Here is a 57,671-nt window from a genome sequence, read left to right as displayed (position 1 = left end):
ACGGTTAATGGTACCGCGGCCTTGCATGCGGCATTACATCAAGCGGGGGTGCAAGCGGGCGATTTGGTGATAACCCAGGCACTGACGTTTGTGGCCACCTGTAATACCTTGCATCACATGGGCGCTGAACCACTGTTTGTCGATGTTAATCGTCAAAGCCTCTCTTTGTGTCCGCAAGCTTTATCTGAGTACTTAACGGATAACGCTGTCTTTGATGCTAGCGGCCTGTGTATTCATCAAGCAACGGGTAAGATAATTAGAGCCATATTGCCTATGCATACCTTTGGTCATCCTGCGCAATTAGATGAGCTGATGGCGGTGTGCCTTCAATGGAACTTAGTCTTGGTTGAAGACGCGGCTGAAAGTTTAGGCTCATTCTATAAAGGCAAGCATACCGGGACGATTGGTGACTTTGGGGCGCTGAGTTTCAATGGCAATAAGATCATAACGACGGGTGGCGGTGGTATGGTGTTATGTCATGACGCCCAAGCAGGACAAGGCCTTAAACACCTAACAACAACCGCCAAGGTCGCGCATCCTTATGAGTTCTATCATGATGAAGCTGGCTTTAACTATCGAATGCCGAATTTAAATGCCGCCTTGGGGTGCGCGCAGTTAGAGCAACTGCCAGCCTACCTTGCCGCTAAGCGTCAGTTAGCCATGGATTACCAAGCGCTATTTTCGAGTGATGCTGGCTTTTCGGATTACCAGTTTGTGGTTGAGCCTGAGTATGCTCAGTCTAACTACTGGCTCAATGCAGTCATTTGTCCAAATAGCGAGGCTCGCCAACAACTGCTAGAAGCGACCAATCAACAAGGTGTGATGACTCGGCCTGTGTGGCAACTTATGCATACTTTGCCTATGTATCAGCATTGTTTTCGAGGGGATTTATTGACCTCTGAGTGGCTTGCTGATCGCATTGTGAATTTACCGTCTTCACCGATTCTTAGTTCGAGTACTGATAATCAGCTCTGATAACTAGTGGCTTTTCATAACGATGGGCCATAGCGGCTAGTCCTAATCACGAACTATAACGACGTGCGAATATCGTCTTACCTTTCTATGGCCTTTGCTTTGCCTTTGTTACAATGGCGATATTAGAACAGTCTAAGCCGCTAAAGACGTTGAGAGTCTAAGGCTTAGGCGACAAAGGTAGGACGCTAGATGACATCACGTAAAATCGCTGTATTTACAGGTACTCGTGCAGAATACGGATTGCTGTATTGGTTGATGAAAGATATTCAGGCAGCAGAGGGTCTTGATTTACAGCTTTTGGCCTCTGGCGCTCATTTTTCACCTGAGTTTGGTTTTACCTACCAGCAAATTGAAGCTGATGGATTCATTATTGATGAAAAAGTTGAAACTTTACTGTCATCAGACTCATCTGCTGGTGTTGCGAAAAGTATCGGCCTTGGTGTGATTGGTTTTACAGATGCCTTGTCACGATTAGCGCCAGATGCCCTTGTGATATTAGGGGATCGTTTTGAAGCGTTAGCCGCGGCACAAACGGCGATGATTTTACGAATTCCGGTTTTTCATCTGCATGGTGGTGAGATCAGTGAAGGTGCTTATGATGATGCGATTCGCCACGCCATCACTAAACTCAGTCACTATCACTGTACCTCGATGGAAGCCTACCGTCAGCGTGTGATCCAACTTGGTGAAGCGCCTGAGCGTGTTTTTAATGTGGGGGCATTAGGGCTGGATCATTTAAATCGTAGTCAGATGTTATCACTGGATGCGTTAAGTACTTCGCTGAATTTTTCGCTTCATTCTCCTTTCTTTGTGGTGACCTACCACCCAGTCACTCTTGCTGATGAAGAGGCCATCGCCAGCTTCCAAGCGTTACTGGATGCCTTAGAGGCCTTCCCGCAGCATCAAGTTATTCTGACTTACCCCAATGCCGATGATGGCGGTAGGCAGATCATTCCCATTCTTGAAGCTTATGCTGCTGCGCAACCTGAGCGGGTCTTGGCGATACCTTCTTTAGGTCAACAGCGCTATTTAAGTGCGGTGAAGCATGCCGCGGCTGTTATTGGTAATTCGTCGAGCGGTATTATCGAAGTGCCTTCGTTTGATGTGCCGACAGTTAATATTGGTGCGCGTCAGCAAGGGCGTGTTGCGGCAAAAAGTGTCATTCATTGTTCGCCAAATACTGTCGCGATAAAGAACAGCATTACACATGCCCTCAACCAAAGCTACAAGCGAGATAGTGACGTCATTATCAATCCTTATGGGGAGGGTAATAGCAGTGAGCAAATTATTCAGCTTTTGCGAACACTGCCGTTACATGTAATGAAGACATTTTATGATTTGCCAAGCTGTGTTACTTGACCGTTTCAGACCAAGCATAATGGTCTACACCTAGTTGCGAATTAACCAAGAAACATAACCCTAGAACTTAACTACAAATACTTAACGACAGGTGCTTATCATGACTTTGATTATTGCCGAAGCAGGCGTCAACCATAATGGTGATATTACACTTGCGCATGAGTTGGTCGATGCTGCTTACCAAGCAGGGGCTGATATTGTTAAGTTCCAGACTTTTAAAGCCAAGCATTTAGTGACGGCGAGTGCTAAGCAGGCTGATTATCAGGTTGTTAATACTCAACAGCAGGAGTCTCAGTTAGCTATGCTGAGTCGACTAGAGCTGAGTTTTGAGGCACATTTTTCCCTTAAGCAGCAATGTGAGTTGCTAGGTATCGAGTTTTTATCAACAGCTTTTGATAGCGAAAGTTTAGCGTTTCTGGTAAATGAACTGGGACTGAAGCGCTTAAAGCTGCCTTCTGGTGAGTTAACCAATGCACCGCTGATCCTTGAACATGCCCGTACGAGGTGTGAACTGATTGTCTCGACAGGGATGGCGACACTTGCTGAGGTTGAAGCGGCTTTAGGTGTGATTGCTTTTGGCTATACCGCCGATCTGAGTACCAAGCCTTCAATAGCAGCTTTTGAACATGCTTTTCGCTCAGCACAAGGCCAAGCAGCACTCAAACAGAAAGTGACTTTGCTGCATTGCACCACCGAATACCCAGCCCCCTTGGCTGAAATTAACCTACGTGCGATGGATACGCTCAGTGAGCAGTTCCAATTGCCAGCGGGTTATTCCGACCACAGTGAGGGTATTACTGTACCTATTGCAGCTGTAGCCCGTGGGGCGACTGTGATTGAAAAACACTTTACGCTAGATAAGACAATGGCAGGACCTGATCACAAGGCGTCGCTGAACCCAGAAGAACTAAGCCAAATGGTAGCTGCTGTTCGTGGTGTAGAACTTGCGTTGGGATCAGGTGAAAAAGCGCCGCAAGGCTCTGAAATCAAAAACATGGCGGTTGCGAGAAAGAGTTTGGTTGCCAATGGTACTATTGCCAAAGGCGAAGTGTTTAGTTCGCATAATATCGCTATTAAGCGTCCTGGCAGTGGGGCAAGCCCATATCGTTACTGGGAGCTAATTGGAAAGGCTGCTGGGCGAGATTATCATGAGGGAGACTTCATTAATGAGTAGCTTAGTGAGTAATCAAAAGCCAAGTTCTGAATTGTTTGTGTTAGGGGCTGGTGGGCATACAAGTGTGTTAGTGGATATGCTGCGTCAGCAAGAACAACCTATTACAGGTATCATCAGTGCTGATTTAGCGCAAGAAGATAACCAATTGCGCAGTGTGCTGAAAGGACTTCCTCAGTATTTTTCTGATGACGATATTTTGGCTTTTTCAGCTGATTCCGTCCGTTTAGTCAATGGTATCGGTGCGATCCCTAAGCGTCTTACGCGTATAAAACTATTTAACGACTTTAAAGCCCAAGGTTATCGCTTTGCTTCGGTGATTTCTCTACATGCGATAGTTTCGCCTTTTGCGATCCTCGGGGAAGGCGTGCAGGTGATGCCTGGTGCCATTATTCAAGCTGGCGCTGATATTGGCGATAACTGTATTATCAATACAGGAAGTATTGTCGAGCATGATTGCGTGATTGAAGCGCATAGCCACTTAGCGCCACATGCGACCCTTTGCGGTCAGGTACATGTCGGTGAGGGTACTTTTATTGGTGCTGGCGCTGTGGTCATTCAGAATATTACAATTGGCTCCGAAGCCATTATTGCCGCTGGGGCTCGAGTGCACAAACATGTTCAAGCAGGTGAAACGGTTATATGATAAAAAATTGGACCAAAGCTGTGTTGCCAATCAGCGCAACATTGCGAGAAGTACTTGCTGTGATTGATGAACAAGCACTACGCATTGTGCTGGTTGCCGACGATGAATTACGTCTGTTAGGCACAGTGACCGACGGTGATTTGCGTCGAGGTTTATTGCGTGGTTTAGATATGTCATCCAGTGTTGAACTGGTCATGAACAAGCAGCCCACAACGGCTGGTAGTGATCTGTCGGATCAGGATCTGGTGCGCTTGATGGAAGCGAAAGATATTCTCGCGATCCCCTTGGTTAATAACGGCATACTTTACGGTCTAAAAACATTAAACCAAGCGCTACATCCTATCCGCTATGATAACCCTGTCTTTTTAATGGCCGGGGGGTTTGGTACCCGTTTACAACCGCTCACTAATGCCTGTCCAAAACCCTTGTTGAAGGTGGGGGATAAGCCCATCCTCGAAAGTATCTTATTAAGCTTTATTCGCGCTGGTTTTCACCATTTCTATATTTCGACCCATTACCTGCCTGAGATGATCCGTGCCCATTTTGGTGATGGTGAAAAGTGGGGCGTGAGTATCACGTATATTCATGAAGAGCAGCCATTGGGTACTGGTGGTGCGTTAGGGCTATTACCTGACAATACGAGTCAATTGCCGTTGATTATGATGAATGGCGATATCATGACAAACCTTGATTTCGAAAAGTTGCTCAATTATCACCAGTCACAAGTAGCCGATGTCACCATGTGTGTGCGTGATTATGAATATCAAATTCCATTTGGTGTGATTGATTGTGCTCACACGGATAGTAATGGCAGTGTGATCACGGCATTAAGCGAAAAGCCGGCGCATAAAGTGAAAGTGAATACCGGGATTTATGTGCTTAATCATGATGTGGTACGTCAAATTGCACCCAATCAACGCATTGATATCACTACCGTGTTTGAGCAAGTTATTGCGCGCGGTGGAAAAGCGGTTCCCTATGAAATCAGCGAGTATTGGCTTGATATTGGCCGAATCGATGATTACCGTCGTGCCCAAGCGGATATGCTAGAGCTAGGTATTTTCTAATGTCATCTCATGGAACAAACCTTAAAAAGCCGCTTGCAATTATTCCTGCACGGGGTGGCAGTAAACGTCTGCCTCGGAAAAATGTGTTGCCGTTAGCAGGTAAACCATTAATTGTATGGACAATTGAAGCCGCATTAGAAAGCGGTGTTTTTGATCGCGTGGTGGTGAATACCGACGATCAAGAAATAGCGGATATAGCCATACACTATGGTGCTGAGGTGCCTTATTTACGTCCAGGTGAATTGGCGACAGATACTGCAACAACCCTCGATGTATTAAAGCATCAACTTCAATATGCCGTCTCTGAGTGGGGCGGTTATGACGATTTTGTTTTACTGCAACCAACCTCCCCATTGCGTACAGGCCAAGATATTCGAAATGCTTGGACGCTCTATAGTCAACATGAGGTTGAGAGTGTGGTGGCGGTTACTGAGGTCGAGCACCCGCTCCAGTGGACCTATAAAGCGAATGATGATCAGACGCTAAGCCCGTTGTTTGACGATAATTTAAAACGTAGCCAAGACTGCGAACAACACTTTCGTCTCAATGGGGCGATATATATTACTTCTATCGACAGTGTATTGGCCCGACATACCCTTATTCATCCTTCATCAAACATGGGGTATCAAATGCCAGCAAATCGCTCACTGGATATTGATGAAGAATTTGATTTTGTTATCGCTCAATCGATTTTGACGCATTACGCAAAATCGACGGATTAATTTGCGAGTTCACTCGAGTTCTTACGACTAATAACAATTTCCAGTCATTAAATTCTGTCATCATGCCCGCCTATTAATGATATGTTGGAGCAATGCCGTGCGCATAGAACATCATGGGGCCAAATGCGGGGTAACAGGCTCTTGCCATGAGTTATTTATCGGAAATAATAGTTTATTGATCGACTGTGGCCTTTTCCAGGGAGAAGAGCTGCAAGCATCATTAAATATTGATTTCCCATTAGATAGTGTGCGCGCACTCTTTCTTACTCACTGTCATATCGATCATGTAGGACGTATTCCCTGGCTGCTTGCTGCGGGCTTTCATTCGCCTATTTATGCGACTCAGGCAACGGCTGCCTTACTGCCTTTAATGCTGGAAGATGGATTAAAAATTCAACTAGGGCTTGATGGTAAACAGTGCGAGCAAATTACTAACAGAGTTCGTGCTTTACTCAAACCCATTCCTTTTGATTGCTGGGTACAGCTAACTTTTCCTAGTGGCGAGTTGATTAATGTTCGTTTTCGTCAAGCGGGGCATATCTTAGGATCGGCGTACGTTGAAATTAAACTGCCTGATGATCGCATCGTTGTCTTTTCTGGGGATCTTGGGCCTTGTCATACCCCGCTATTGGTTGATCCTGTTTCGCCTAAGCGTGCTGATGTATTGGTATTAGAAAGTACTTATGGTGATCGCAGGCACCCATCAATTGTTGATCGCCAAACTCGATTAAAAGCGATTGTTGAGCGCTCACTACAAGATGGTGGGGCAATTATTATCCCCGCTTTTAGTGTGGGGAGAACTCAAGAGCTTCTGTTTGATTTAGAAAATATCATCGCTCAAGCGGATATGAACGCGTCTAATGTAAATTGGCAAAACCTCCCCGTGGTGCTGGATTCACCGCTAGCAGCCAAGATCACCGAACAATACAATGTCTATAAGCAATTGTGGGCTAATGAGGCCAAGTCTCGTTATATCACAGGCCGTCATCCGCTTTCTTTTCAGCAATGTATCGTGATTGAATCGCATGCTGAACATATTGCCCTGATTAACCGTCTTCAAACATCAGCCGAGCCTGTCATCATAGTGGCTGCCAGTGGCATGTGTACCGGTGGGCGCGTGGTGAGTTACCTTGAAGCTTTATTGCCAGATAAGCGCACTGATGTTGTTTTTTCTGGCTATCAAGCGAAGGGAACATTGGGTAAAGCCTTGCTCGATGGCACTGATAAGGTTGAGATTAATGCAGAGCAGATCGTAGTGAATGCGCAAATACACCAACTGTCAGGGTACTCTGCGCATGCTGACCAAGATGACTTAATCGCTTTTGTACAAAATATCGATCACGGTCCCAGTGACATTTATTTAGTTCATGGTGAAGTGGCAACGCAACGTATTTTAGCTGACAAGCTCTATGCAGTGATTGAAAATGTCACTATTCATCATGCCGATTAGTGCTAGCGTTATAGCAATATTTTATTCGCCATATATTCATTATGGCTTTCTGAACATGCGAAAAGTACAAGCCTGACTATACTTATATTCATATCAATAACTCGCATTAATGAGTAGGAATGGTATGAATAGATTTGTAATTGCGCTGATTTTTTCTGGGATTTTGTCGTCTACAGCTTGGGCTGCGGATGAGGCGACAACAGCACCTCAAGTGACAACGGAAACTGCAACACAAGCGAGCGCTAGCTCAACAACTTCTACGGCAAGTGCATCCACAACAGGTGCTGCGGCTGGGGCAAACACCGCATTAGCAGCGTCAGCGGGTGGGTTAACAGCCACAGCGATTGCTGTTGGTGTGGCTGCTGTAGTTGTCGCTGTGGCATTAGCTGATACAGGTGGCGAAGATTCAGGTCCTCCCGCAACCGTGCCAGTTGAATAGAGCGAAAGGGCGGACCGTTTCAGATCTGCCCTTTCTATTTATTTCTATTCGCCAAGGCTTTATTTATCTTGGTTGAGCTGTTTGCCTCGAACGAGGCGGCGTACCCATGAACGCCCTGGATGCAAGGCTTCCAGCACATCGTTTGGCAGCGGGAGCGGATCGCCACAAATTTGAGAAGCCATTAACTCTCCAAGTAGTGGCGCAGAGCTTAACCCACGAGAGCCTAAACCCAGCAAGCTGTAGAGATTGCCATAGCAAGGCACGGCTTGGGCTGTGTCTTTGTTATCGTTAAGATCGCGATATTGTGTAATCAAATCCTCAATACGACAGACATCACCCACAATTGGTAAGTGATCTCGACTAGCGCTACGTACACCCACACGCGCTTGGTTATCACTCATATCGACATCTTTTGGCCAGTCGGCTTCTGGTAGGCTGTTAATTAATCGTTGCTTGTTAGATGCGTGTTCATCGTCGCTAAAGTCGGTGTTGGTATTATTACGTCCGTAACTGGCACCGATACAGTGAGTCTCCGAGGTGGTATTTTTCGGCGTTAGGTAACCGTCATAACACAACACCGTTTTAAGCGCTGTTAGGCTTGCATTGGTTGGAATATGACTGACTTGGCCACGTACAGGGTAGAGCGGTATTTGCTCTGTCTGTGTAAATTCGGTGAACCGATGGCCGTTTGCGACGATAACCGTATCATGGGCAAAGGTTTCGTCTGCTGTATTATTTAACTGCCAACCATTTTCATGTTGCGTTAACTTGGTGATGGCACAATTGTAATGGGTGGTCAGCAAGCCAGTTTGTTCGGCGTAAGCGATCAATATACGCGTAAGCTCCTGTGGACACAGCCAGCCCCCTAACGGGTAGTGTACGCTTGCATGGCCTGATTCAACGCCAGTTAAGCGCTGGGTTTGCGCTTTATCATAAGCGATGATCAGCTCTGATGGGAATCCACCGTCGAGCATGTTATTGAGTTTCTTCTTGGTATTCTCATCCCAGCCTAGTTGCGTCACGCCACACCATTGGTGGGCAAAGTCACCGTACTGAGCCGCTTGTTCAACAAATTGGCGTGCATATAAAAAAGCAGGTGCAAAGAAGCTCGAAATGGCATCATGGCCGCCACTGAGTAGCGGATAAACTGCGCCTTGTCGATTACCTGATGCACCCTCAGCAGGCTGGCTGTCGGCACAGTATAAGCTGACCTTAACGCCTCGGCGAATCAGAGCAATAGCAGCACTGGCAGAGGCTATGCCACCACCAATAATAGCGACGTTCTCAGCGCTGTTTGCTGCATTTCGCTGATACCAAGGCTTGACGTTTGAACCACACTGACGTGCTTCAATATGGCCAATCAACATGTCACGTTTCGTACCAAAGCCTTTGGTTTTTGACATGCTAAAGCCTGCTTCGATTAAACCGCGGCGGACAAAACCAGCTGCCGTAAAGGTTGCGGTTGTACAATCCGTTCGCGCCAGTTTTGCCATATTATTGAACAGGTTTTGGTTCCACATTTCTGGGTTTTTGCTTGGCGCAAATCCATCGAGGAACCAAGCATCAACAACCCCGTCTTCGCCACACCAGACTTGCGGCATACAGTCTTTGATATCGCCAAACCATAAATCAAGCGTGATCATGCCATCTTCCAGCACAATACGCTGACAGCCTGCAACCGCTGCAGGGTAATGGGCATGCAGTTGCTCGGCCAAATCTGCCAGTTCAGGCCACGACTGGTGAGCTTTAATTAAGTCAGCTTTGGTGACGGGGAATTTTTCAAAACTGATGAAATGCAGCTCTTTGGTTGTCGCATCAGGGTGTGCGGCTCGGAAAGCTTTAAACCATTGCCACAGCGCCAGAAAGTTTAATCCGGTACCAAAACCGGTTTCAGCCACTACAAAGCGGCGACGATCAAAGTGTTCCCAGCGTGTCGGTAAGCCATTTTGTTGAAGAAAAACGTAGCGCGTCTCTTCTAAGCCATTGGTGTTAGAAAAATACACATCATCAAAATCGTTAGAGACGGGTGTACCGACTTCGTTCCAGTCAAGAACGGCGTGCTCAATGCGCTTATTGGGCTTATCAGACAAAGGGAAAACCTCTTTAGTGGAGCTGTTGTACATGACAAATCGGTATTTTAGCCGCCAATATGGCGTTAGAATCCATGTACGAACATAATAAAAAGTTGGAAATTAACCGCGATTGTACCCGAACTATGGGAAAGCTGACCACTTTTGAGTGAGAAAGCCGTTATTATCTCTTCGTTAAATATCAGTAGGAATTCATCATGAAACGAGCCGTAATTACAGGCATGGGTATCGTATCCAGCATCGGTAACAACGTAAACGAAGTGCTGGAATCGCTAAAAGAAGGTAAGTCTGGCATTAATTTCTCTGAACAATTTGCTGAAATGAAGTTACGCAGCAATGTTTGGGGCGATCTTAAATTAAAGCCTTCTGAGCATATCGATCGTAAAAAGATGCGTTTCATGGGCGATGCAGCAGGTTTTGCATATTTGTCTATGGAGCAGGCAATTGAAGATGCCGGCCTAACTGAAGATCAAGTTTCTAATGACCGAACTGGCCTAGTGGCGGGTTCAGGTGGCGCATCATCGCTAAACCAAGTGGCGGCTGTTGATATTATCCGTGAAAAAGGCGTTAAGCGCGTAGGCCCATACATGGTACCTCGTACTATGTCATCGACTGTGTCTGCATGTTTGGCAACCCCATTCAAAATCCGTGGTGTTAACTACACCATGAGTTCTGCATGTGCAACATCGGCGCACTGTATTGGTCACGCCCTAGAGCTGATCCAACTAGGTAAACAAGATGTTGTTTTCGCTGGTGGTGGTGAAGAGCTAGATTGGTCTCTGACCATGATGTTTGATGCTATGGGTGCACTATCTACTAAGTACAACGATGATCCAGCTAAAGCGTCTCGTACCTACGATGCAGACCGTGACGGTTTTGTTATCTCCGGTGGCGGCGGCATGATGGTGATTGAAGAGCTAGAGCATGCATTGGCGCGTGGCGCGAAAATCTACGGTGAAATCGTGGGCTATGGCGCGACATCAGATGGCTACGACATGGTAGCACCATCAGGTGAAGGTGCGGTGCGTTGTATGAAGATGGCAATGCAAGATCTTGATACGCCAGTGGATTACATTAACACTCACGGTACTTCGACACCGGTTGGTGATGTGAAAGAGTTAGGCGCGATTCAAGAGCTATTTAGCGAAAACTGCCCTGCAATTTCAGCCACTAAAGCGATGACAGGTCACGCATTGGGTGCGGCGGGTGTTCACGAAGCGATTTACTCCACTTTGATGCTAGAGCACGGTTTTGTCGCGCCAAGCATTAATATCGAAAACCTAGACCCAGCGGCTGAAGGTTTAGATATCGTGACTGAGAAGCGCGATACTGAATTGAAAACCGTGATGTCGAATAGTTTCGGTTTTGGTGGCACTAACGCAACGCTAGTGATCAAAAAGTACGAAGCTTAATTTAAGGTGTAAAAACGACAGGTAAGCAAGATAACGGCGAAATAAGTGGTTTACCTGTTTTACCCCTTAAACCTATTTTCCGAGGTTGGCACTGACTAAAATGAAAGATTAGATGACTTGTCCAGAGCTCTCTACTATTTCAATATTTTTAGCCAGTGCCTGTAAACAGACGCACATCGTATCGTAGGTACTAGTTACTCAGAGTAACAGATGATTTTTCTCGGACTTTTAGCCCAGCATTTGCTGGGTTTTTTTGTCTTAGAAGCAATCATAGTGCATCAATCTATCGAAAGCCTTTTATCATACATCGTCTGAACCTGCGCTGTATGTCGGCTTGATCGCTCTTGTGACTGAATAGAATTAATTGCTATCGATGATAAATAGCACGGGCTGTTATTGTTGAGGTTAATGCCAATCTTTGCTTTGTTCTCAGTGTTTTTCTCTAGGCTGTCACTTGACTACTTACCTACCCAGATTGGTATAGGGTATTATACCTGCTCGCAGTTGTTAGCTTTCGGAGAATTAATGAACATCCTTATCGATGAAAACATGCCTTATGCCAAAGACCTCTTTAGTCAAATTGGGCATGTGGTGACTAAGCCCGGGCGTACGCTGACCTGTGAAGATTTAGTGGATATTGATGCCTTGATGATCCGCTCTGTCACTAAGGTGAATAGTCAGTTACTGGCAAAAGCGAATCGCCTTCAATTTGTCGGTACGGCGACGGCAGGCCAAGACCATGTCGATCAAGCGTTATTAGCTGAGAAGAACATTGCTTTTACCGCCGCGCCTGGCTGTAACAAAGTGGGTGTCGCAGAGTATGTGCTCAGCAGCTTAATGGTGTTGGGCCAGCAGCAAGGCTTTTCTATCTTTGATAAAACCATAGGTATTGTCGGCGCGGGCAATGTCGGGACTTACCTCGCAGGTTGTTTAGACGCCTTAGGTATTCGTTATTTATTGAATGACCCGATTAAGCAAGCAGCGGGTGATAGCCGTGAATTTTCATCACTCAAAACGTTAACAGAGCAGTGTGACGTTATTACGCTGCACACGCCGATCACCCGTGATGGGGAATACCCGACATACCATTTGGTCGACGAGAGCTTTTTAGCGAATTTACAAGATAACGCGATCTTGATTAATGCGGCTCGTGGTCCTGTGGTGGACAATCAAGCCTTAAAACATGGCCTGCAACAAAGCCTTACTGGTCAAGGAAAAAAACTGACAGCGGTACTGGACGTGTTTGAACATGAGCCGCAGGTTGATTTGGAATTACTTCCTTTGCTAGCGTTTGCGACCCCGCATATCGCAGGCTACGGTTTAGAAGGTAAAGCGCGCGGCACCACCATGGTGTATAACCAGTACTGTGACTTTCTTGCTGATGCTAATTTTGGTCTTGATCGAGACGCAAAATCGACATATGTGCATGTCGAAGCCGCGAGTTTATTGCCACAAGCACCGATCCCGTATATTGCATTGAGCCGTATGTGGTCAGAAGATGACTTATTTTCATTGATTCAGCTGATTTATGATGTGCGTAAAGACGATGCATTATTTCGTCGTTCTATGCTGCAAACTCAAGGCGATGAAGCCAAGATGGCAACCGCATTTGATTTGATGCGTAAAAATTACTGGGATCGACGTGAATATAGTGCGATTACGGTAGCAGGAGAGGCCAGTTTTGGGGTAGAGTCGCTGGCTAAATTAGGTTTTACAATTGAGGAAACGCAATGAGTCAGGAATTTGATATTGCCGTACTCGGCGCAACTGGCGCTGTAGGTCAAGCTATGGTTGAGGTATTAGAGGAACGCAATTTTCCTGTTCGCAATTTATACTTGCTAGCCTCTGAGCGTGGTGCGGGTCAAACACTGCGTTTTAAAAATAAATCAGTACGTGTTACCAACGTTGAAGATTTTGATTGGTCACAAGTACATATTGCTTTGTTCTCTGCTGGTGCAGAAGCATCAGACCGCTGGGCACCTATTGCCGCGGATGAAGGTGTGATCGTGATTGATAACACATCACGTTTCCGTTACGACTACGATGTACCGCTGGTTGTGCCTGAAGTAAACCCAGATGCGATTGCGGAATACCGTAACCGTAACATTATCGCCAACCCTAACTGTTCGACAATCCAGATGCTGGTGGCGCTTAAACCGATCCACGATGCATACGGTATTGAGCGTATTAACGTATCAACGTACCAATCAGTATCGGGTAGCGGCAAAAAAGGTGTTGATGAGCTTGCAGGTCAAACAGCGAAGCTACTGAACGGCCTTCCTGCTGAAAACAGCGTTTACGATAAGCAAATTGCATTCAACTGCCTGCCGCACATCGACAACTTTATGGATAATGGCTACACCAAAGAAGAAATGAAAATGGTGTGGGAAACCCAGAAGATTTTTGCCGATGACACGATTCGTGTGAATCCGACGTGTGTGCGTGTTCCAGTATTCTATGGTCATGCTGAAGCGGTTCATGTTGAAACGCGTCAAGAAGTTCACCTTGAGGAAGCACTACAGCTGCTTGAAAACGCAGAAGGTATTGAGCTTTTCCAAGGTAATGATTACCCAACGCAAGTTTCTGATGCGACAGGTAAAGACCATGTAATGGTTGCGCGTGTACGTGAAGATATCAGCCATTCTCACGGTTTAAATATGTGGGTTGTTGCGGATAATGTACGCAAAGGCGCTGCGACTAACAGTGTACAAATTGCAGAACGACTGATTGCTGATTACTTATAATTAGCGATACTTTCTTTTGCAATAGACGCTAAAAGACAAGGAGTGGCATGTTTGCTGCTCCTTTTAGTAAATTTTCCAGCAACCCCACATTTTTGGTAGGAATACTACAGTTTCAGGTTGTCTGTCCGATATAGTAATACCCGAGTAAGTGGTTTTGATAAGTGTTGTCATAGACTGTATTTATCTAATCGACTTTTAGTTTCCGCCAGAGAGGACTGCAGGCCGTGCCTGACGTATCTAACCTGATCAAACGTTTTATTCTTCCTGCATTCATTGCAACGACGGCTATTCATTTTCCGGTACAAGCAAATACCGTACGCATTCTTGGCCCTGAGGAAGATCAACCCACATCTGTTGTCACTGAACGTTACCGTGATATTAGCCAACCCGCTGCGGAAGTGAGCCGATATCAAGGTAGTTATCAATACGGGCCAACACGAGCCAATGAAACGCTATGGGGGATCTCGTCCAAATATCGCCCATCTAGCTCGGTCTCTGTGTATCAAGTAATAGGTGCGATTTATCGCGCTAACCCGCAAGCATTTGAAGCGAACAATATTCACGGTTTAATTCCGGGTAGCCGTTTGGATATGCCAACGCTGACTCAGATCCGCCGCGAAAATACCGACGCGGTTAAATTGCAGTTAGAACAAGATAAGTCTACGCAACCTGCACGTCGAGCAACCTCTACCGCTTCTCGCACGAATACGGCACCAACAGTAAGTACAGCGGCACCAGAACCAACAACGACGGCATCAACGCGAACAGTCAGTACAGCGCCAGCAACGCCTGTTGCTGAAAGCGTTGAACCTGTTAGCGCTGCAACCGTTGCTGGAGCTGAAGCCTTAATTCCACCTAAACCGGATAAAGCGCCGCCAACAGCCTTGCAAGATCAGCTTGATGCTTCTGATGTGCAAATTACTAAGCTTTTGGAAAGTAATCACTTACTGCGTGTGCGTTTATCTGAAATGCAACACGAAGTGGCAGCATTACAAGATCAGCAAACCAGTGATGAGATGCTGCGTGATGAGATTAAAGATTTCTTGGCGCAGCAAAAATCCATTGAAATGCAACCTGTGGTTGAAGAACCCTCATTATTTGATCAGCTAATTGCTAATCCATGGGCATTGGCTGCCGCTGCCTTTATTCCGGGCGCCTTGATTGCAGGTGTGGTTTCGTACTTCCTGTTTGGGCGTCGTAAAGAAGAAGATGAAGACGACGTGAAGTCGTTAGATAGCCCTAATTCCGCCGATCCTGCTATTACACCGCCAAATGATGCCTTATTGGCAGGCGCTGCTGATCCTGCGGCAGAGTTGGCGCTAGGTGATAATGACGATATCGACGATCTGTTTGCACAAGATGATGCGCTGTTCGACGATCCTGAAGATAGTTTGTTTGCACCACAGCTCAGTGATGATGACGATACATTAGATTTATCGTCAAGTGATGATTTTGATATCGATAGCCCGCTTGGTGGTGCGAGTAGCATTTCCGTGACTGGCGATGAGAAAGCGCTAGGCCTTGAAGATATGGAACGCGCGCTCGATGAAATGGATCAGTCCTCTGAATTGAGCTCAGATGAAGCACTTGCGGCGATGTGGGAGCAATCGCTAAAAGATGATGATGAACAGCCAAACTTCGATCTTTCTGACGATGATGATAATAACAATGATGAGCTGCTTGATAATGGCATGCTCGATCAATCCTTATTGGATGAGTTACTACTAGAAGCGGAACAAACGGATTCAACTAACTCAGAAAAGCAAGATGATAGTAATGAGGTTGTTGCGCAAAGTGAATTAGATGCATTGTTCGATAGTTTTGATTCAGGTGACGATCTTGATTCGCCTGAACAAGCGGTAAGCGATGAACTTGCCGAGCAAGCTGCGATTGATGCCGCTTTAGCTGAAGCGAGTGCGATGGCTAATCCAGAGGCGGCGTTATCGTCAGAGGCGAAAGCAGCGTCGGTTTTTAGCGAAGCGGACACTCAGCAGGGGCAATCTAATGTCAGCGCCTCACAGTCTGAGCAAGACCTTATCGATGATATCTTTGCGACAAATTTCGCAATGGATAACAGCGATGACGACGATGAGCGCTTACTGGATGAAAGTAGCACGGCTTTACTCGATGAGCTTATCGACGATGAAGATGACGACTTAAGCGACACATCTGATATTACGTTAGATGAAAATAGCACCGCCTTACTCGATGAGCTGTTGGGGGATGATGAGCAAGATACGCCGTTGTTTAACAGTGACATCGAAATTGATGAAAACAGCACGGCCTTATTAGATGAGCTTCTTGGTGAGGATGACTCTCTCGAAGATGAAATAAATAGTCTTGATGGTGATCTTGATTTAGATGAAATGTCGAATGATGACATTAACATCGACGAGTTGATCATCGATGAAAACAGTACGGATTTGCTGGATGAACTCTTGGGCGAAACCCTTGAGTCAGCAGAACCCTCAGATCCGTTATTCGATACGGCAGTCACAGATCTTGCTCAAAACAATACCGTTAACGCGGATAGTGACCCTCTCGATGATATCGAGTTCGATACGATTGGCGCCATTGATGACAGTGCACCGGCTGAACCTCGCGTGGAGCCTGAAACGTCAGTTGAGTCTCCAGATGAAACGGTTAGCGATGAAGTAGTAGAAAATAGCATCGCGGCGGAAGCTGATTTTGTCGCAGATGAGCCTGCTGAGGACGATCTAGATGCACTGCTAGCAGCATATGGAACTCAACCTGATGTTGTTGAAGTGCCTCAAGAGCAGGTATCTCAGGATAATGTTCCTCAAGATACCGCTTCTCAGGACGGTGCTCATCAAGAGAATATGTCATTAGCCGCGGATGCACCAGTTGCAACACCAACACTTGATGATGAACCTGAATTTGAAGCGGCTGAGGTTGAATCTCCTGAAATTGAAGCGCCTGAAATTGAAGACATTTTCGTTGCTGACGCAGAGGTTATAGAGCCTCAAGCGGAAGTGGTTGGTGCAGCGTCTGCTTCGGATGAGGATGCAGATTTTGCGCCTGACTTTAACGATATTCTGAATGATGCATTAGCACCGACTGCTGAGTTGGAGCGCGATCCGTTCGAAACGGATAAAGCGCCTGATATTAACATTGAAGATGACATTATCTTCGACGAGCCGATGTTGGATAACGCGGTTAACAGTCCTGACAGCATTGAGCACCAAGAGCCGACATCAGTACAAGACAGCCTTGTGGATGATGGTGAAGCGCCAAATGCGAGCGCGATAGAAAATACTGAGGAACAAGACGAGCACAACTATGACGATCTTGTTGCTGAAGTCGAAGGCTTGCTTGACGATACCCCATCAGAGAGTGCGTCAATTGGACGTCGTGTTGATGAGTTACTTGAAGAAATTGAACAAGCTGAAGCCCTGAACAATGACGATCTAGCGACCAACAACCAAGTTGATGAGCCAGGAGAGACTGAGCCAGAGCTTGCTATGTCAGCATCAAGCGCAGAGACCGTAACTGAGGTAAATAGTGATGCGGCATTTAGCCTTGATGATTTCCCTGAGTTTACCGAAGAAGATGCGCTAACGGATCCTGAAGCCACAGAGTATGTAGAGTCGGAAACGCCGCAGTCTTCAGACTATCAAGCTTCTGATGTGATCCGTGATGATGAATTACCGGAATTTGATGAAGACGCTGCGTTTTTTGACCCAGAAGCCGAAGCGTTAGAGCCTGACACGCAAGATGTCTCTGATGATGAACAGCAGTCTGCACTTGATAATGTAGTTAAACAGCTGCAGCAGGCTGTTGAAGCCTCTGAAGCTAAGCATGTTGCTTCAGAGGCACTGCAAGAGGCGCCTGAGACACAGTCTGAGGCTATTGAACTTGAAACTGATGCGCTGTTAGCGCCAGAGCAAGATACAGTCTCTTACACGCCTGAGAGTGAAAGCTTTAACGTCGCAAAAACAGAGCCAGAGTTTGAGTTTGAAACGATAGATCTGAATTCCGTACCTGAATTCAGTGAAGATGATGCACGCCAAGCTTCGTTTGATGAGCAGCATGAGCTTGAGCAGTACGATATTGAGCAAGGCTTAACGTCTGAACCTTTGCTTGATGATGCACCGCAAAATTCGATTCAGGCAGAAGTACCTGAGGTTGAAGAGGTAGTTGCTCCAACGGGTTCTACAACATCGCAGACTAATACGATTGATCAGCAGTTAGTGGACAGTGCTGGCTTGGACATGGATGCATTATTGACCGACCCTGATGCTTGGGAGCAGGATGATAGTACTGACATAGCGCCACCTCACTCTGTTACATCCGAGATTGACCTGACAGCGTTTGATGAATCTTCGGATGCATTTGCTCAAAGTGAAGCGTTAGCTGATGAGATCCCAATTGGCTTGGATGACATTGAAAGCCAAGAACGAGATCAACTGTTATTTAATGAAGACCCATTCTTGGACGATCAGTCGCTTGAAATGTCGGAAGATGATGCAGCCGTATGGGCGGCAGCTTCTGAAGAGCCTCGACTTGTGAGTGAAGATTGGTCAGAGCAACCTCAAATGCAGGTTGAAGAAGTTGATCGGTTTGATGCGGAATCTTTGCTTGATGATGTTGATGAGCAAGAGTTGTTACTCGACGCGACGGAGGAGAAGCCTGAAGGTGGTGCACCGTTAGAGCGAGTTGAACCTGAGATAGACAGCGAGAGCACTTATAATAATGAAGCCCGTGGTCCAGACTCCGACTATCAAGAAGCAGGTAGTGAGCTATTAGACGAAGCTAAACCTTCACCCGCTTCTTACATTAGTATTGATGAACTATTAAAAGAGTCGGATCTTGAGGATGATGTTAATCTCGATATTGACCTTGATAGCGCACCACTGAACCTGGATGTCGGTCTTGATGAGTTTCCTGATATTTTAGCAGGCGTACCAGAGTACGATGTAGACAGTCAGGGAGAGTACGCCAGTAAGCTTGATTTGGCAAAAGCGTACCTTGAAATGAATGATGCTGAAGGCGCGGCTGATTTACTGCAGGATATCGCGCAAAACGGTGATGCACAAAGCGCACAAGAAGCTGCGAATTTATTAAAAGTCACCCGCCGATAATCCATTCATAAAATCCGTGATAAGTGAGATTAGGCGCGATACTTTTTGAGTATCGCGCTTTTTTATTCTTTAAAAATAGATTTAAACGCTAAGAAGCTGAGGGGGTTGTCGCATCTGACTCTGCCATCCCTTATAATCACCGCAATATATACATTTAATAGGGCTCTGTGGGCCTAGGCAAGACGAAGTAGATTATGCGAATAGCGTTAGGTATCGAATACGACGGTGCAAATTATCACGGTTGGCAACGTCAACTAGATGTAGTGAGTGTGCAAGGTGAACTGGAAAAAGCCTTGTCTAAAATTGCCAATCAGCCGATTGAAGTCTTTTGTGCGGGTCGCACAGATGCTGGTGTGCATGGCACAGGACAAGTGGTTCACTTTGATGTCGATTCAAATCGAAAGCTAGCGGCATGGACTATGGGGGTAAATACCCACTTACCCAAAGACATCGCAGTACGCTGGGCACATGAAGTGACGGAAGATTTTCATGCGCGTTTTTCAGCAACAGCACGCCGTTACCGCTACATTATTTCAAATCATGCGTTCCGACCTGCAATCCTTGCCCATGGTGTGAGCCATTACCACGGTGAGCTTGATGAAAAGTTGATGCATGAAGCGGCTCAATTTTTACTGGGTGAGCATGATTTCACTTCATTCCGTGCTACGCACTGTCAGGCAAATACCCCGTTCCGCCATATGCATCACATTAATATTACTCGCCATGGCCAGTACATAGTGATTGATATTAAAGCGAATGCTTTTTTGCATCATATGGTACGCAATATTACAGGTAGCTTGATTAAAGTCGGCCGAGGCGAAGAAAAGCCCGAGTGGATTCAGTGGTTGTTACAGCAAAAGAACCGCCAAATTGCGGGAGTAACAGCAAAAGCTGAGGGTTTATACCTGATTGAGGTGGATTATCCGGCTGAACATGGTTTGCCACATGTACCAGCTGGTCCACTGTTCATTGAAGATTAATGTGAGTAAATACAAGTAAAATAATGTGTCTAGTTGCGCATTACTTCATTATATTTACGTAGAGGTCACAAGGTACAACCAGTTTTTTATCTACAGATTGGCAACTTTGTGCTTTAATTCCTCTCTTAATAATTAAACGAATTTGCTTTCTCTGCTTTTTTGGCGGGGAATTTTTAGATAAAAAAGGTCATTCATGAGCTGGCTTGAAAAGATCCTAACGAAGAGCAACATTGTTTCTTCTCGCAAAGCGTCAATCCCTGAAGGTGTATGGACGAAATGTACTTCTTGCGAACAAGTGCTTTATCACGCTGATCTAGAGGCTAACCTAGAAGTGTGTCCGAAATGTGATCATCACATGCGTATGAAAGCACGTCGCCGTCTGGAAACCTTCCTTGACCAAGACAGTCAAGTAGAACTAGCGGCAGATATGGAACCGAAGGATAAACTGAAGTTCCGCGACTCTAAGAAATATAAAGATCGTATCTCGGCTGCTCAAAAGAACAGTGGCGAAAAAGATGCACTAGTTGTGATGCAAGGTACCTTGCTTGGCCAAGATGTGATTGCTTGTGCCTTTGAGTTCTCCTTTATGGGCGGCTCTATGGGTTCTGTTGTTGGTGCTAAATTCGTGAAAGCGGTAGAAGCGGCAATGGAAAACAACTGTGCACTTGTGTGTTTCTCGGCAAGTGGCGGTGCTCGTATGCAAGAAGCACTGATGTCGTTAATGCAAATGGCAAAAACCAGTGCAGCCCTTGAGCGTCTTTCAGCAAAAGGCTTACCTTTCTTCTCAGTACTGACGGACCCAACAATGGGTGGTGTATCGGCAAGTTTGGCTATGCTAGGTGATATCAATATTGGTGAGCCAAAAGCTTTGATTGGTTTTGCTGGTCAACGCGTGATTGAGCAAACAGTACGTGAGAAGCTTCCTGAAGGTTTCCAGCGTAGTGAATTCTTGCTTGAGCATGGTGCTATCGACATGATCGTTGACCGCCGTGAAATGCGTCAGCGTATCGGTGGCCTTATCGCGAAAATGACAAACCAAACATCACCTTTGGTGGTTTCAGTTGATAGCGCGCCTAAAGCTGTCGAGGTTCCACAAGAGGCTGATAAAGCCGAGTAAGCCTTCGCTTTGTAAATAATTGTTAAAACGCCGACGGAAGTGACTTTCGTCGGCGTTTTTGTTTTTCGGAATAACGGTCAGTTTGGTATAGTGCATACCAACAAGTTAGTGATTAAGTGAACAATTTTTCCATGACAGATCTGATAGCACCTTCAGCGACAGCCTCGCTTACCTCATGGCTGACTTATCTAGAACAACTTCATACCAGTGCCATCGACTTAGGGCTTGATCGTGCTCAAGCGGTTGCAGAGCGTGGAAATTTGATTAAACCCGCACCGAAAGTGATTACGGTTGCAGGTACCAATGGCAAAGGCTCAACCTGTGCCATTTTAGAAGCTATTTTATTAGATGCTGGCTATAAGGTCGGTGTGTACAGTTCGCCTCATCTCGTTCGTTACAACGAGCGCGTACGCATTAATGGTGACGAACTTGCTGATGAAAAACATAGCCAGGCTTTTGCTGCAATTGAAGAATACCGTGGTGATGTTAGTTTGAGCTTGTTTGAGTTTGGTACGCTAGCAGCGCTTGAATTATTTAAAAACAATCAGGTCGATGTGGCCATTTTAGAAGTAGGTTTAGGTGGGCGTTTAGATGCGACCAATATCGTTGATCATGATGTTTCAGTGATCACCAGCCTTGCCGTTGATCATGTGGATTGGCTTGGTGATGACATTGAAGTGATTGGCTTTGAGAAAGCCGGTATTTTCCGCAGTGATAAACCAGCTATTTGTGGCCAACCAACACCACCTGCGAGTGTGGCTGCCCATGCTGATGATATTAGCGCCAAGCTGTATCAAGTCGGTTATCAGTTTGATTATCAAGTGACGGCAGATAAGTGGCAGTGGAAGAGCGGTTGCTTTGAATTAACCGATTTGCCGATTCCTTCACTGCCATTACCAAATGCTGCAACGGCATTAATGGCATTGGGAACCGCTGAACTTGATATCAGTGATTGTAATATCGTCAATGGTTTAAAAGCTGCATCCTTACCTGGGCGCATGCAGCGCATTGGCACTTCATCTTTGGTGATCATGGATGTCGCACACAACCCGCATTCTGCACAATACTTTGCTCAGCAACTTGAAAAAATCAAGGTGTCGGAAGGGAAGCAGCGTGTCCATGCGGTTGTTGCTATGCTGCACGATAAAGATATTGCTGCAACTATTGCTGAAATGAAAACAGTCGTTGATGCTTGGTACCCAGCGTCACTAGAGGGGCCTCGCGCGGCTAAAGCCGATGAAATTATTGCTAATCTTGGCGGTGGCGTTGAAGGATTTGTGTCCCCAGAAGTCGCTTATGACCAAGCGTTAGCGCAAGCTGCTGAGCAGGACGTAGTAATCGTGTTTGGCTCGTTTTACACTGTAGGCCAAATCGCAAGCCATATTGCAGCGAAACAGGAGTAATTGTGGCAAGTAAATTTCAAAGCCGATTAGTTGGCACCATTTTATTAGTGGCACTGGGCGTGATTTTTTTACCGGATCTTTTTGATGGAAAAAAACAGCATTACCAAGAACAGTTTGCCAGCATACCTTTGCAGCCAGAATTCGAAGCTGAACAAGAATATGAAACAATTCCTGAGCCCGAGTTTGTGGATGTTGAGTTACCCGACGAACCTGTCACGGTCGTCGTCGATGATACGCAAGTCGCAAGCGCAAATGGGGCTGAAAAATCAGTTGCGGAAACGGCCCCCGTTAAAATTGAGAAACCAAGTGTTGCACCCGTCAAAGAAGGTTACAAAAAAAGTGGTTGGGTTATTCAGCTCGGTGTGTTTGGCAATTTTGACAATGCCAATAAGCTGGTGGAGAAATTACGTCAGTCTGGCTATCAGGCACATGTTTTTCCTAAACAGCCGAAAAAAGGCGATTATGCTCGCGTTGTCGTTGGACCGAATGTTTCAAAAGAAGCTCTTTCTGCTGAGCTTAAAGATTTAGAAAAAATTACGGGTTTGAAAGGTCAATTGCTTAGATTTAACCCACTAAACCCTTAGGTAAACGTTTGCGTTCTCATTTTTTCTGTTAGAATACGCACCATCAAGGCGAAAACAATAAATGATGATTTGGATTGATTACGTAATTTTAGGCGTAATTGGCTTCTCAGCGCTGGTTAGTGTAATCCGCGGTTTTGTTAAAGAAGCACTCTCGTTAGTGATTTGGTTTGCGGCATTTTTTGTTGCCAGCAATTTTTACACGCAGTTAGCTGCTTACTTCACTAACATCAAGGACGAAATGGTACGCAATGGCAGTGCCATCGCCGCTTTATTTATTGCCACGCTAATTGTTGGCGCGGTAGTGAACTATGTGATTGGACATTTAGTGCAAAAGACGGGGCTGTCAGGAACAGACCGTGTTTTGGGAATTGTTTTTGGTGGCGTGAGAGGGGTGTTAATCGTCTCTGCGGTACTGTTTTTCATTGATGCTTTTACTGGGTTCTCAAGTGCTGATTGGTGGAAACAATCTCAATTGATCCCTCAGTTTGGTGTTGTGATTGAATGGTTCTTCACTTATATCAAAGACACATCAAGCTTTTTACCCGGCGCGCTATAGCGCCGGCTTTATATGCGTGACGAGGATTTAGGACATGTGTGGTATTGTCGGAATCGTGGGTTCAAACCCGGTAAATCAATCTATCTATGATGCATTGACTGTGCTGCAGCATCGCGGCCAAGATGCTGCCGGTATTGTTACCTTAGAAAGCAATCGTTTTCGTCTGCGTAAGGCTAACGGTTTAGTTCGTGATGTATTTGAAGCTAAGCACATGCAGCGCTTACAAGGGAATGTGGGTATCGGTCATGTTCGCTACCCGACAGCAGGCAGTTCAAGTGCCTCAGAAGCTCAGCCTTTTTATGTAAACTCACCATACGGTCTATCATTAGCACATAATGGTAACTTGACGAATGCAAATGAAGTGCGTGATTCATTGTTTAGCCAAGCCCGTCGTCATGTTAATACAACGTCAGATTCTGAAGTATTACTGAACGTTCTTGCTCATCACCTTGAGAAGTCAGAATCATCACCGATTTCACCGAGTGATATCTTTGGTGCGATTCGTTCTGTTCATCGTCAGGTGAAAGGAGCATACGCTGTTGTAGCCATGCTCATTGGCCATGGCTTAATGGCATTTCGTGATCCAAACGGTATTCGCCCTCTTTGCTTAGGAAAGCGTGAATGTAACGGTAATACTGAGTACATGGTAGCGTCTGAATCCGTTGCCTTGGATGCGGTTGGTTTTGACTTTGTTCGTGATGTTGCTCCTGGTGAAGCGGTTTACATCACATTTGATGGGCAGTTATTTACCGAGCAATGTGCTGAGAATCCTGTTCTTAATCCATGCGTGTTTGAGTTTGTCTATTTTGCTCGTCCTGATTCTTTCATCGATAAAATTTCGGTATACGGCGCACGTGTTCGTATGGGTACTAAATTGGGTGAAAAAATTAAACGTGAGTGGGACGATATGGATATCGATGTGGTTATCCCAATCCCTGAAACCTCGTGTGACAGTGCACTTGAAATCGCACGTACGCTTGATAAGCCATACCGCCAAGGTTTTGTGAAGAATCGCTATGTTGGCCGCACCTTTATCATGCCGGGTCAGCAAATGCGCCGTAAATCAGTACGCCGTAAGTTGAATGCTATCCGCTCTGAATTTAAAGGTAAGAATGTTCTGTTGGTTGATGATTCAATCGTACGTGGTACTACATCAGAACAAATTATCGAGATGGCACGTGAAGCGGGTGCAAACAAAGTCTATCTAGCATCTGCCGCGCCTGAAGTACGTTTCCCTAACGTATACGGTATTGATATGCCAACGGCAAATGAACTTATCGCGCATGGCCGTGAAGTGGATGAGATCAGCAAACTGATTGGTGCCGATGGTTTGATATTCCAAGATTTAGACGATTTGGTGGCAGCGGTTGCAGAAGGCAATCCAGATGTTAAGTTGTTTGAAACATCAGTATTCAATGGCAGCTATGTAACGGGTGATATTGATCAGATTTATCTTGATTACTTAGAGTCATTGCGTAGCGAAGATTCCAAACTTCAACGCGAGATCCAGCAAGATTTGGCGAATTTGGAACTGCATAACGAAGGTGTATAGCTGAGATTATAGCTTTCGCCAAGATGATGAAATAGATAAACGGGAGCACAGTGTGCTCCCGTTTTGTTGATAATCAAATGTGTAAAGTTTAGTGTCAGTGGCTAAAGATTGGCCCTAGTCCTAGGTTCCACAAAATTACGCTCGATGCGATGATAGAGACCAGTAGTACTAAGCCACAGGTAACAATAGAACTGGCGTAAATAAAGCCGCGCTCTTCTGGGATGTGCATCAATATCGGTACGCCTGTGTAGAGTAGATATACTGAGTAAGCTATCCCTATAAGCCCCGCTACCATTAAAAACCACACGTGTGGATAAATAGCCGCAATGCTTACCATGAACAGCGGTGTGGCTGTGTAGGCCGCCAATTCTAATGCTTGGGTGTAGGTAGGCGTAGACCCAAAAGTGTGGCTCATCCAGTAACTTAGGTAGGCGAGGGCAAAAACGCCTGCGACTAACGCAAAATACATCGCAACAGACATGCCGAGTGCACTGGTGGGTGTGAGAAAGAGTGGCTCGCCAACCCCGATTCGCCAACCAATAAAGACACTAGAGATATAGGCAAAGGCTGATGGCAGAAGGGCAATTAAAAGAATATGGCTGACACTGCTACCAATACCCTCGTGATCTTTATCGATAGTTTTCCATTCTTGCTTAGGGTGGGCGTATAGCCCAAATAAATGTCCCAAAATCATAACGCGTCCTCGTTATTACCGGGGTCAGGTATGGCCGCCAAGACAACGCGAGCATACATAAGGTTACGGTTAAAACCTGCTGTTTTATACCTATCTAACGAATGAGTCAGAAAAATACTGAAGAGAAAGAAGGTCATTAAACATCAAAATTTGATAATGATGATCTTGCTCATAACTAATATTTAGTCACTGTTTAGGCGCTGCGCAAGGTTATGAAGGAGGTATTACGTGCTAGAAATGAAACAGCCAGCAAAGAAGATGCTGGCTGAAAGCTTGTTGGGTGTTAGCTTAATTCAAAGTAATGGCTTGAAAATTCAATGAATAAACGAAGCTTTTCAGGCTGATAATCTCGGTGGTTATAAAGTAAAAATACTTCACGAGGGTTAGCCGACCAGTTCTTTAAGATCCGAACCAACTCGCCAGATTCAATATAGTGCTCAAGCATTACGTTTGGCATTAGGGTAATCCCTAATCCGGCACAGCATGCTTTACGAACCACATTAAGCTGATTAGCCTCAAAGCGGCCAGGATCATTGATCGTGATGGTTTCGCCTTGATTATCGGTTAAGCGCCAGCGTAGCAGCGGGTTACCTTTAAGTAAGGTATGCTCATGCAATTCCTGAGCATGCTTGGGTGCTGGGTTGTTTTTTAAATAAAGTGGACTCGCCACTAAGATATCTTTAACCGAGCTGATCTTACGTGCAATCAGCGTTGAGTCGCGCTGTGGGCCTACACGAAAAATCGCGTCCCAGTCGGTAGGATCGAGCTGTTCTGGCTCGCTACTCATGTGCAGCTCAAGGTTAATAGCTGGATGCTCTTTCATAAAGGCATTCAACATAGGTTGCAACATCACCTTAGTGAGGTTCGATGGTGCAGCAATGCGAAGTTTACCTGCTGCCCCCTTACACTCTTCACTAATATGCTGTGTTGTCGTTACGAGCTGGGCTAGGAGTGGGCTACAATCGTCATAGAAGCGCTGTCCTGCTTCAGTAAGCGACAATTTACGCGCATGACGGTTGAGCAAGCGAATACTCAAACATTCTTCAAGCGCCTGAATACGGCGTGTTAGCGTCGCAACGGGCACTTGGGTTTTTCGTGAGGCTGCGGTATAGCTGCCTTGTTCCACAACTACGCGGAATAAATTCAAATCGTCAAGTTTCATATAAACATCATTACTGAAAACTCATAATGGTGAATTGTATAACAAAAATGTGATGTAGTGGCTGTAAAAAGAGCCTCATTTGCTATGAATCAAGTTAGGACGATGAATTGTGTCAATTTGACGGTCTGTTTTTGGTGTTTTCGCTGTTTTTTTTGAACTAGATTCTATTCTTGGCGTTTGCCCTTGCTAGATTGCTATCTATCCTGACGAATCACTAATTAACACCTATGCTTTTTATTAGGTTGATAGACAATCTGGTACGCTTATGCACAGTGAACTTGATAGACCAAAATCGAGATTAACCCAGAATCATGGAGTCGATACTCCTGTCCAATCATGGAGGACGCAATCGTTGCTTGAAGGAAAAGACGTACTTGTGGTTGAAGATGATCCTATCTTCAGAAATATGATTGTTGGCTTTTTGAAAAGCCAAGGATGCCAAGTGCGTGAAGCGGAAGATGGTCTCGAAGGGTTGCGTGCATTACGAGATGCGATTCCAGACATTCTGTTATGCGATTTATCCATGCCGGTAATGACAGGCATGGAGTTTGTTGAAGAAATTGCTGCTCAGTACCCTATGCTTCCAGTGATCGTTATATCAGGTACGGGGGACATGGGGGACGTTGCAACGGCATTGCGTCATGGTGTGAAAGACTTTTTGATTAAACCTTTAGAAAACATCATGGTATTGAAGTCTGCAATGTTATCAGTACTTAAGTCACAAGATTCTTCTGTTGCAGAGCAAGATTTTTCGAATACTTGGTTTAACGTTGCTGACGATGGTGGAGCCGTTGATGAAGAACTTGAATGGCACATCAAAGAGCTGCAGGATAATCCTAAAGCCGCACGAGAGTTGCTAATGGGATTAATGCCCGAAACACAATCTCGCCAAGGCGACTGGCAATTGAACTACTGTGTACTGCAACCTGCCGATGTTCAGCCTGTGTTGCTTGATTACACTTGGCTGATGGATGGTCGATTGGCTTTTTATTTGGTTGATTCCGCTGTTGGTAAGAATAGCACGGCAACCACACTGCTTATTCGTGCCTTTTTTAATGATTACCTGCGTACGCGTATGGCTGAAGAGAGTGATTTAAACCATTTGGTCAGTTTGATAGAAAAAGGTATGTACCAGTCAGGTTATGCGTCACCAATACGTGGTGTCTTTGGTATGTTTGACGCCTGTGATCGTAGTCTTCAAGTGCTTTCAACTGGCTTAGGGGCGCAATTGCAGACTAGTGATAGTACGCAATCTGTCCCTGTTCAAGCATGGTTGGGCGATCATGCGAGTAAAAATAGTGTCAGCAAGATGTATTTACCGGAATCAGGCGGGCGTTTATCTTTAAGTGAAATCGGTTCAGCAAGCTTTAGTGTGACGATAAAACGTTGCGGTTTATGATAGATTTTTCCAGCTTCTACTAATAAAAAAGGTTGCTCATTGAGCAACCTTTTTTGTTTTGAATCACACCTTACTACTGAAACTAAGCTTTTGCAGTTTCCGCTTCCAGTGTTTCTTCGTCTTCAACCACTTTACCTTCAGCACCGTGCATCCAACGGATCAGCTGATTAGAGCAAAGTAGAAGCAGCACACCTGCGATTGTCGCAGCCACTGCAATACCACTAAAGATAGCCATAGGGCCTGCTTCGCCAACGTTAGCACCTATGATACCTGCAACATAGTTAGCAACAGCATTGAAACCAAACCATGCACCCATCATTAATGAGGCAAGGCGAAGTGGAGCAAGTTTCGTCACCATAGACAAGCCAATAGGTGATAAGCAAAGCTCACCTAGCGTATGGAAGAAGTATGCACCAACTAGCCAGAACATGGATGTTTTAACCGTTAGGTCACCACCTTGTTGCATTACTGCGCCCATCATGCACACAAAGCCAAGTGCGAGGAAGAATAGACCCATAGCAAACTTCACTGGTGAACTTGGCTCTTTTGGACCTAATTTAACCCAAATAGCTGCAATAACAGGTGCCAGAGTAATAACGAAGAATGGGTTCAGTGATTGGAACCAAGCCGCTGGTACTTCAAAGCTACCTATCATTCGGTCTGTGTATTGCTGTGAGAAAATATTCATCAGGCCGCCAGCTTGTTCAAAGCCAGCCCAGAAGATCACTACAAACATACCCATGATCATGATTACTTTTAGTCGATCACGTTCTTGACGAGTAAGTGGCTCTTTTTGGCCAGATTTGTTCATGGCTGCAGCACGTTTAGCTGCAGGTTCTTTACCAATGTTACCAAGTAGGCGTTCAGCAAAAATTAACTGAGTAACTAAACTGATCACCATACCAATACCTGCAGTTAAGAAGCCTGCTTTCCAGCCGTAAACAGCAGAAGCGGAGCCAGCAATGACGCCTGCAAGTAAAGAACCTAGGTTAATACCCATATAGAAAATAGTGAAAGCACCATCACGGCGGTTATCGCCATCTGTGTATAAATCACCAACCATGGTTGAGATATTTGGCTTAAATAGACCATTACCAATGATAAGTAGCGCTAACCCTAGGTAGAAGGCTGTTATTGCGTGTGGGTCAATCATGCTGTGGGGAAGCGCTAGCGTAAATTGACCTAACGCCATCAAAATACCACCGATAATGATTGAACGACGTTGGCCCAAGAAGTTATCGGCTATCCATCCACCAATTAAAGGGGTGATATAAACGAGGCCGGTGTAGATACCATATAACTCAAGCGCACTTTGGGTTGACCAACCTAAGCCACCATCCATGGTCTTATCTGTGAGATACAGTACTAAAATTGCACGCATCGCATAGTAAGAGAAGCGTTCCCACAGTTCAGTACTGAACAGCAAGAACAAGCCTTTTGGGTGCCCTAAAAGGGTACCGCTACTTCGATTGCTCATAATTATTCTCTTTATAAGGTTTGTTATGTGTTTGCTTATCTGCCCCATTTTATAATGGACAAAATAATCATCTGCAAGTTTTCACATTTGCAAAACAAACTGTTAAAATTGTAAGGTGTTGAAAATTAAGCGTTTGTATTATTTGTGATCAAATTTGAAATCTAATCTTTCAATGCGTCAAAAGATGTTTTGCGCTGGTTGGTCTGTCTTTTGTGGTGATATATATTGTTTTTGTTGTTAACTTTGGGGGTTAATGCTGCTTTGTGGTTTTTTTCATGATTGTTACAAATGTTGCTAAATGTTTCACTGTGAAAGTGTCGTCTTTGAGTTGAAGCTATTGGGCAAGAAAGAGGGAAACTGATAATCTTACTAAGTAATCTAAACGATAAATGGATACATAATGAAAGAATGGTTTCTTCTTTATTGTAAACGCAGCGAACAAGAGCGCGCTGTTCTTAACCTCGATCGCCAAGGCGTAGAATGTTATTACCCTCAAGTACTTATTAATAAATTGGTAAGAGGTAAGCGTATAGAGGTCGAAGAGCCACTTTTTCCGAGTTATATGTTCGTCTACTTTGATCCTGAAGAGATCAGCTATACAACAATACGTTCAACACGCGGTGTGGCGGATTTTATTCGCCAAGGCAGGATGCCACAGCCCATTCGTGCTGAGTTATTGTATGGCTTAATGCTTAACGAGAATACGCAAGAACAACAGTCAAAATTGTCCACTTTGCCACAACCTGGCGATAAGTTGGTACTTGAAAAAGGACAATACAAGGGTATTGAAGCTATCTACCATGAACCCGATGGAGAAAAGCGTTCTTTTATGCTAATTAACTTGCTGGGTAAAGAGGTTAAAGTCAGCGTAGATAACAGCGAAATTGTTAAAAAATAGTCTTTCATGCCTTTTATTCGATCGAGTTGGCGAATAATACATTCAGTTTATGTGGCGCTTACTCGGCTATAGCTATTTTGCTATAGTAGCGCCAGTTTATTAATATTCATGGTATTGAACATGACACAATCTTCCCCTATCCGTAAGGCCGTGATCCCTGTTGCGGGTCTTGGTACACGTATGTTGCCAGCAACCAAAGCCATCCCTAAAGAGATGTTGCCTATCGTTGATAAGCCGCTTATTCAATACGTAGTGAATGAGTGTGTGGCAGCAGGCATCAAAGAGATTGTTTTGGTGACTCATTCATCAAAAAACTCGATTGAAAACCATTTTGATACCTCGTTTGAGCTTGAAGCTACGCTAGAAAAGCGTGTGAAGCGCCAGTTGCTTGAAGAAGTACAAAAAATTTGTCCACCTGATGTCACTATTATGCATGTGCGTCAAGGCCAAGCGAAAGGCCTAGGCCATGCGGTATTGTGCGCTCACCCATTGATTGGTGATGCACCATTTGCCGTGGTATTACCTGATGTTATTTTGGATGATGCGGCGAGTGACCTGCGTAGTGAGAACATGGCGGCTATGGTTGCAGAGTTCAATACGACGGGTATTAGCCAGGTATTGGTAGAACCGGTTCCTATGAGCGAAGTATCAAACTACGGCGTGGCAGACGTTAATGGCACCGAGCTTAAAGCGGGTGAAACAGCAGCGATGACTAAGGTGGTTGAAAAGCCTGCGGTCGATGTCGCACCATCAAATCTGGCGATTGTTGGCCGTTACGTACTACCAGCAGAGATTTGGGGCTTACTTGAAAAAACACCTGTGGGGGCTGGTGATGAGATCCAGTTGACAGATGCGATTGATATGCTGATGGAAAAACAACAGGTGAATGCATTCCATATGTCTGGTGTTAGTCATGACTGTGGTAGCAAACTCGGCTACATGCAAGCATTTGTCGAATATGGCATGCGCCATGATGTGCTTGGTGAAGATTTCACGGCCTACATCAAAGAGCTTGCAAAATCACTGTAATCCAATATTGATTTTCATGCATAAAAAAAGCAGCCATTGGCTGCTTTTTTCGTATAGAGGTCAGTTAAGCTTTCATAGCCCGAATCTAAGTAAAAAACTCAGCATCAAGACTTATGTCTGACAGCAAGAAATTAGCTGTTTATTCGTTATTTAGCGGCTGAGTAATAAAGCCGGCTAAGATTCGCTGTGGTATTGTTCACACGCGAGTAGGGTATTCTCAATGAGGGTAGCAACTGTCATTGGGCCAACACCACCTGGTACTGGTGTGATGTGCTTGGCTTTGGTTTTGGCCACATCAAACTCAACATCACCCACTAACTTTCCTGTGCTTAAACGGTTGATACCTACATCGATCACGGTTGCACCTTCTTTAATCCAATCTCCTGGAATGAAGTTTGGTTTTCCTACCGCAACCACTACGATATCAGCTTGGCGAACGTGACCTTCTAAATCTTGCGTAAAGCGATGGCATGTCGTTGTTGTCGCACCAGCCAGTAATAATTCCATCGTCATAGGACGTCCAACAATGTTTGATGCACCGACAACCACAGCATGCTTGCCGCGAGTAGGGATGTTGTAGCGTTCCAGAAGCGTGATAATGCCTTTCGGTGTGCATGAGCGTAGTTTAGGCATGCGTTGGCACAAACGGCCAACATTGTAAGGGTGGAAGCCATCAACGTCTTTTTCAGGAGTAATATGCTCTAGGATCACTGTGCTATCCATGCCAGCTGGAAGAGGCAGTTGTACCAAAATACCATCGATCTCTTTATCAGCATTAAGCTCTGAAATCAGTGCTAACAACTCTGTTTCATTGGTGGTGGCAGGTAAGTCAAAAGATTTGGAAATAAAGCCAACCTCTTCACAGGCTTTGCGTTTACTACCGACGTAAACTTGCGAAGCAGGATCTTGGCCAACCAGCACAACTGCAAGCCCTGGCGCACGAAGGCCAGCATCTACACGTGCTTTAACACGTGCAGCGACTTCTTGACGAACAGTTTGTGAGATGATTTTGCCATCAATAATTTGAGCGCTCATGGTTTTCCTTATGACTTATTGCTAGCGTACGCAGTCGTAGCAGATCAACGATAAAAGAATAAAGACGGTGAAAGTTGAGTACGACTTTCTTAATCCTTATTGATGCCGATATTGTCGCAGATACTGTGAGTAATATCCATAACGCAAACGTTTGCCTTGCGTTAAAACAAAGAAAATGTAGATGCTATAACTTTTTATATTCGTGGGTTGCACTATGGGTTGGATGAAAAAGCAGCATGGGATTGATGGCGTATTCATCACACTAGGCGCTTGATATTACAGATTGCTCTAAGTTTAACCGCTTGATGTTTTAAGTAATTAAAAAAAAGGAAAAACCGTTGACCTTAGAGAGTAGCAACGTATAATTCCGACCCATAACGCACGACAGCGTTATAGTGCGCCCTTAGCTCAGCTGGATAGAGCACGTCCCTTCTAAGGATGTGGTCGCAGGTTCGAATCCTGCAGGGCGTGCCATTATTTTAAGAAACCGTACCTAGCGAAAGCTAAGTACGGTTTTTTTCGTTTTAAATCATACTTTTTATTTTTCCTATCGATCTCACTTCAGCGTCAATAGCCTGCTCATACTTCAAACAACCGTTTGCTACCAATTGGTGGTCTGTGCACAAAATCGGCATCTAAACCGATTTTTTTCATTATTTCCCTTGAAAATCGATTTTTAGCCCCTATTTTGTGGAGAAGCCATGGTTTATGGGCTGTAGTCTCGACCTGAGAGTATCAGACCGTTATAATGCCGCGTTTTAATTTCTATCCCTGAAACTACTTTTATTAGTAGCGTTAGAAATTATCAGAATTAAGGCGTTGTGGTAGGTTTGTCTAAATCGCCATAACACGAAAGGATGCCACCGTCAGATTGAACTGATCGGCAACATCACTCAGTGATCTGAGTAAGTTTTGAGGTTAAATAAAATGCAAGTTACCGTTGAAACCACTGAAGGCCTAGAGCGCCATCTAACTATCACAGTTCCTGCTGCAAACATCGAAGATGCAGTAAAAGTTGAACTGCAAAAAATCGCTAAAAATCGTCGTTTCGATGGTTTCCGTCCAGGTAAAGCGCCAATCAAAATGGTTGCTCGCATGTTTGGTGCATCTGTTCGTCAAGAAGTAATGGGCGAAGTAATGCAACGTCACTTCATCGAAGCGATCGTTAAAGAAAAAATCAACCCAGCTGGCGCACCTACTTTTACTCCAGTAGAGTTCGCTGAAGGTCAAGACCTAGTATTCAAAGCGTCTTTCGAAATCTTCCCAGAAATCACACTTCAAGGCCTAGACAAAATTGCTGTTGAAAAACCAGCAGTTGAAGTTAAAGCTGAAGACGTTGAGACAATGATCGAAACACTACGTAAGCAACAAGCTACGTGGTCTGAAGCAGATGTTGCTGCTGTTGCTGACAGCCGTGTAACTATCGATTTCAACGGTTCTATCGACGGCGAAGAATTCGACGGCGGTAAAGCTGAAGGTTTCGCACTTGCTATGGGCCAAGGTCGAATGATCCCTGGTTTCGAAGACGGTATCGTTGGTAAGAAAGCGGGCGAAGAGTTCACAGTAGAAGTATCTTTCCCAGAAGATTACCACGCTGAGAACCTAAAAGGTAAAGCAGCATCTTTCGCTATCAAACTACACAAAGTTGAAGCACAAGAGCTACCTGAACTAACTGAAGAGTTCGTTGCTAAGTTCGGTGTAAACGACGGTTCTGTAGATAGCCTAAAAGCTGAAGTTCGTAAGAACATGGAACGCGAAATGAAGCAAGCTGTTAAAGGTCGTATTAAAGACCAAGTTCTTAACGGCCTAATCGAGCAAAACGACATCGCTGTTCCAGCTGCACTTATCGACCAAGAAATCAACGTTCTTCGTCAACAAGCTGCACAACGTTTTGGTGGCGACGCTAAAAACATGCCTGAACTACCACGTGAACTGTTCGAAGAACAAGCTAAGCGTCGCGTAGTTGTTGGTCTTCTTCTTGGTGAAGTAATTAAGTCTGAAGAGCTAAAAGCGGATGATGAGCGCGTTAAAGCACTTATCAACGAAATGGCTTCAGCTTACGAAGATCCAACAGAAGTTGTTGCTTACTACGAGCAAAACGAGCAAATGATGAACAATATGCGTAACGTTGCTCTAGAAGAGCAAGCTATCGATGCGCTAATTGCTAAAGCACAGGTTACAGAAAAAGAAGTTGGCTTCAACGAGCTAATGAACCAACAACCTGCAGCTTAATTTACTGAAATTACTGTAGAGATTTGACTTTGCTTCGAATCTTCTGCTAACAATGGTCCGTGTGAGTCATTTCATTCGGGCCATTTATTTTAGGGAAATAACGTTATGAGCTACCAAGAAAAAAACGCCATGTCGCCAATTATGGATGCGCTGGTTCCTATGGTGGTCGAGCAGACTTCTCGTGGTGAACGTTCCTACGACATTTATTCCCGACTATTAAAAGAGCGTGTGATTTTCTTAACCGGTCAGGTTGAAGATCATATGGCAAACTTAGTAGTTGCACAGTTGCTATTTCTTGAGTCTGAAAACCCAGACAAAGACATCTTCCTATACATTAACTCACCAGGCGGTAGCGTAACTGCTGGTATGTCTATTTACGACACCATGCAGTTTATTAAACCAAATGTAAGCACGGTATGTATGGGCCAAGCATGTTCTATGGGTGCATTCCTACTTGCTGGTGGCGCGAAAGGTAAGCGTTTTGTATTACCTAACTCTCGCGTAATGATTCACCAGCCGTTAGGTGGATTCCAAGGACAAGCTTCTGACATTCAGATCCATGCTCAAGAAATTCTAACTATCAAGCAAAAACTGAATAACTTGTTAGCAGAACATACAGGTCAGCCGCTAGAAGTGGTTGAGCGCGATACTGATCGTGATAACTTTATGTCTGCTGATCAAGCAGTTGAATATGGCTTGGTTGACGCTGTTTTGAATAAACGTGACTAAATTGCGTTATATTGTTCACGCTTGCTAACAGTTGGCGCGGAGCAAAATAACCAGAGTTGTTATACACTCAAAACAAGGCAATGATGGGGTTAAACCCGAAAAGAGGTTAGCGGATGACAGATAAGCGAAAAGAGAATGGTAGTGGGAAACTGCTTTATTGCTCTTTCTGCGGCAAAAGCCAACATGAAGTTCGTAAGCTGATTGCTGGCCCTTCTGTTTATATTTGCGATGAGTGTGTCGATCTTTGTAACGACATCATTCGCGAAGAAATTAAAGAAGTAATGCCAAAACGCGATGGCAATGAGCTTCCAACACCGCAAGAAATTCGCACGAATCTTGACGATTATGTAATCGGTCAAAACCATGCGAAGAAAGTGCTCGCTGTAGCTGTATACAACCACTACAAACGTTTACGTAATGGTGATACAACCAGTGAAGGCGTCGAGCTTGGTAAGAGTAACATCTTGCTAATCGGCCCAACTGGTAGTGGTAAAACGCTACTGGCTGAAACGCTTGCGCGTATGCTGGATGTACCTTTTACAATGGCTGATGCAACTACGCTGACTGAAGCGGGTTATGTTGGTGAAGATGTAGAAAACATCATCCAGAAGCTACTGCAAAAATGTGACTACGACGTAGCAAAAGCGGAACGTGGCATTGTTTACATCGATGAAATCGATAAGATTTCTCGTAAGTCAGACAACCCATCGATCACGCGTGATGTATCGGGTGAAGGTGTTCAACAAGCCTTGTTGAAACTGATCGAAGGTACAGTTGCTTCTGTTCCACCGCAAGGTGGTCGTAAGCACCCACAGCAGGAATTCCTGCAAGTGGATACATCGAAAATCTTATTCATCTGTGGTGGTGCGTTTGCAGGGCTTGATAAAGTCGTTGAGCAGCGTGTGGCAACAGGTACGGGCATTGGCTTTGGTGCGGAAGTACGCTCTAAAGAAGATTCACGTACATTGAGTGATTTGTTCGAGAAAGTAGAACCAGAAGATCTGGTGAAATACGGTTTGATCCCTGAGTTTATTGGTCGTCTACCTGTAGCTGCTATCCTTAGTGAGCTAGATGAAGATGCACTAGTACAGATCTTGCGTGAACCTAAAAATGCGTTGACTAAGCAGTATGCTGCGCTACTTGAGCTTGAAAATGTTGAGCTTGAGTTCCGTGACGATGCATTAGTTGCTATCGCCCGTAAAGCGATGGAGCGTAAAACAGGTGCTCGTGGTCTACGTTCAATCGTAGAAGCTGTATTGCTTGATACTATGTATGAACTTCCTTCTGCGGAAGGTGTGAGTAAAGTTGTTATTGATGAATCAGTAATTAAAGGTGAGTCTGAGCCGCTACTGATTTACGAAAATAATGAAAATCAAGCAGCTGGTGCTGAGTAATTGCTTAATTACCGCCCATAATGCGCAAAAAAAGGAGGCTGAGGCCTCCTTTTTTATTTTCTCTTGTTTCTGCCGTTGAATCTTGAGGGTTTACCCCCATATACTCAGGTATACAACTGAACGGAAGAGAGAAAAATATGAACCTGGAGCGTTCTGAACGCCTTGATATCCCCGTTCTGCCATTACGTGACGTAGTGGTTTACCCTCATATGGTTATTCCATTGTTTGTGGGCCGGGAAAAATCTATTCGTTGCCTTGAATCGGCTATGGATAACAACAAACAAATTCTGTTGGTGGCTCAGAAAGAAGCGGCCACGGACGAGCCTTCTATCGAAGACATGTACGATGTTGGTACTGTCGCAACGATTCTCCAGTTGCTGAAACTGCCAGACGGTACGGTAAAAGTACTTGTCGAAGGTCAGCAGCGTGCCAAAGTTGAAAACCTCGCTGACGACGACTTCTTTACTGCCCAAGCTGAGTTTCTGGTTACGCCAGAAATGGACGAGCGTGAGCAGGAAGTGCTGGTACGCACTGCTATCAGTCAGTTTGAAGGCTTTATCAAGCTTAATAAAAAGATCCCACCTGAAGTACTGACGTCGCTTAATGGCATCGACGAGGCTGCACGCCTTGCGGATACCATCGCTGCGCACATGCCGCTGAAATTAGCCGATAAGCAAAAAGTACTTGAGATCATTGATATCGTAGAGCGTTTAGAGTTCTTGATGGCAATGATGGAATCTGAAATCGATTTGCTTCAAGTTGAAAAACGCATTCGCGGTCGCGTGAAGAAGCAAATGGAAAAAAGCCAACGTGAGTATTACCTCAACGAGCAAATGAAAGCGATCCAGAAAGAACTGGGTGAGCTAGATGATGCGCCAGATGAGTTCGAATCTTTGAAGTTAAAAATCGAAGAATCGAAAATGCCTGCGGAAGCGAAAGAAAAAACAGAGCAAGAACTTCAGAAACTGAAAATGATGTCACCTATGTCAGCCGAAGCAACGGTTGTGCGTGGTTACATCGATTGGATGCTAAGTGTGCCTTGGTACAAGCGTTCTAAAGTGAAGAAGAACTTGGCTAAGGCAGAAGAAGTTCTGAACGCTGACCATTATGGGCTAGAGCGCGTTAAAGAACGTATTCTTGAGTACCTCGCAGTACAAAGCCGTATCAATAAGTTAAAAGGCCCAATCCTATGTTTGGTTGGTCCTCCTGGTGTTGGTAAAACGTCGCTTGGTCAGTCTATTGCTGCAGCAACGGGCCGTAAGTATACCCGTATGGCGTTGGGTGGTGTGCGTGATGAAGCGGAAATCCGTGGTCACCGTCGTACCTATATCGGTTCTATGCCGGGCAAGCTGATTCAGAAAATGGCGAAAGTGGAAGTGAAAAACCCGCTGTTCCTATTGGATGAAATCGACAAGATGTCTTCTGATATGCGAGGTGATCCATCGTCAGCATTGCTAGAAGTTTTAGATCCGGAGCAAAATAGCGCGTTCAACGATCACTACCTTGAAGTGGATTACGATCTGTCAGACGTAATGTTTGTGGCAACGTCGAACTCCATGAATATCCCAGGACCATTGCTTGACCGTATGGAAGTGATTCGTCTATCGGGTTACACCGAAGATGAAAAACTCAATATTGCTAAGCGTCACCTGTTAGGTAAGCAAATTCAACGCAATGGTTTGAAGCCTGCTGAAATTGATGTTGATGACTCAGCACTAACGGGCATTATTCGTTACTACACCCGAGAAGCCGGTGTACGTAGCCTAGAGCGTGAAATTTCGAAACTATGCCGTAAAGCGGTAAAAGAAATTTTGTTGAACAAAGACATTAAGCAAGTGTCTATCTCCATGGAAAATCTGAAGGATTACCTTGGCGTTCAACGTTTTGATTACGGTAAAGCTGACGAAAGCAACAGCATAGGTCAAGTGACAGGTCTTGCGTGGACAGAAGTAGGTGGCGATCTCTTAACGATTGAAACTGAATCTATGCCTGGCAAAGGCAAACTCACCTACACAGGTTCACTTGGCGATGTGATGCAAGAATCGATTCAAGCGGCAATGACGGTTGTTCGCAGCCGTGCTGAGCGTCTTGGTGTGAACCCTGATTTTTACGAAAAGCGTGATATTCACGTTCACGTTCCTGAAGGTGCAACACCGAAAGATGGTCCAAGTGCCGGTATTGCAATGTGTACTGCATTGGTGTCTAGCTTAACAGGTAACCCTGTACGTGCCGATGTGGCAATGACAGGTGAAATTACCCTGCGCGGTGAAGTGTTACCTATCGGTGGCTTGAAAGAGAAACTGCTAGCAGCGCACCGTGGTGGTATTAAGACAGTGCTGATTCCGAAAGAGAATGAGCGTGATTTGGAAGAGATTCCTGATAACGTGATTGCTGATCTTAAAGTTTGCCCAGTACAGTGGATTGATGAAGTGCTTACCATTGCACTGCAAAACAACCCATCAGGTATTGAGCTGGTTGAAACTCAAAAGAGTGACATGCAGCAAAGTTAAGTGAAGAAAAGACGCAGTCAGGCACGAAAAGGCTTGTCAGCGTTTTTTCCACTGGCTATAAGATAGGTCTAATTTTGCTGTAAGCCTAACAAAATCAAGGCTTACACACTCCATCGGTTGATAGTGCTGGTATAATTAGGTCCAAGTTAATTTGATTGTCCGTGCCATTGTGGATATTACGGACAATGTTCATAGAGGGGATGAAATCGTGAACAAAACTCAGTTAGTTGATAAGATTGCCGAAGGCGCAGATATTTCTAAAGCATCAGCAGGTCGTGCACTTGATGCATTCATCGATGCTGTTTCTGATACGCTGAAAGACGGTGATCAAGTTGCTCTTGTAGGTTTCGGTACCTTCTCTGTACGTGAGCGCGCTGCTCGTACAGGTCGTAACCCACAGACGGGTGCTGAGATCCAAATCGCAGCCGCTAAAGTTCCAGGTTTTAAACCAGGTAAAGCTTTAAAAGATTCTGTAAACTAAGAGGGCTTTGCCCTTAGGTTATTTGCATTATGCATTGACTAAGTCTAACTTGGTGAAATAACCGACAGAAAGGGCGCATCATCGAGATGCGCTTTTTTACATTTTATACCGGTGTCATTGTTAGCTTTAATTTCATCCATGAAGTAGCTAACACAACCCTGCCAGCTCGAACAATTAGGAGATACGGCAAGTTATGATGGAGCGATTGCGCGAAGGCGCTAGCAGCATTTGGGTTAAGATTATTCTTAGCCTGATTATTTTCTCTTTTGTCTTCGCAGGTGTAGGTAGCTACCTTGCTGGCGGCAGTGAACAAGCAGCTGCAAAAGTAGGTGATCAAGAAATTGGTCAACGTCAATTCGAACAAGCCTACCAGAACGAACGTAACCGCATGCAGTCGCAACTGGGTGATTACTTTGCAACGCTATTAGGCGATCCAGAGTATGTAAAACAGTTCCGCCGCAGTGTGCTTGACCGTATGGTTAACGATGTATTGATTGAACAACGCGCTCATGCGTTAGGCTTACGCATTAGTGATGAGCAAGTTCGTCAAGCGATTGTAACTATGCCTGAATTCCAACGTGACGGTAAGTTTGATAACGATACATACAATATGTTGTTGCGTCGTTCGAACTTTACACCTGATCAGTTTGCAGAATACATGCGTGGCGATATGCTTCGTCAGCAATTCCTTGCTGCTATCCAAGGCAGTGATTTTGCGCTAAGCAATGAGCTAACGGCACTACGCAAGCTTGAAGTTCAGCAGCGTGAAGTCCGTACACTAACGCTTTCTTTGGCTGATTTTACGCAGAATGCGGAAATTACAGATGAAGAAATTCAAGCCTACTACGATCAGAATCCACAGCAGTTTACCCGTCCTGAGCAAGTGAAAGTCGCTTACATTGAGCTTTCTGGTAAAGGCCTGAAGGATACTATCGCGATTACTGATGATGAAGTAGAAGCTTACTACAACGATCATCAAGCGAAGTACAGCAGTGCAGAGCAACGCCAAGTGAGCCATATCCTTATCCAAGGTGACAGCGATGAAGCGAAAGCAAAAGCTGAAGCACTGCTTGTTAAGCTAAATGAAGGTGCGGATTTCGCAGCACTTGCTGCAACAGATTCTGACGATAAATTCAGTGCGAAAGATGGCGGCAAGCTAGACTGGATCGAAGCGGGTGTTATGGATCCTGAGTTTGATAAAGCTGCTTTTGCGTTAGCGAATGCAGGTGATATCTCAGGTGTTGTGCAATCAGCATTTGGTTTCCACATCATTAAGTTAGATGCAATTAAGGCATCAGTTGTTAAGCCATTAGCGGATGTTAAAGACAGCATAGTTGCTGATCTTCGTGATCAACAAGCGGCTGAAGTCTTCTATGAAATGCAAGAAACGCTAGCGAAAACAGCATACGAAATGCCTGATTCGTTAGAAGATGCTGCAGCAGCTGTGAGTGCTGATGTACACACCACAGACTTTATTTCAGAAGCTGACGCGCCTGAGATCTTAAAGAACCCAGCGGTATTCCGTGCGTTACTTAGCCCTGAAGTGCTAGAAGATGGCCTTAACTCAGATGTGATCGAACTTGCACCTGAGCATGTCATTGTTGTTCGTGTTGAAGAATCTCGCCCTGAATCGGTATTACCGTTTGATGATGTTGCTGCGTCTGTTAAAGGCAAGCTAGCGGCACAAAAAGGTGAGCAACAAGCTCAGCAAAAAGCGGATGAAGTGATTGCGGCCTTACGTGACGGTAACTCTGACATCTTAGCTACGGAAGGTTTGAGCTTTGGTGAAGCGCAAACTATCGCCCGTAATGGCGGTGAGCCAACAATCGCTCAGATTGCCTTTACTCTAGCTAAGCCTGTTGATGGTAAAGCTGTGTATGGTATGACGCGTGATGCATCAGGCAATGTAGTGATTGTTGCACTTGATAAGGTTGTTGAAAATGACGTTGAAGCTGTTGTAACGGATAGCCAAATGGCTAAGCAACTTGAGCAAATGCATGCTCAACAAGACGTGATGGCGACATTGCAAGTGCTACGCGATACTTCTGAAGTGGCTTACCCAGCTTTGGATACAGCTACAAACTAATTGCAATTAATTGATTGCTTAGCGGGCCGCCATTGTGCGGCCCGTTGTTTTTTTAGCTAAAAAATAGGCATAGTGCTTTTACCCAAGTGAGTGTTCATTACCATGAAAGTTCGAACACAATATAATATGGGAGAAAGAATGAAACGTTTATTAGTCAGTGCATTACTATGTGGTGCGGTATTGGTGGCTTTACCTGTGAGTGCAAACGATAGTCATGAAGGTATTGAGATAACCATTAATATTAACGATGCAAATGCTGAAGAGCTTGATAAGCTGTTGGTTGGCATTGGACCTGAAAAAGCAGAAAATATCATCTTGTATCGAAAGCAATATGGTGATTTCAAAACGGCAGATGATCTAACAAAAGTGAAAGGCATTGGCTTGGCAACGGTTGAGAAAAACCGCGACCGAATTGAGCTTTAACGCATTGTTCGAATGAATAAGGGATAGGTTTAACCCACCTACCTAGTAGCAGTGCGTGGGATACGAACAGGAGACTAAGCTGTACTCCTGTTAATAATAGTCGAGCCTATATTTTACTCGTCAGTATTATTAGTAAGCAGGGGGACCCACCCCAGCAGGGTGCCAGCGATAGCGCCGAATAAGTGCGCTTCTGTCGCTACACGAGCACCAATGAGCGCTTCGGAACTCACAGACCCCCCAAAGATTTGCTCCCAGCCAATTTTAGCGATAAGTCCAGCCAGTAATAACCAACCACCTTTGGTTTTTGACTTTATATCTTGTATTGCTCCCCAGCCAAATAAGCCGTGTAGTACGCCAGAGAAACCGGCATACCAGCTCATATTGGTTGTAAAAATGCAGAGGCCAATAATGAGCGAAATCGTCACGATGAGCAGTGTGTATTGCTTGGCTGCAATGTGTTTTCTAAAAATGAACGTGATAATGATGAAAGCAAAGGTATTCATCATAAGGTGCGGCCAATTGGTATGGGTGACGTTTCCTGTTAGTATGCGCCACACTTCACCGTTGAGGATCAGGCTTCGTTCCCAAACCAATAACGGTTGAAGCTGCGGTAATTGGGCAATGATCCCAAGAAGAACAGCGAACACTAAGTAATGACGAGTAGACAAGGCAACCTCATGAGTCGATATTGCGAACAATGTGGAAAAGCAAAAAAAGCGTGCATCTGCCAGTGGATACAAGCTATTGATGCTAAAACGCAATTGTGTATTTTACAACACCCCTCTGAAGTTAATCGTGCAATTGGTACTGCGCGGATTTTGTCATTGTCATTGGCAAATAGTGCCGTCTTTGTTGGTGAGGATTTTAGTGAACACGAAGCGCTCAATGCATTACTTGGCGATCCTGCGCGTGAAACCTGGTTAGTTTATCCAAGTGAAGAGTCAACCGCTATTACTGCGCTTGCCCAACAGCAAGGCTCACAAGCAAATAAGAAACCACTGACATTGGTTTTGCTTGATGGGACGTGGAAAAAAGCCTACAAAATGTGGCAGCTTTCAACCAACTTACACACACTTCCTACGGTTAATTTAGACAATGTGAGCTGTGGTAATTACCGCATACGTAAGTCGCCAAAAGAAGAAGGGGTCTCGACAGTAGAAGCGGGGTATCTTGCATTAACTGCGTTAGAGGGCTGCGAAACCGACTTTACGCCACTGCTAGAGACCTTCAACCAGATGATTGAATTTCAAATTAAGCAAATGCCAGAAGGTGTGTTTGAACGGAATTATTTGAAATAAGTGGTTTCATGTATAAAGGCGAGAATCTCTCGCCTTGTATGTCTTATCCTGAGCTCATAAGTGATTAAATCCTAGAACCCATGCCCTTCACTGCCTACACTCATTGCGGTCGTGGGGTGAAATAGCGTGCTATATAAGCGCTGTGCAAATCCATCTGTCATCCCCGAAATATAATCCGCGATGATCCGCATCTCATTGTCACCGTTATCTACGGCATGTTGCCAACGCGTTCGGGTATTTTCTGGGAGTAAGCGTTCAGGATCAGAAGCAAAGGCATCAAATAGCTCCATCACTAACTGCTGGCCTTTATATTCTAACAGCTGAATTTCAGGCTTTTTCACCACGTATTCACTAACAAAGTGCTTGAGAATATCCAGCACGCGTTCCATCGGCTCAGACAAAAAGGCATTCCATCGTAGCAAGGGGTCATCAAAGCTATTTAAGCCGTCTTGAATACTTGGCGCAATATGAATCGAAGTCAGCAGGGCGTTGACCATAGCGCCAATTGCATCTTTGCGTTTATGGTGTGAATCAAAGAGCTGCTCACTTAAGGTACTTATGCGCTCTTCTAGCCAAGGTTCACCGCACTCTGCCAGTTGGCTTGCTGCAACTTCTTGCCATTGCTCACGGGTCACTATCCCCATCACAATCGCATCTTCTAAATCATGCACACCGTAAGCAATGTCATCTGCGAGCTCCATAATAGAACAATCTAATGATTTAAAACGTGTTTTTTGATGAGTGTGATTGTCAACTTTACCATCACGCATGGTACTAAACAGTGTGCGGTCGTTAGTACTTAACGTGTTAAGTACCCACTCAAAGGTTTCTTTGTCATCGCTATAAATGCCCTTGGCTGGGTGCCAGTCTTTAGCTTTCAAATGACGATAATTGGTCACATCTGGTGGGGTAACCGCGGCGCGAGTTTGTTCGATAAAGGCGGGGTATTTGAGTAGCCCAAGCAGGGTGCGTCGGCATAGGTTCATCCCGAAGTGCTCGGTATAAGGCTCCAGCAATGCCACTATGCGGAAGGTTTGTGCATTACCTTCAAAGCCACCATGATTGCGCATCATGTAATTGAGTGCGACTTCGCCACCATGCCCGTAAGGGGGATGACCAATATCGTGGGCTAAGCATAAACTTTCCATCAGGCTGGTGGAGGGCAAAATTGAGCGAAATTCAGGTTGATTGATTTTTAGCTGGGCGACAATACCAGTACCGATTTGCGAGGCTTCTAACGAATGTGTCAGACGTGTGCGATAAAAGTCATGATGCCCAGCACCATGGACTTGGGTTTTCGCTTGAAGGCGGCGAAAAGCGGCAGAGTGAAGAATACGGGCGCGGTCACGTTGGTAAACCGAGCGGTGATCATTGCGGCGTGTTTTCTGCTCGTTACTTTTACGGTCTTGCCAGCTGTCGGTGAGAATAAAGTCTTCCATTAACTGATTTCATCCAGTGTTAAATTAAAACTATCAACAAAGGTCGCTAGAAAATATTCCATTTCAGGCGTCGAGCGTTTTTGTAGGTTATGCTCGATATTTGCTTTCGCCTTGGCAAATTCATGGTTACCGACGTTGAGTTCTTCTAAGCATTTTAGGTAGGCACACAATGAGTCTGCTTGCTTCACTATGGCGTAATCTTCTTGGTTGATTTGCTCACTGTCGACCAAAGGCGCGTAATCATCATGAAACTCTTCGGGTAACATTGATAGCAGTTTCTGTTCAGCAGCCAGTTCGATCTTTTTATATTCTTCTGCAATGGCAGGATTGAAGTATTTAATCGGTGTTGGCATATCCCCTGTGATCACTTCGCTACAGTCGTGGAACATACCCAATAAAGCAATTCGCTCTGGGTTTAATTCGCCACCAAATTTTTTGTTTTTGATGAGGGCCAATGCGTGGGCAACAAAAGCGACTTGGAGGCTATGTTCTGAAATGTTTTCGTTGGAGACACAACGCATTAAAGGCCAGCGCTGGATAAGTTTCATACGTGCTAGGTGAGCGAAGAAATGACTACGTTTCATGATCGACTGCTTATAAGGTTATGAGTAGCGTATGCTCAGCAGATAATGCTGATCTCTGTCTATTAAAGGTAACAGAAAAAAGTGGCTTTGTGGCAGCCTCAAATACACAAAAGCCTCTGCATGGCAGAGGCTTAAAACTGTGTTGTGATAGCTAGCTGGTTGTTAACCTGGCGCTTACTGGCGGTAGTTATGCAAGAAGCGCTCTAAACGTCCAATGGCGACTTCAAGATCATCGACGCGTGGCAGTGTCACAATACGAAAGTGATCGGGCTGTTTCCAGTTAAAACCTGTGCCATGAACCAGTAAGACTTTTTCTTGTTGTAAGAAGTCTAATGCCATGCGTTGGTCATCAACAATATTGAATTTTTTCTGATCCAATTTAGGGAATAGGTACAGAGCGCCTTTGGGCTTCACGCAGCTAACGCCTGGAATTTGTGTAATGAGCTCGTAAGCTTTATTACGCTGCTCCAATAATCGGCCACCTGGCAAGATAAGCTCATTGATACTTTGATAACCACCAAGTGCTGTTTGAATAGCATGCTGCATCGGAACGTTGGCACACAAACGCATAGATGCCAGCATCTCTAAGCCTTCGATATAGCCTTTCGCAATATTTTTAGGGCCAGACAACACCATCCAACCCGCACGGAAACCACATACACGGTAAGACTTTGATAAGCCGTTAAAGGTGATACAGAAAACATCCTCTGCCAGTGGGGCAATGGAAGTGTGCTGTGCGCCATCATAAAGAATTTTGTCGTAGATTTCGTCAGCAAAAATGATCAGCTTATGTTTACGGGCAATCTCTACCACTTCAAGTAAAAAGTCACGACTGTATACCGCACCCGTTGGGTTATTCGGGTTAATTAATACAATACCGCGGGTGTTGGGGGTGATCTTCTTTTTAATGTCGTCGAGGTCGGGGTACCAGTCAGATTGTTCATCACAGATGTAATGGACAGGATTACCTCCTGATAGCGATACCGCTGCAGTCCAGAGTGGGTAATCTGGCGAAGGCACTAAGATTTCATCTTGATTGTTCAATAAGGCTTGCATCGCCATTACGATAAGCTCAGACACACCGTTGCCGATGTAAACATCTTCAACATCTAAATCAAGCAGACCGCGTTTTTGGTAGTGTTGTACAACCGCTTTACGCGCGGGGTAAATACCTTTTGAATCACAGTAACCTTGAGAAGTCGGCAGGTTACGGATCACATCGACTAGAATTTCATCAGGGGCGTCAAAACCAAATGGGGCGGGATTCCCAATGTTGAGTTTAAGAATTTTCTGCCCTTCTTCTTCCATGCGTTTGGCATGCTTAAGAACGGGCCCACGAATGTCATAACATACATTGTTGAGCTTAGAGGACATCCCGATGTTCTGCATTTTACTTTCCTGAGAATAATGACGATATTTCGATAAATTACACGATAAAATGGATTGAAATAAATACCTTGCAGAAAATAATCAGGCAAAATAGTTTTTTCTGTTATTAAATTCTGTTTTAGCCAGTGATATCAACTGGCCTTTTTGTACGATTTCAACGCTGAGTGCCTCGGCATGCTAGGAATGACGGTTTATGACCAGATATGAAAACTCATGTTGAGTAATGACTTTATTAGTCAGATTGGGATTAGTACGATAGAATGACCTATTCAATTTATGGTTATACCGATTCAATCTACGAATGCTTTTGGTGTTTGCATGAATAATGGGTATGGCGAAGGTAGAATTTGTGTCCAGTGATAGGCGCACTAACAATCAGCCAGGGATGAGCCGTAAGGTGCTAGAGAGCTGAGTGAGGTTACCTTGACCGCGTTACAAACTGCTGTTGAGCAATTAATTCAAAAGATTCAACACGCTTCAAAATCAACTCAACGTTTGATGGTAAAGATGAATTTGCCAGCAAACACAGATCTTATTGACTGGATGGACGCCCAGCCTCTTTTTCCGAAATTTTATTGGCAATCGCGAGATAGCCGTGAAGAAGTGGTGGCCTTAGGTCAAATCAAGACATTTACCGATCCCTTAGCTGCTGAGAAAGTCTTAGCTGACGAGCAGCGTGTATGGGGAGGACGTTCCTTTGACGGTCGTACTGATCGTAATCGTCGTTGCTTATCTTCATTTTTCTTTTTGCCCCAGTGTGAAGTGATCCGTATGGATGATGGCTGGCACTTAGCGGTAAATCTGTCTGAAGCATCGAGTATTCGAGAGCAGCTGATCACCGCGCTGAATAAATTAACCGCAACGACATCACCGATCAGCCAGATTCGCTCTAATGTGATTGGCCGTACGCATGCGCCAGACTTTTCTGGTTGGTCAAACATGATAGGGCAAGCGCTTGATGCAATTTCGCAAAAAGTGTTTGAAAAAGTCGTATTGGCTCGCCGAACCACACTTAAATTAGATGCACCAGTGTCGCCCGCACAGCTGTTGAAAGCGAGCCGAAGCAGTAATACTAATAGCTTCCATTTCATGATGGCTCTTGATGCTAAGCATTGCTTTATTGGCTCGACCCCTGAGCGTTTATTTATGCGTCATCACCATGACATAAAGACTGAAGCCTTGGCGGGAACAATAGGCCGTGGTGCAAATGAAGCGGAAGATGGGCGTTTAGCACAGTGGTTACTGGATGACAGTAAAAACCGCTATGAAAACCGTTTAGTGGTTGATGATATCGTTAGCCGCCTAAATACCTGTTGCCATGATCTTGATGTCGCTAAGATCCCTGAGTTGGTTCGTCTCCGCAAAGTGCAGCACTTAAAGCGCCGCATTGGTGGGCAGCTCAATGATCAGGTATATAACGCTGATTTATTAGATAACTTACAACCGACAGCGGCAATTGCGGGGCTACCGCGTGATAAAGCGCTGGATTTCATTTCGACGCATGAGCCTTTTGCTCGTGGTTGGTATAGTGGTGCTGTTGGCTTTTTAAGTCGTCAGCGCAGTGAATTTTGTGTGGCGATCCGCAGTGCGCTTATCATGGGTGAAGAAATTCATTTGTTTGCTGGTGCCGGTATAGTTCCTGGCTCGACGGCAGACAGTGAATGGAAAGAACTGGATCGTAAAACGTCGACACTGTGTAGCTTACTTAATAGTAATGAAACAGAAATGGAGCGTCAGTCGGCATGACACAGTTTTTAATGCCTTCAACTGCTTATCGTGCGGCACTGAACCAGTGCTGGGCGGGGTTAATGCTTGAAGAGTTGAGTCGCCTTGGGGTTCGAGATGTCTGTATTGCTCCTGGCTCTCGTTCAACACCACTCACCCTAGCGGCGGCTAATCATCCTAACCTGACTCTTCATACGCATTTTGATGAACGTGGTTTAGGTTTTTTAGCATTGGGATTGGCGAAAGCCAGTGATTCACCTGTTGCGGTGATTGTGACATCAGGTACCGCAGTGGCAAACTTATTGCCTGCGGTTGCCGAAGCTGGCTTAATCGGTGAAAAGCTGGTGTTATTGACTTCAGATCGTCCTACAGAGTTAATTGCCTGTGGCGCAAACCAAGCGATTGTTCAAGCCGGGATCTTCTCTTCCCATGTAACCGCTTATCATGATATCCCCACTCCAAGTCTTGATGTGCCTGCTGCATGGCTGCTCACCACTATGGATGAAGCCATGCATCAGCAAAGGCTACTCGGTGGTGCTGTACATTTTAATTGTCATTACCCAGAACCTTTGTACGGCGAGGAGTACGCCTTTGATGGCTACCTTGCGCCTGTTTCACAATGGCAAGCTGATACTGCCCCTTATTTAGCATTTCAATCGGTATCATCTGCGGCTCAGCCACGCCTAGACCTAGGGCTATGGCCGGCTATTACGCAAGAGCGTGGCGTGATCATTGCGGGTAAGTTAGCGCCTCATGAGTTTGCTGCCGTTGAAGCCTTAGCGCAGTATCTGGGGTGGCCCTTGTTAGCCGATCCTCAAAGTGGTGGCACGACAGCGTATCAAGGCTTTGACGTCTGGCTGCAAAATGCAGACTGTCAGCAACACCTCTCGCAAGCCGATACGCTATTGCAGTTTGGCGCACGCATTGTTTCTAAACGTCTTGGCCAATTTATTGCTGCGACTGACTGGTCGCATTATTGGTTGATTGACCCGTCGATAGGGCGTTTAGATGCATCTCATCGTCGTGGTATGCGTATTCAAGCCAATGTTAAAGATTGGTCAGAGCAAGCCTTAGCGACTTGTGAACAATTCTCTGTAGAGCCAAGCCACCAAGGCTGGGCAAAGGCACTAGAAGGTGCCAGCATGCGATACCGTCAATTATTGCAATCGCATACTGAACAACTTTGTGAATTAAGTATTGCAGATCGCCTACCTATCTGGGTACCTGCGGACACTGAGTGGTTTTTGGGTAACAGCCTTATTGTGCGTTTACTTGATATGTGTGGCAGCTTGCCGACGGCGGTTACGTTTGCCAATCGTGGTGCATCGGGCATTGATGGTTTGATTGCTACAGCTGCAGGTGTACAACGAGCACGACAAGCGCCGTTAGTGGTATTACTTGGTGATACCTCTTTGCTCTACGACCTTAATTCATTAGCCTTATTACGAGAAGCTTCAACCCCGATTGTGGTGTTAGTGACCAATAATGATGGCGGCGGGATTTTTGATTTGCTGCCAGTACCGAATGTCCAGCGTGATGATTTTTATCGCATGCCACATGGGCTTGATTTTCAACATGCAGCAGCCATGTTTGGCTTAGGTTATGCGTGTCCGCAAAGCTTGTCACAAGCAGAAGATGCCGTTCGTCTAGGTTTAGCGCATGCAGGTGCAACTCTTATTGAAGTGAAAACCCCTGCTGGTGAAGCGGGCGAAACCTTAAAGGCACTTTTTGCTGAGGTGAAAAATGCTGCTTTACTCTGAGAGTTATTATCCAAGTGACCTCGATCTGTTACAGAGTAAGCCAACCTTGGTTTTCCTACATGGACTACTGGGAAGCGGACAAGATTGGCGATTGGTGATTGACTACTTATCACCGTATTATACTTGTTTAGCCATTGATCTCCCAGGACACGGCCAGAGTCAGTGTGTGACGGTAACTGATTTTGAACAGGCGAATGCGGCAATTACAGATACCTTACTTCATCGTGGGGTGACGGATTATGTGTTGGTCGGCTATTCATTGGGGGCCCGTTTAGCCATGTATCATGGTGTTTCGGCTTGGATAGGTGCACAAAATGTTGCCACCAATAGCGCGGAAACAGCGGTTAACAATCAACCAAAACTCAAAGGCTTGGTGATTGAAGGTGGTCATTTTGGGTTACCGCAGACAGAACGTGCTACAAGATTTGCAAATGATGAAAAATGGGCGCATCGTTTTGCCCATGAGCCGATGCATCAGGTTTTAACCGATTGGTATCAGCAAGCGGTATTTTCATCACTGGATCATGACCAAAGACAAGGTTTGATCACAAAACGCAGTGATAACCTTGGCAGTGCGGTAGCAGCAATGATGATGGCAACGTCATTATCCAAGCAGCCAGAATTACTGCCAGAGTTACAAAAACTCACGGTACCTCACTGTTATATTTACGGTGAGCACGATGAAAAATTTAAAGGCTTGGCACAAGCATCAGCAATAGACAATATTGCCGTTGTGGGTGCGGGGCATAATGCACATATTGAACAACCTCAAGCGTTTAGTGTGTGTGTCGAAGAGTTTGTTAAACGTTGTTGAGTGCAATTGCTCTCATAACGCAGTTAAAAAAGATTAGGAAAACATCATGGCTAGAACTGTAGGTCTGACAGAAGAAGAATTGTACGCACCGGTTGAATGGGCTGATTGCTCTGAAGGCTACGAAGATATTCTTTTTGAAAAATCAGCGGATGGTATTGCAAAAATCACCATTAACCGTCCACAAGTTCGTAATGCATTTCGTCCTCAGACGGTTAAAGAAATGATTGATGCGTTAGCAAACGCACGTTACGACGAAAATGTGGGTGTGATTGTCCTGACTGGTCAGGGTGAAGATGCGTTCTGTTCTGGCGGTGATCAGAAGATCCGTGGTGACTACGGCGGTTACCGTGATAATGAAGGTACTCATCACCTAAACGTACTGGATTTCCAACGTCAAATCCGTACTTGTCCTAAGCCAGTGATTGCTGCTGTAGCGGGTTACGCTGTCGGTGGTGGTCATGTTTTACATATGATGTGTGACTTAACCATTGCGGCTGATAACGCACAGTTTGGTCAAACGGGTCCTAAAGTCGGTTCATTTGATGGTGGCTGGGGTGCGTCTTACATGGCTCGTATCGTTGGCCAGAAAAAAGCACGCGAAATTTGGTTCTTATGCCGTTTCTACGATGCACAAGAAGCATTGGATATGGGCCTAGTAAACCATGTTGTTCCTTATGCTGAACTTGAGCGTGAAACGGTTCGTTGGTGTCGTGAAACACTGCAACACAGCCCAATGGCACTGCGTTGCTTGAAATCTGCGTTAAACGCAGACTGTGATGGCCAAGCGGGTCTTCAAGAGCTGGCGGGTAACGCAACCATGATGTTCTACATGACAGAAGAAGGCCAAGAAGGTCGTAACTCATTCAATGAGAAGCGTCGTCCTGACTTCAGCAAGTTTAAGCGTAACCCATAAGGCTAGCCGATATGCGAAGTGTAAAACTGTATCGTTACGCCCTGCCGATGGATTCGGGCGTGATCTTACGCTCACAGCGTTTAGTGACGCGTGAAGGTTGGGTCGTTGAGCTGCGTGACGGCGATAAAGTGGCTTTCGGTGAGATTGCCCCATTACCTGAATTTAGTCATGAAACGGCTGAGCAAGCGGGTGAGCAAGCTCAGCAGTTACTTGAAGCTTGGGCTACCAATGAAAATGCACCGTTTGACCTGAGCGATGCCTACCCATCTGTCGCGTTTGGCCTGAGTATGGCTGAACTTGAGCTAGCTGGTGGTTTACCTGCGGAAGGTAATTATTTAGTTGCACCGTTATGTTCTGGTGACCCAGATGATTTGGTTGAACAACTTAATCAAATGCCGGGTGAAAAAGTCGCTAAAATTAAAGTGGGCATGTATGAAGCTGTACGCGATGGTATTGTGGCTAACATGTTCATTGAAGCGATTCCTGACGTTAAATTGCGTTTAGATGCAAACCGTCAGTGGACACCAATTAAAGCACAGCAATTTGCGAAATACGTTAAGCCTGAACATCGTGCTGGGATCGCTTTCTTAGAAGAGCCTTGTATGAATCCCGCAGACAGTTTAGCTTTTGCGAAAGAAACGGGCATTAGCATTGCGTGGGATGAAACCGTACGTGATGAAGGCTTTGAAGTGAAAGCTGAAGATGGCGTGGTCGCTATAGTGATCAAACCGACCTTGGTTGGCTCTGTTGCGCGTTGTATCTCGTTGGTGGAACAAGCACATGCCGTCGGTTTAACGGCAATTATTAGTTCAAGCATGGAGTCGAGCTTAGGCTTAAATCAGCTCGCGCGTTTGTCACAGTGGCAAACCCCCGCAGTGATCCCTGGGCTTGATACGATGCAATTATTTAAAGCACAGTTGGAGCAGGCTTGGCCGGATTGTGATTTACCGGTGACGCCGCTCTCAGAACTTGAGGTGGTATGGCAGAAGTAACAACACACTTCTCCACATGGCCCTGGCAACATTGGGCAACAGAGCGGCCGTCAGCGGCCGCTTTGTCGTTTGGGGAACAAAGCTTTAGCTGGCACGAAGTGTCTGAGCGTATTGAAGAATATGCTCAAGGTTTAATTGAGCAAGGTATCAAGCGTGATCAATTAGTGGCGGCGATTGCGCCTAACTCGGTGCAATTAGTCTGGCTATTTTTAGCAACGATGCGTATTGGCGCACGCTATGTGGGGTTAAATCCAAGGTTTTCAGATGTTGAGCTCAATGCGATCCTTGGCGAGTTACAGCCCCAAGCCATTTGGCTACCGCCTAAGTCGACTTTCTTACCGTCATTGCAAGAACATGCTTGTGCGAAAGCGAGTCAAATCTTACGGTTACTGCCAGCAATTCAGCCACGGCTTGTTCCTGTTACTTGGCAGCCCTCACGCGCGGTGACCTATACCCTAACATCAGGGTCAACTGGCTTGCCTAAAGCGGTTGTGCATACCGCAGAGCAACACCTTGCGAGTGCTGATGGTTTACTAAGCCTAATGAATTTTGCAGCGAGTGATTCATGGCTATTATCACTGCCGCTATTTCATGTATCAGGCATGGCGATTGTGTGGCGGTGGCTGCACAGTGGTGCGGGTATTACGATCCCTAAATCGTCTGATTTTTCGAAAGAGCTTCAGCGTGTTACTCATGCATCATTAGTACCCACTCAACTACAGCGTTTGCTGGATTTCCCGAATAACACCGTAGATAACAATGATCGTCAGTTGAAAGAGGTGTTGCTGGGTGGGGCAGTGATCCCGCCTGCATTAACAGAGCAGGCTGAACAAGCCGGTATTGCGTGTTGGTGCGGTTATGGCATGACGGAAATGGCGTCGACCGTTACGGTTAAGCGAGCGGATAGCAGCAGCGGCGTTGGCCAAGTGATCCCACATCGTGAGTTGATGGTGAAAGAGGGGGAGGTTTTTGTGCGAGGTGCAAGCTTATGCTTAGGCTACTACCGCAACCAAATGATCTTTCCAGCCACAGAAGGTGAGTGGTTTAGTACCCGAGATTTGGGTGAGTGGCAAGATGATGAACTCTTTATTCTTGGTCGTGCTGATAATATGTTTATCTCGGGTGGCGAAAATATACAGCCAGAAGCGATTGAGAAGGTGCTATTGACGCACCCTAAAATCCAACAGGCGTTTGTATTACCACAAGCAGACAAGGAATATGGCCAACGTCCTGTTGCTATTGTCACCACAGCTTTACCTTTAGATGCCGGTTTAGTGAGTGAATTTGAGCAGTTTATGGCAGAGCAAGTAACAAGCTTTAAAAGGCCTGTGAGTTACTTAAGTTTTCCTCATCACCTGAGTGGCAGAGGGATCAAAGTGTCACGTATTCAGCTGATGCAATGGCTCGCTCAACAAGATAAGGCATAAAGAAAAGGCGCTATCAATAGCGCCTTTTTTGTGCGTATATATCTGTCACTGAAGTAACAAGAGCTGTCAGCTAGCCCTTATTGTCACGTAGTTGTGAGACGTAATTGTGGAGTATCTCGCTATTAACGTCGCTAGTGAGCATTGGCTCCCCAGCAATAACAGTGACTCTTGACCAAAAACGTTTAGGTATTTTCAAAATAGCTCTACCGCCTTCACGGCTGAAGTAACTACCCCATAAGCCTTGTAGCGCAATGGGAATAACTTTGACGGTAGGGTTTGTGCGTTTTAGGACAATATCAATACCACGCTGGAAGGCACCCATTTCACCATCGTAAGTGAGTTGCCCTTCAGGGAAGATACAAACCACATCGCCACGGTTTAAGCGCTCGCTCACTTGATTGAGTGCTTTTGCTACTGAGCGGCGGTCTTGTGCATCAATGGGGATCACATTGCAGGCATCACAGAATCGTTTTACTAGCGGTAGGCTGTAAATATCACGATCCATTAAGAAGCGAATCGGACGGGGGGTTGCGCCTGCTAGTATGAGTGCATCCATGTAAGTAACGTGATTACATACAATCAAAGCACCACCGGTTTCAGGTATATTCAGCAAGTTCTTGTGCTTTACGCGATACATAGTGTGGGTAACGAGCCACACCATAAAACGCCAAAAGAAATCAGGTACTTGGCAATAAATATAGCAAACAGCCACTAAGTTCATCATAGCTAGCATGAAGAAGAACTGAGGGATCCCCATACCCAGTATCGAGAGGCAAATAATCGCAGTGATTGCACTCATGACCATGAATAAGGCATTCCAGATATTATTTGCAGCAATGATTTGGGCGCGCTCTTCGGCTTTGGCTCGGTGCTGCATCATGGCATATAAAGGTACGATAAAAATACCACCTGACACACCAAGCATAGTTAACGAAATGAATACTCGAAGTAATTCAGGGTTCGTGACAAATGCGAGGAATGAATCTGCTGCCGTAATTGTATCTGGCGTGGCAAACATGAGATCAGCGGTGAAAATCGTGATGCCTAAACTACCAAGCGGTACGATACCGGGCTCAATTCTGTGATTAGATAATCGGTCACACAGCAGTGAACCAACAGCGATACCAATTGAAAACAGCGCCAGCAAAAAAGATACTGATGCGGCATTTCCTCCCAGGTATTGCTTGGCGAAGTTAGGAAACTGCGTTAAATAACACGCGCCTAAGAACCAGAACCAACTAATACCAATCACACATTGAAAGATGGTCTTGTCTTTACGAGCCAGTATCAGTGTATGCCGTGTTTGGCGAAATGGTTGCCATTTGAAAGGGATATCGGGTGTGCTTGGCTTTGCTTCTGGGATCCAACGCGATGTCAGATAACCCATAACAGCAAAACTGACCACGCTGATTGCTGCAATAAGCGGTGCTTGGTCTTGGTTAGCTATAATGCCGGCCAGTAAGGTACCCAGTAAGATAGCAACGAAAGTCCCTGTCTCTACTAAGGCATTGCCTGAGACGAGTTCTTCTTTCTTTAGGTGTTGCGGCAGTAAAGCGTATTTTGCCGGACCGAAAAATGTCGACTGTGTGCCCATTAGGAATAACAGTACCAATAACAGTAAGTAACTTTCGAATAAGAAAGCGACGGCTGCTAAAGACATGATGACAATTTCCGCGAACTTGACGACTCGCATGATCAGCGCTTTATCATATTTATCGGCTAACACACCTGCTGTCGCTGAAAATAAGAAAAACGGCAAAATGAACAGACCCGCAGCAAGGTTAATTGCTAAGTCTGAACTAAAAGGAAGTGCGCCAGGTGCTGAAAAGGCAATCAAAATCAATAACACGTTTTTATAAACGTTATCGTTGAATGCCCCTAGCGCCTGAGTCAGAAAGTACGGTAAAAAACGTTGTTTTGTTAATAGCCGCGACTGAGGCTTGTTACTCATCTTTTACTCCACTTATTGTTGCCAAGCAGCTAAATAAGTATTGAGTAAGTTATCGATCAGCGCTTTGCCATCAACAGGTGTTGAGGTAAATAGTTTGTCGTCAACTGACAGTAAAGTAATACCGTGTACACCCGCCCAAATCACACGACTTGCTTCTAGAATCGAATCATCGCTGTTGTTCGGGTTAATGTCGCGGATCAGCTTCTCAAGCATACCTGTCATATTATTGATACGATCAGATTGCCAGTCAGGAAGTTGCTCACCATTCATGGTGTGCTGGAAAATAAGCTGCCAACGGTATGGGTTTTTAGACGCAAAATTTAAATAGCAGTATGCAAGTTTACGCAGTGCATCTTCTGATGAGGTTGCGCTATCCATTTCAACAGCAGCTTCAGCGAATAATTCATCAAGAGTTTGGGCAACAGAGTGAAGTAGCAAAAGGTTGTAGTTACCAAAAACAT

Annotated in this window: 46 protein-coding genes and 1 tRNA gene (2 of these 47 only partly in view); 36 read left to right on the top strand and 11 right to left on the bottom strand. The window is 45.3% G+C overall.

The window, feature by feature from the left end; genetic code table 11:
• From OCU77_RS12520 to OCU77_RS12485, 8 genes are all read left to right on the top strand, one after another.
• Positions 1–975, top strand: the 3' portion of a protein-coding gene (locus OCU77_RS12520) for a LegC family aminotransferase (protein ID WP_107302912.1). The gene continues 243 nt to the left of window position 1, outside the view; the window shows 975 of its 1,218 coding nt (coding positions 244–1,218); its start codon lies beyond the left edge, outside the window; the stop codon is at positions 973–975.
• 189 nt (positions 976–1,164) lie between these two features.
• Entirely contained in the window at positions 1,165–2,334 is a 1,170-nt protein-coding gene (neuC, locus tag OCU77_RS12515; protein ID WP_048899083.1) for a UDP-N-acetylglucosamine 2-epimerase, read from the top strand.
• Between the two features lie 100 nt (positions 2,335–2,434).
• On the top strand, positions 2,435–3,508 hold the full coding sequence (gene neuB, locus OCU77_RS12510; protein ID WP_107302911.1) for an N-acetylneuraminate synthase: 1,074 nt from the start codon (positions 2,435–2,437) through the stop codon (positions 3,506–3,508).
• Positions 3,501–4,151, top strand: a complete 651-nt coding sequence (locus tag OCU77_RS12505; RefSeq protein WP_084711794.1) for an acetyltransferase — start codon at positions 3,501–3,503, stop codon at positions 4,149–4,151. The genes neuB and OCU77_RS12505 overlap by 8 nt, the downstream gene beginning before the upstream one ends.
• Positions 4,148–5,218: a nucleotidyltransferase family protein gene (locus tag OCU77_RS12500; protein WP_048899084.1), complete on the top strand. Its 1,071-nt coding sequence runs from the start codon at positions 4,148–4,150 to the stop codon at positions 5,216–5,218. The genes OCU77_RS12505 and OCU77_RS12500 overlap by 4 nt, the downstream gene beginning before the upstream one ends.
• Complete coding sequence (locus OCU77_RS12495) at positions 5,218–5,940, top strand: acylneuraminate cytidylyltransferase family protein (protein WP_048899085.1); 723 nt, start codon at positions 5,218–5,220, stop codon at positions 5,938–5,940. Before OCU77_RS12500 ends, OCU77_RS12495 begins: the two co-directional genes overlap by 1 nt.
• Before the next feature lie 97 nt (positions 5,941–6,037).
• Complete coding sequence (locus OCU77_RS12490) at positions 6,038–7,390, top strand: MBL fold metallo-hydrolase RNA specificity domain-containing protein (RefSeq protein ID WP_048899086.1); 1,353 nt, start codon at positions 6,038–6,040, stop codon at positions 7,388–7,390.
• A 124-nt stretch (positions 7,391–7,514) separates the two neighbouring features.
• Positions 7,515–7,829 carry a hypothetical protein gene (locus OCU77_RS12485; protein ID WP_107302910.1) on the top strand — a complete coding sequence of 105 codons (315 nt, stop codon included), beginning with the start codon at positions 7,515–7,517 and terminating at the stop codon, positions 7,827–7,829.
• Between the two features lie 59 nt (positions 7,830–7,888).
• Here OCU77_RS12485 and mnmC read toward each other — a convergent pair whose 3' ends face one another.
• Positions 7,889–9,952: a bifunctional tRNA (5-methylaminomethyl-2-thiouridine)(34)-methyltransferase MnmD/FAD-dependent 5-carboxymethylaminomethyl-2-thiouridine(34) oxidoreductase MnmC gene (mnmC, locus tag OCU77_RS12480; RefSeq protein ID WP_048899087.1), complete on the bottom strand. Its 2,064-nt coding sequence runs from the start codon at positions 9,950–9,952 to the stop codon at positions 7,889–7,891.
• Positions 9,953–10,116: 164 nt separating this feature from the next.
• Here mnmC and fabB point away from each other — a divergent pair, with 164 nt between their 5' ends.
• The 10 genes from fabB to purF all read left to right on the top strand — a co-directional run bounded on the left by fabB (position 10,117) and on the right by purF (position 25,369).
• Entirely contained in the window at positions 10,117–11,331 is a 1,215-nt protein-coding gene (gene fabB / locus OCU77_RS12475) for a beta-ketoacyl-ACP synthase I (protein WP_048899088.1), read from the top strand.
• 525 nt (positions 11,332–11,856) lie between these two features.
• The gene (locus OCU77_RS12470; protein WP_107302909.1) at positions 11,857–13,065 is read left to right on the top strand and encodes a 4-phosphoerythronate dehydrogenase; all 1,209 of its coding nucleotides are present in this window, start codon (positions 11,857–11,859) and stop codon (positions 13,063–13,065) included.
• Complete coding sequence (locus tag OCU77_RS12465; RefSeq protein ID WP_048899089.1) at positions 13,062–14,075, top strand: aspartate-semialdehyde dehydrogenase; 1,014 nt, start codon at positions 13,062–13,064, stop codon at positions 14,073–14,075. Before OCU77_RS12470 ends, OCU77_RS12465 begins: the two co-directional genes overlap by 4 nt.
• Positions 14,076–14,299: 224 nt before the next feature.
• Positions 14,300–19,177, top strand: a complete 4,878-nt coding sequence (locus tag OCU77_RS12460) for a FimV/HubP family polar landmark protein (protein ID WP_048899090.1) — start codon at positions 14,300–14,302, stop codon at positions 19,175–19,177.
• Positions 19,178–19,371: 194 nt separating this feature from the next.
• Entirely contained in the window at positions 19,372–20,157 is a 786-nt protein-coding gene (gene truA, locus OCU77_RS12455) for a tRNA pseudouridine(38-40) synthase TruA (protein ID WP_048899091.1), read from the top strand.
• A gap of 193 nt (positions 20,158–20,350) precedes the next feature.
• Positions 20,351–21,274, top strand: coding sequence for an acetyl-CoA carboxylase, carboxyltransferase subunit beta (gene accD, locus OCU77_RS12450; RefSeq protein WP_107302908.1), 924 nt, complete (start codon positions 20,351–20,353; stop codon positions 21,272–21,274).
• A 131-nt stretch (positions 21,275–21,405) separates the two neighbouring features.
• A complete protein-coding gene (gene folC, locus OCU77_RS12445) occupies positions 21,406–22,677 on the top strand; it encodes a bifunctional tetrahydrofolate synthase/dihydrofolate synthase (RefSeq protein WP_048899093.1) in 1,272 nt (423 codons plus the stop codon).
• Between the two features lie 2 nt (positions 22,678–22,679).
• A complete protein-coding gene (locus OCU77_RS12440) occupies positions 22,680–23,261 on the top strand; it encodes an SPOR domain-containing protein (RefSeq protein WP_048899094.1) in 582 nt (193 codons plus the stop codon).
• A 64-nt stretch (positions 23,262–23,325) separates the two neighbouring features.
• Entirely contained in the window at positions 23,326–23,817 is a 492-nt protein-coding gene (locus OCU77_RS12435; protein ID WP_048899173.1) for a CvpA family protein, read from the top strand.
• Between the two features lie 34 nt (positions 23,818–23,851).
• Complete coding sequence (purF, locus tag OCU77_RS12430) at positions 23,852–25,369, top strand: amidophosphoribosyltransferase (RefSeq protein WP_048899095.1); 1,518 nt, start codon at positions 23,852–23,854, stop codon at positions 25,367–25,369.
• Positions 25,370–25,463: 94 nt separating this feature from the next.
• Here the strand turns inward: purF and OCU77_RS12425 are convergent, their stop codons facing one another.
• Together OCU77_RS12425 and OCU77_RS12420 are read right to left on the bottom strand one after the other, a co-directional pair.
• On the bottom strand, positions 25,464–26,063 hold the full coding sequence (locus OCU77_RS12425) for a Yip1 family protein (protein ID WP_048899096.1): 600 nt from the start codon (positions 26,061–26,063) through the stop codon (positions 25,464–25,466).
• Positions 26,064–26,346: 283 nt separating this feature from the next.
• Positions 26,347–27,225: a LysR family transcriptional regulator gene (locus OCU77_RS12420; protein WP_048899097.1), complete on the bottom strand. Its 879-nt coding sequence runs from the start codon at positions 27,223–27,225 to the stop codon at positions 26,347–26,349.
• A 352-nt stretch (positions 27,226–27,577) separates the two neighbouring features.
• On the opposite strand from OCU77_RS12420, the gene OCU77_RS12415 reads away from it, so the two are divergent.
• Positions 27,578–28,624 (top strand): response regulator, encoded by a 1,047-nt coding sequence (locus OCU77_RS12415; protein ID WP_048899098.1) that lies wholly within the window; start codon positions 27,578–27,580, stop codon positions 28,622–28,624.
• A gap of 82 nt (positions 28,625–28,706) precedes the next feature.
• Here OCU77_RS12415 and OCU77_RS12410 read toward each other — a convergent pair whose 3' ends face one another.
• Entirely contained in the window at positions 28,707–30,101 is a 1,395-nt protein-coding gene (locus OCU77_RS12410) for a peptide MFS transporter (RefSeq protein WP_048899099.1), read from the bottom strand.
• Positions 30,102–30,501: 400 nt separating this feature from the next.
• On the opposite strand from OCU77_RS12410, the gene rfaH reads away from it, so the two are divergent.
• Both rfaH and galU read left to right on the top strand, forming a co-directional pair.
• Complete coding sequence (gene rfaH, locus OCU77_RS12405) at positions 30,502–30,999, top strand: transcription/translation regulatory transformer protein RfaH (protein ID WP_107302907.1); 498 nt, start codon at positions 30,502–30,504, stop codon at positions 30,997–30,999.
• 120 nt (positions 31,000–31,119) lie between these two features.
• Entirely contained in the window at positions 31,120–32,028 is a 909-nt protein-coding gene (gene galU, locus OCU77_RS12400) for a UTP--glucose-1-phosphate uridylyltransferase GalU (protein WP_048899100.1), read from the top strand.
• A gap of 174 nt (positions 32,029–32,202) precedes the next feature.
• Here galU and folD read toward each other — a convergent pair whose 3' ends face one another.
• Positions 32,203–33,063 carry a bifunctional methylenetetrahydrofolate dehydrogenase/methenyltetrahydrofolate cyclohydrolase FolD gene (gene folD / locus OCU77_RS12395; RefSeq protein ID WP_048899101.1) on the bottom strand — a complete coding sequence of 287 codons (861 nt, stop codon included), beginning with the start codon at positions 33,061–33,063 and terminating at the stop codon, positions 32,203–32,205.
• Positions 33,064–33,460: 397 nt separating this feature from the next.
• On the opposite strand from folD, the gene OCU77_RS12390 reads away from it, so the two are divergent.
• From OCU77_RS12390 to OCU77_RS12355, 8 genes are all read left to right on the top strand, one after another.
• A tRNA-Arg gene (locus OCU77_RS12390) sits at positions 33,461–33,537 on the top strand.
• A gap of 453 nt (positions 33,538–33,990) precedes the next feature.
• Positions 33,991–35,295 carry a trigger factor gene (tig, locus tag OCU77_RS12385; protein WP_048899102.1) on the top strand — a complete coding sequence of 435 codons (1,305 nt, stop codon included), beginning with the start codon at positions 33,991–33,993 and terminating at the stop codon, positions 35,293–35,295.
• A gap of 105 nt (positions 35,296–35,400) precedes the next feature.
• A complete protein-coding gene (gene clpP / locus OCU77_RS12380) occupies positions 35,401–36,024 on the top strand; it encodes an ATP-dependent Clp endopeptidase proteolytic subunit ClpP (RefSeq protein ID WP_048899103.1) in 624 nt (207 codons plus the stop codon).
• 113 nt (positions 36,025–36,137) lie between these two features.
• Positions 36,138–37,418: an ATP-dependent protease ATP-binding subunit ClpX gene (clpX, locus tag OCU77_RS12375; RefSeq protein WP_048899104.1), complete on the top strand. Its 1,281-nt coding sequence runs from the start codon at positions 36,138–36,140 to the stop codon at positions 37,416–37,418.
• A gap of 137 nt (positions 37,419–37,555) precedes the next feature.
• The gene (gene lon / locus OCU77_RS12370; RefSeq protein ID WP_048899105.1) at positions 37,556–39,928 is read left to right on the top strand and encodes an endopeptidase La; all 2,373 of its coding nucleotides are present in this window, start codon (positions 37,556–37,558) and stop codon (positions 39,926–39,928) included.
• 208 nt (positions 39,929–40,136) lie between these two features.
• Positions 40,137–40,409: a nucleoid-associated protein HU-beta gene (gene hupB / locus OCU77_RS12365; protein ID WP_048899106.1), complete on the top strand. Its 273-nt coding sequence runs from the start codon at positions 40,137–40,139 to the stop codon at positions 40,407–40,409.
• Between the two features lie 193 nt (positions 40,410–40,602).
• Positions 40,603–42,495, top strand: coding sequence for a peptidylprolyl isomerase (gene ppiD, locus OCU77_RS12360; RefSeq protein WP_107302906.1), 1,893 nt, complete (start codon positions 40,603–40,605; stop codon positions 42,493–42,495).
• Positions 42,496–42,633: 138 nt separating this feature from the next.
• Positions 42,634–42,918, top strand: coding sequence for a ComEA family DNA-binding protein (locus OCU77_RS12355; protein ID WP_048899107.1), 285 nt, complete (start codon positions 42,634–42,636; stop codon positions 42,916–42,918).
• A gap of 113 nt (positions 42,919–43,031) precedes the next feature.
• Here the strand turns inward: OCU77_RS12355 and rrtA are convergent, their stop codons facing one another.
• Positions 43,032–43,586, bottom strand: coding sequence for a rhombosortase (gene rrtA, locus OCU77_RS12350; RefSeq protein WP_048899108.1), 555 nt, complete (start codon positions 43,584–43,586; stop codon positions 43,032–43,034).
• Positions 43,587–43,595: 9 nt separating this feature from the next.
• Here rrtA and OCU77_RS12345 point away from each other — a divergent pair, with 9 nt between their 5' ends.
• Entirely contained in the window at positions 43,596–44,216 is a 621-nt protein-coding gene (locus OCU77_RS12345) for a tRNA-uridine aminocarboxypropyltransferase (protein WP_107302905.1), read from the top strand.
• A gap of 71 nt (positions 44,217–44,287) precedes the next feature.
• Here the strand turns inward: OCU77_RS12345 and OCU77_RS12340 are convergent, their stop codons facing one another.
• The 3 genes from OCU77_RS12340 to OCU77_RS12330 all read right to left on the bottom strand — a co-directional run bounded on the left by OCU77_RS12340 (position 44,288) and on the right by OCU77_RS12330 (position 47,628).
• Positions 44,288–45,655 (bottom strand): anti-phage deoxyguanosine triphosphatase, encoded by a 1,368-nt coding sequence (locus tag OCU77_RS12340; RefSeq protein WP_048899109.1) that lies wholly within the window; start codon positions 45,653–45,655, stop codon positions 44,288–44,290.
• Positions 45,655–46,239, bottom strand: coding sequence for a 5'-deoxynucleotidase (gene yfbR / locus OCU77_RS12335; protein WP_048899110.1), 585 nt, complete (start codon positions 46,237–46,239; stop codon positions 45,655–45,657). The genes OCU77_RS12340 and yfbR overlap by 1 nt, the downstream gene beginning before the upstream one ends.
• Positions 46,240–46,413: 174 nt before the next feature.
• A complete protein-coding gene (locus tag OCU77_RS12330) occupies positions 46,414–47,628 on the bottom strand; it encodes a pyridoxal phosphate-dependent aminotransferase (RefSeq protein ID WP_048899111.1) in 1,215 nt (404 codons plus the stop codon).
• Between the two features lie 423 nt (positions 47,629–48,051).
• On the opposite strand from OCU77_RS12330, the gene OCU77_RS12325 reads away from it, so the two are divergent.
• The 6 genes from OCU77_RS12325 to menE are packed head-to-tail and all read left to right on the top strand — an operon-like array spanning position 48,052 to position 55,259.
• Positions 48,052–49,374 carry an isochorismate synthase gene (locus tag OCU77_RS12325; protein ID WP_048899112.1) on the top strand — a complete coding sequence of 441 codons (1,323 nt, stop codon included), beginning with the start codon at positions 48,052–48,054 and terminating at the stop codon, positions 49,372–49,374.
• Positions 49,371–51,113 (top strand): 2-succinyl-5-enolpyruvyl-6-hydroxy-3-cyclohexene-1-carboxylic-acid synthase, encoded by a 1,743-nt coding sequence (gene menD / locus OCU77_RS12320; RefSeq protein WP_107302904.1) that lies wholly within the window; start codon positions 49,371–49,373, stop codon positions 51,111–51,113. The genes OCU77_RS12325 and menD overlap by 4 nt, the downstream gene beginning before the upstream one ends.
• Positions 51,097–51,927, top strand: coding sequence for a 2-succinyl-6-hydroxy-2,4-cyclohexadiene-1-carboxylate synthase (gene menH / locus OCU77_RS12315; protein ID WP_048899113.1), 831 nt, complete (start codon positions 51,097–51,099; stop codon positions 51,925–51,927). The genes menD and menH overlap by 17 nt, the downstream gene beginning before the upstream one ends.
• 46 nt (positions 51,928–51,973) lie before the next feature.
• Positions 51,974–52,840 (top strand): 1,4-dihydroxy-2-naphthoyl-CoA synthase, encoded by an 867-nt coding sequence (menB, locus tag OCU77_RS12310; protein ID WP_048899114.1) that lies wholly within the window; start codon positions 51,974–51,976, stop codon positions 52,838–52,840.
• A gap of 11 nt (positions 52,841–52,851) precedes the next feature.
• Positions 52,852–53,832 carry an o-succinylbenzoate synthase gene (menC, locus tag OCU77_RS12305; RefSeq protein ID WP_048899115.1) on the top strand — a complete coding sequence of 327 codons (981 nt, stop codon included), beginning with the start codon at positions 52,852–52,854 and terminating at the stop codon, positions 53,830–53,832.
• Positions 53,820–55,259 (top strand): o-succinylbenzoate--CoA ligase, encoded by a 1,440-nt coding sequence (gene menE, locus OCU77_RS12300; protein WP_048899116.1) that lies wholly within the window; start codon positions 53,820–53,822, stop codon positions 55,257–55,259. Before menC ends, menE begins: the two co-directional genes overlap by 13 nt.
• A gap of 70 nt (positions 55,260–55,329) precedes the next feature.
• On the opposite strand, the gene OCU77_RS12295 is transcribed toward menE, so the two are convergent.
• Both OCU77_RS12295 and OCU77_RS12290 read right to left on the bottom strand, forming a co-directional pair.
• Positions 55,330–57,210 carry an MFS transporter gene (locus OCU77_RS12295; RefSeq protein ID WP_107302903.1) on the bottom strand — a complete coding sequence of 627 codons (1,881 nt, stop codon included), beginning with the start codon at positions 57,208–57,210 and terminating at the stop codon, positions 55,330–55,332.
• Between the two features lie 12 nt (positions 57,211–57,222).
• On the bottom strand, positions 57,223–57,671 hold the 3' portion of the coding sequence (locus OCU77_RS12290; protein ID WP_048899117.1) for a TetR/AcrR family transcriptional regulator. 148 nt of this gene lie beyond the right edge of the window; the window shows 449 of its 597 coding nt (coding positions 149–597); its start codon lies beyond the right edge, outside the window; the stop codon is at positions 57,223–57,225.

Origin of the sequence: Photobacterium swingsii (genome assembly GCF_024346715.1) — a bacterium.
GTDB lineage: Bacteria > Pseudomonadota > Gammaproteobacteria > Enterobacterales > Vibrionaceae > Photobacterium > Photobacterium swingsii.
The sequence above is the reverse complement of the archived record's forward strand: the minus strand, read 5'-3'. Positions and strand labels throughout refer to the sequence as shown.

What these genes read in the sequence shown, in the direction of transcription:
- OCU77_RS12495 (WP_048899085.1), top strand. Translation starts at nt 5,218, where the DNA reads ATGTCATCTCATGGAACAAACCTTAAAAAGCCGCTTGCAATTATTCCT.
- accD (WP_107302908.1), top strand. Translation starts at nt 20,351, where the DNA reads ATGAGCTGGCTTGAAAAGATCCTAACGAAGAGCAACATTGTTTCTTCT.
- yfbR (WP_048899110.1), bottom strand. Translation starts at nt 46,239, where the DNA reads ATGAAACGTAGTCATTTCTTCGCTCACCTAGCACGTATGAAACTTATC.
- folD (WP_048899101.1), bottom strand. Translation starts at nt 33,063, where the DNA reads ATGAGCGCTCAAATTATTGATGGCAAAATCATCTCACAAACTGTTCGT.
- OCU77_RS12500 (WP_048899084.1), top strand. Translation starts at nt 4,148, where the DNA reads ATGATAAAAAATTGGACCAAAGCTGTGTTGCCAATCAGCGCAACATTG.
- OCU77_RS12295 (WP_107302903.1), bottom strand. Translation starts at nt 57,210, where the DNA reads ATGAGTAACAAGCCTCAGTCGCGGCTATTAACAAAACAACGTTTTTTA.
- rfaH (WP_107302907.1), top strand. Translation starts at nt 30,502, where the DNA reads ATGAAAGAATGGTTTCTTCTTTATTGTAAACGCAGCGAACAAGAGCGC.
- OCU77_RS12345 (WP_107302905.1), top strand. Translation starts at nt 43,596, where the DNA reads ATGAGTCGATATTGCGAACAATGTGGAAAAGCAAAAAAAGCGTGCATC.
- mnmC (WP_048899087.1), bottom strand. Translation starts at nt 9,952, where the DNA reads ATGTACAACAGCTCCACTAAAGAGGTTTTCCCTTTGTCTGATAAGCCC.
- OCU77_RS12505 (WP_084711794.1), top strand. Translation starts at nt 3,501, where the DNA reads ATGAGTAGCTTAGTGAGTAATCAAAAGCCAAGTTCTGAATTGTTTGTG.
- lon (WP_048899105.1), top strand. Translation starts at nt 37,556, where the DNA reads ATGAACCTGGAGCGTTCTGAACGCCTTGATATCCCCGTTCTGCCATTA.
- menH (WP_048899113.1), top strand. Translation starts at nt 51,097, where the DNA reads ATGCTGCTTTACTCTGAGAGTTATTATCCAAGTGACCTCGATCTGTTA.
- neuC (WP_048899083.1), top strand. Translation starts at nt 1,165, where the DNA reads ATGACATCACGTAAAATCGCTGTATTTACAGGTACTCGTGCAGAATAC.
- menE (WP_048899116.1), top strand. Translation starts at nt 53,820, where the DNA reads ATGGCAGAAGTAACAACACACTTCTCCACATGGCCCTGGCAACATTGG.
- menD (WP_107302904.1), top strand. Translation starts at nt 49,371, where the DNA reads ATGACACAGTTTTTAATGCCTTCAACTGCTTATCGTGCGGCACTGAAC.
- OCU77_RS12420 (WP_048899097.1), bottom strand. Translation starts at nt 27,225, where the DNA reads ATGAAACTTGACGATTTGAATTTATTCCGCGTAGTTGTGGAACAAGGC.
- ppiD (WP_107302906.1), top strand. Translation starts at nt 40,603, where the DNA reads ATGATGGAGCGATTGCGCGAAGGCGCTAGCAGCATTTGGGTTAAGATT.
- galU (WP_048899100.1), top strand. Translation starts at nt 31,120, where the DNA reads ATGACACAATCTTCCCCTATCCGTAAGGCCGTGATCCCTGTTGCGGGT.
- OCU77_RS12465 (WP_048899089.1), top strand. Translation starts at nt 13,062, where the DNA reads ATGAGTCAGGAATTTGATATTGCCGTACTCGGCGCAACTGGCGCTGTA.
- tig (WP_048899102.1), top strand. Translation starts at nt 33,991, where the DNA reads ATGCAAGTTACCGTTGAAACCACTGAAGGCCTAGAGCGCCATCTAACT.
- OCU77_RS12425 (WP_048899096.1), bottom strand. Translation starts at nt 26,063, where the DNA reads ATGATTTTGGGACATTTATTTGGGCTATACGCCCACCCTAAGCAAGAA.
- menC (WP_048899115.1), top strand. Translation starts at nt 52,852, where the DNA reads ATGCGAAGTGTAAAACTGTATCGTTACGCCCTGCCGATGGATTCGGGC.
- clpX (WP_048899104.1), top strand. Translation starts at nt 36,138, where the DNA reads ATGACAGATAAGCGAAAAGAGAATGGTAGTGGGAAACTGCTTTATTGC.
- OCU77_RS12340 (WP_048899109.1), bottom strand. Translation starts at nt 45,655, where the DNA reads ATGGAAGACTTTATTCTCACCGACAGCTGGCAAGACCGTAAAAGTAAC.
- OCU77_RS12330 (WP_048899111.1), bottom strand. Translation starts at nt 47,628, where the DNA reads ATGCAGAACATCGGGATGTCCTCTAAGCTCAACAATGTATGTTATGAC.
- neuB (WP_107302911.1), top strand. Translation starts at nt 2,435, where the DNA reads ATGACTTTGATTATTGCCGAAGCAGGCGTCAACCATAATGGTGATATT.
- fabB (WP_048899088.1), top strand. Translation starts at nt 10,117, where the DNA reads ATGAAACGAGCCGTAATTACAGGCATGGGTATCGTATCCAGCATCGGT.
- OCU77_RS12355 (WP_048899107.1), top strand. Translation starts at nt 42,634, where the DNA reads ATGAAACGTTTATTAGTCAGTGCATTACTATGTGGTGCGGTATTGGTG.
- menB (WP_048899114.1), top strand. Translation starts at nt 51,974, where the DNA reads ATGGCTAGAACTGTAGGTCTGACAGAAGAAGAATTGTACGCACCGGTT.
- OCU77_RS12485 (WP_107302910.1), top strand. Translation starts at nt 7,515, where the DNA reads ATGAATAGATTTGTAATTGCGCTGATTTTTTCTGGGATTTTGTCGTCT.
- folC (WP_048899093.1), top strand. Translation starts at nt 21,406, where the DNA reads ATGACAGATCTGATAGCACCTTCAGCGACAGCCTCGCTTACCTCATGG.
- OCU77_RS12410 (WP_048899099.1), bottom strand. Translation starts at nt 30,101, where the DNA reads ATGAGCAATCGAAGTAGCGGTACCCTTTTAGGGCACCCAAAAGGCTTG.
- OCU77_RS12470 (WP_107302909.1), top strand. Translation starts at nt 11,857, where the DNA reads ATGAACATCCTTATCGATGAAAACATGCCTTATGCCAAAGACCTCTTT.
- OCU77_RS12435 (WP_048899173.1), top strand. Translation starts at nt 23,326, where the DNA reads ATGATTTGGATTGATTACGTAATTTTAGGCGTAATTGGCTTCTCAGCG.
- truA (WP_048899091.1), top strand. Translation starts at nt 19,372, where the DNA reads ATGCGAATAGCGTTAGGTATCGAATACGACGGTGCAAATTATCACGGT.
- clpP (WP_048899103.1), top strand. Translation starts at nt 35,401, where the DNA reads ATGAGCTACCAAGAAAAAAACGCCATGTCGCCAATTATGGATGCGCTG.
- purF (WP_048899095.1), top strand. Translation starts at nt 23,852, where the DNA reads ATGTGTGGTATTGTCGGAATCGTGGGTTCAAACCCGGTAAATCAATCT.